The sequence below is a fragment of the Jeotgalibacillus sp. 10bf12 genome, from assembly GCF_055597105.1.
On record NZ_CP200276.1, the window covers coordinates 747,060 to 804,730 of the forward strand.

The 57,671-nt window shown below is 42.6% G+C and carries 46 protein-coding genes and 3 tRNA genes (2 of these 49 cut by a window edge); 12 read left to right on the top strand and 37 right to left on the bottom strand.

Annotated elements, in window-relative coordinates:
- From DH10bf12_RS03550 to DH10bf12_RS03570, 5 genes are all read right to left on the bottom strand, one after another.
- Nucleotides 1-2,021 carry the 5' portion of an AAA family ATPase gene (locus DH10bf12_RS03550; protein WP_471737236.1) on the bottom strand. It extends 85 nt beyond the left edge of the window, so 2,021 of the gene's 2,106 nt are visible here — the first part of the coding sequence; its start codon is at nucleotides 2,019-2,021; its stop codon lies off the left edge, out of view.
- Nucleotides 2,022-2,246: 225 nt separating this feature from the next.
- Nucleotides 2,247-2,819 carry a hypothetical protein gene (locus DH10bf12_RS03555; RefSeq protein WP_471737237.1) on the bottom strand — a complete coding sequence of 191 codons (573 nt, stop codon included), beginning with the start codon at nucleotides 2,817-2,819 and terminating at the stop codon, nucleotides 2,247-2,249.
- Between the two features lie 143 nt (nucleotides 2,820-2,962).
- Nucleotides 2,963-3,505, bottom strand: coding sequence for an ABC transporter substrate-binding protein (locus DH10bf12_RS03560; protein WP_471737238.1), 543 nt, complete (start codon nucleotides 3,503-3,505; stop codon nucleotides 2,963-2,965).
- A 170-nt stretch (nucleotides 3,506-3,675) separates the two neighbouring features.
- Nucleotides 3,676-4,050, bottom strand: coding sequence for a hypothetical protein (locus tag DH10bf12_RS03565; protein ID WP_471737239.1), 375 nt, complete (start codon nucleotides 4,048-4,050; stop codon nucleotides 3,676-3,678).
- 19 nt (nucleotides 4,051-4,069) lie between these two features.
- Entirely contained in the window at nucleotides 4,070-5,215 is a 1,146-nt protein-coding gene (locus DH10bf12_RS03570; RefSeq protein ID WP_471737240.1) for a hypothetical protein, read from the bottom strand.
- A 949-nt stretch (nucleotides 5,216-6,164) separates the two neighbouring features.
- Here DH10bf12_RS03570 and istA point away from each other — a divergent pair.
- The 3 genes from istA to DH10bf12_RS03585 are packed head-to-tail and all read left to right on the top strand — an operon-like array spanning nucleotide 6,165 to nucleotide 8,664.
- Complete coding sequence (istA, locus tag DH10bf12_RS03575; RefSeq protein ID WP_471736652.1) at nucleotides 6,165-7,718, top strand: IS21 family transposase; 1,554 nt, start codon at nucleotides 6,165-6,167, stop codon at nucleotides 7,716-7,718.
- Nucleotides 7,718-8,467, top strand: a complete 750-nt coding sequence (gene istB / locus DH10bf12_RS03580; protein ID WP_471737241.1) for an IS21-like element helper ATPase IstB — start codon at nucleotides 7,718-7,720, stop codon at nucleotides 8,465-8,467. The genes istA and istB overlap by 1 nt, the downstream gene beginning before the upstream one ends.
- On the top strand, nucleotides 8,464-8,664 hold the full coding sequence (locus tag DH10bf12_RS03585; RefSeq protein WP_471736651.1) for a hypothetical protein: 201 nt from the start codon (nucleotides 8,464-8,466) through the stop codon (nucleotides 8,662-8,664). Before istB ends, DH10bf12_RS03585 begins: the two co-directional genes overlap by 4 nt.
- A gap of 812 nt (nucleotides 8,665-9,476) precedes the next feature.
- Here the strand turns inward: DH10bf12_RS03585 and DH10bf12_RS03590 are convergent.
- The 7 genes from DH10bf12_RS03590 to rlmH form a co-directional block, all read right to left on the bottom strand.
- On the bottom strand, nucleotides 9,477-10,988 hold the full coding sequence (locus tag DH10bf12_RS03590) for an Eco57I restriction-modification methylase domain-containing protein (protein ID WP_471737242.1): 1,512 nt from the start codon (nucleotides 10,986-10,988) through the stop codon (nucleotides 9,477-9,479).
- A gap of 111 nt (nucleotides 10,989-11,099) precedes the next feature.
- Complete coding sequence (locus DH10bf12_RS03595) at nucleotides 11,100-11,756, bottom strand: MAE_28990/MAE_18760 family HEPN-like nuclease (protein ID WP_471737243.1); 657 nt, start codon at nucleotides 11,754-11,756, stop codon at nucleotides 11,100-11,102.
- Nucleotides 11,746-12,858: a GmrSD restriction endonuclease domain-containing protein gene (locus DH10bf12_RS03600; RefSeq protein WP_471737244.1), complete on the bottom strand. Its 1,113-nt coding sequence runs from the start codon at nucleotides 12,856-12,858 to the stop codon at nucleotides 11,746-11,748. Before DH10bf12_RS03600 ends, DH10bf12_RS03595 begins: the two co-directional genes overlap by 11 nt.
- A gap of 102 nt (nucleotides 12,859-12,960) precedes the next feature.
- Nucleotides 12,961-16,029: a type I restriction endonuclease subunit R gene (locus DH10bf12_RS03605; RefSeq protein WP_471737245.1), complete on the bottom strand. Its 3,069-nt coding sequence runs from the start codon at nucleotides 16,027-16,029 to the stop codon at nucleotides 12,961-12,963.
- 9 nt (nucleotides 16,030-16,038) lie between these two features.
- Nucleotides 16,039-17,301 (bottom strand): restriction endonuclease subunit S, encoded by a 1,263-nt coding sequence (locus tag DH10bf12_RS03610; RefSeq protein WP_471737246.1) that lies wholly within the window; start codon nucleotides 17,299-17,301, stop codon nucleotides 16,039-16,041.
- On the bottom strand, nucleotides 17,298-18,842 hold the full coding sequence (locus DH10bf12_RS03615; protein ID WP_471737247.1) for a type I restriction-modification system subunit M: 1,545 nt from the start codon (nucleotides 18,840-18,842) through the stop codon (nucleotides 17,298-17,300). Before DH10bf12_RS03615 ends, DH10bf12_RS03610 begins: the two co-directional genes overlap by 4 nt.
- 129 nt (nucleotides 18,843-18,971) lie before the next feature.
- Nucleotides 18,972-19,451 (bottom strand): 23S rRNA (pseudouridine(1915)-N(3))-methyltransferase RlmH, encoded by a 480-nt coding sequence (gene rlmH / locus DH10bf12_RS03620; RefSeq protein ID WP_471737248.1) that lies wholly within the window; start codon nucleotides 19,449-19,451, stop codon nucleotides 18,972-18,974.
- 139 nt (nucleotides 19,452-19,590) lie between these two features.
- On the opposite strand from rlmH, the gene DH10bf12_RS03625 reads away from it, so the two are divergent.
- Nucleotides 19,591-21,006: an RQC-minor-2 family DNA-binding protein gene (locus tag DH10bf12_RS03625; RefSeq protein ID WP_471737249.1), complete on the top strand. Its 1,416-nt coding sequence runs from the start codon at nucleotides 19,591-19,593 to the stop codon at nucleotides 21,004-21,006.
- Between the two features lie 50 nt (nucleotides 21,007-21,056).
- Here the strand turns inward: DH10bf12_RS03625 and DH10bf12_RS03630 are convergent, their stop codons facing one another.
- The 3 genes from DH10bf12_RS03630 to DH10bf12_RS03640 all read right to left on the bottom strand — a co-directional run bounded on the left by DH10bf12_RS03630 (nucleotide 21,057) and on the right by DH10bf12_RS03640 (nucleotide 23,267).
- Complete coding sequence (locus tag DH10bf12_RS03630) at nucleotides 21,057-21,413, bottom strand: hypothetical protein (protein WP_471737250.1); 357 nt, start codon at nucleotides 21,411-21,413, stop codon at nucleotides 21,057-21,059.
- A gap of 285 nt (nucleotides 21,414-21,698) precedes the next feature.
- Nucleotides 21,699-22,319, bottom strand: coding sequence for a hypothetical protein (locus tag DH10bf12_RS03635; RefSeq protein ID WP_471737251.1), 621 nt, complete (start codon nucleotides 22,317-22,319; stop codon nucleotides 21,699-21,701).
- 84 nt (nucleotides 22,320-22,403) lie between these two features.
- Nucleotides 22,404-23,267: a DegV family protein gene (locus tag DH10bf12_RS03640; RefSeq protein ID WP_471737252.1), complete on the bottom strand. Its 864-nt coding sequence runs from the start codon at nucleotides 23,265-23,267 to the stop codon at nucleotides 22,404-22,406.
- A 167-nt stretch (nucleotides 23,268-23,434) separates the two neighbouring features.
- Between DH10bf12_RS03640 and DH10bf12_RS03645 the strand changes: the two genes are divergently transcribed.
- Nucleotides 23,435-24,496, top strand: coding sequence for a saccharopine dehydrogenase family protein (locus tag DH10bf12_RS03645; protein ID WP_471737253.1), 1,062 nt, complete (start codon nucleotides 23,435-23,437; stop codon nucleotides 24,494-24,496).
- A 199-nt stretch (nucleotides 24,497-24,695) separates the two neighbouring features.
- Here the strand turns inward: DH10bf12_RS03645 and DH10bf12_RS03650 are convergent, their stop codons facing one another.
- The 3 genes from DH10bf12_RS03650 to folE2 are packed head-to-tail and all read right to left on the bottom strand — an operon-like array spanning nucleotide 24,696 to nucleotide 27,050.
- On the bottom strand, nucleotides 24,696-25,601 hold the full coding sequence (locus DH10bf12_RS03650) for a CobW family GTP-binding protein (RefSeq protein WP_471737254.1): 906 nt from the start codon (nucleotides 25,599-25,601) through the stop codon (nucleotides 24,696-24,698).
- A complete protein-coding gene (gene dcd / locus DH10bf12_RS03655; protein ID WP_471737255.1) occupies nucleotides 25,588-26,148 on the bottom strand; it encodes a dCTP deaminase in 561 nt (186 codons plus the stop codon). The genes DH10bf12_RS03650 and dcd overlap by 14 nt, the downstream gene beginning before the upstream one ends.
- On the bottom strand, nucleotides 26,145-27,050 hold the full coding sequence (folE2, locus tag DH10bf12_RS03660) for a GTP cyclohydrolase FolE2 (RefSeq protein ID WP_471737256.1): 906 nt from the start codon (nucleotides 27,048-27,050) through the stop codon (nucleotides 26,145-26,147). Before folE2 ends, dcd begins: the two co-directional genes overlap by 4 nt.
- A 155-nt stretch (nucleotides 27,051-27,205) precedes the next feature.
- On the opposite strand from folE2, the gene DH10bf12_RS03665 reads away from it, so the two are divergent.
- The 3 genes from DH10bf12_RS03665 (at nucleotide 27,206) to DH10bf12_RS03675 (ending at nucleotide 32,380) form a co-directional block, all read left to right on the top strand.
- A complete protein-coding gene (locus tag DH10bf12_RS03665) occupies nucleotides 27,206-28,642 on the top strand; it encodes a DASH family cryptochrome (RefSeq protein ID WP_471737257.1) in 1,437 nt (478 codons plus the stop codon).
- Between the two features lie 251 nt (nucleotides 28,643-28,893).
- Nucleotides 28,894-30,528: an L-lactate permease gene (locus tag DH10bf12_RS03670; RefSeq protein WP_471737258.1), complete on the top strand. Its 1,635-nt coding sequence runs from the start codon at nucleotides 28,894-28,896 to the stop codon at nucleotides 30,526-30,528.
- 277 nt (nucleotides 30,529-30,805) lie between these two features.
- Nucleotides 30,806-32,380, top strand: coding sequence for a sensor domain-containing diguanylate cyclase (locus DH10bf12_RS03675; protein ID WP_471737259.1), 1,575 nt, complete (start codon nucleotides 30,806-30,808; stop codon nucleotides 32,378-32,380).
- A gap of 748 nt (nucleotides 32,381-33,128) precedes the next feature.
- Here the strand turns inward: DH10bf12_RS03675 and DH10bf12_RS03680 are convergent.
- Together DH10bf12_RS03680 and DH10bf12_RS03685 are read right to left on the bottom strand one after the other, a co-directional pair.
- Entirely contained in the window at nucleotides 33,129-33,302 is a 174-nt protein-coding gene (locus tag DH10bf12_RS03680) for a CxxH/CxxC protein (RefSeq protein ID WP_471737260.1), read from the bottom strand.
- 196 nt (nucleotides 33,303-33,498) lie between these two features.
- Nucleotides 33,499-34,701 carry a S1C family serine protease gene (locus DH10bf12_RS03685; protein ID WP_471737261.1) on the bottom strand — a complete coding sequence of 401 codons (1,203 nt, stop codon included), beginning with the start codon at nucleotides 34,699-34,701 and terminating at the stop codon, nucleotides 33,499-33,501.
- A 197-nt stretch (nucleotides 34,702-34,898) separates the two neighbouring features.
- Between DH10bf12_RS03685 and DH10bf12_RS03690 the strand changes: the two genes are divergently transcribed.
- On the top strand, nucleotides 34,899-35,861 hold the full coding sequence (locus DH10bf12_RS03690) for a glutaminase (protein WP_471737262.1): 963 nt from the start codon (nucleotides 34,899-34,901) through the stop codon (nucleotides 35,859-35,861).
- Nucleotides 35,862-36,137: 276 nt separating this feature from the next.
- On the opposite strand, the gene DH10bf12_RS03695 is transcribed toward DH10bf12_RS03690, so the two are convergent.
- The 11 genes from DH10bf12_RS03695 to DH10bf12_RS03745 form a co-directional block, all read right to left on the bottom strand.
- Nucleotides 36,138-36,734 carry a peroxiredoxin family protein gene (locus tag DH10bf12_RS03695; protein ID WP_471737263.1) on the bottom strand — a complete coding sequence of 199 codons (597 nt, stop codon included), beginning with the start codon at nucleotides 36,732-36,734 and terminating at the stop codon, nucleotides 36,138-36,140.
- The gene (locus DH10bf12_RS03700; protein WP_471737264.1) at nucleotides 36,731-37,108 is read right to left on the bottom strand and encodes a hypothetical protein; all 378 of its coding nucleotides are present in this window, start codon (nucleotides 37,106-37,108) and stop codon (nucleotides 36,731-36,733) included. Before DH10bf12_RS03700 ends, DH10bf12_RS03695 begins: the two co-directional genes overlap by 4 nt.
- Before the next feature lie 442 nt (nucleotides 37,109-37,550).
- The gene (locus tag DH10bf12_RS03705; RefSeq protein ID WP_471737265.1) at nucleotides 37,551-38,348 is read right to left on the bottom strand and encodes an MBL fold metallo-hydrolase; all 798 of its coding nucleotides are present in this window, start codon (nucleotides 38,346-38,348) and stop codon (nucleotides 37,551-37,553) included.
- Nucleotides 38,349-38,354: 6 nt separating this feature from the next.
- On the bottom strand, nucleotides 38,355-39,212 hold the full coding sequence (locus DH10bf12_RS03710) for a two-component system regulatory protein YycI (RefSeq protein ID WP_471737266.1): 858 nt from the start codon (nucleotides 39,210-39,212) through the stop codon (nucleotides 38,355-38,357).
- Nucleotides 39,199-40,530: a YycH family regulatory protein gene (locus DH10bf12_RS03715; protein WP_471737267.1), complete on the bottom strand. Its 1,332-nt coding sequence runs from the start codon at nucleotides 40,528-40,530 to the stop codon at nucleotides 39,199-39,201. Before DH10bf12_RS03715 ends, DH10bf12_RS03710 begins: the two co-directional genes overlap by 14 nt.
- On the bottom strand, nucleotides 40,527-42,380 hold the full coding sequence (gene walK, locus DH10bf12_RS03720) for a cell wall metabolism sensor histidine kinase WalK (RefSeq protein WP_471737268.1): 1,854 nt from the start codon (nucleotides 42,378-42,380) through the stop codon (nucleotides 40,527-40,529). Before walK ends, DH10bf12_RS03715 begins: the two co-directional genes overlap by 4 nt.
- A gap of 6 nt (nucleotides 42,381-42,386) precedes the next feature.
- Entirely contained in the window at nucleotides 42,387-43,097 is a 711-nt protein-coding gene (gene yycF, locus DH10bf12_RS03725; RefSeq protein ID WP_404406479.1) for a response regulator YycF, read from the bottom strand.
- A 403-nt stretch (nucleotides 43,098-43,500) separates the two neighbouring features.
- Complete coding sequence (locus tag DH10bf12_RS03730; protein WP_471737269.1) at nucleotides 43,501-44,919, bottom strand: peptidoglycan DD-metalloendopeptidase family protein; 1,419 nt, start codon at nucleotides 44,917-44,919, stop codon at nucleotides 43,501-43,503.
- 300 nt (nucleotides 44,920-45,219) lie between these two features.
- Nucleotides 45,220-45,292, bottom strand: a tRNA-Phe gene (locus DH10bf12_RS03735).
- 4 nt (nucleotides 45,293-45,296) lie between these two features.
- Nucleotides 45,297-45,372: transfer RNA gene (locus DH10bf12_RS03740), tRNA-Asp, on the bottom strand.
- A gap of 28 nt (nucleotides 45,373-45,400) precedes the next feature.
- Nucleotides 45,401-45,475: transfer RNA gene (locus tag DH10bf12_RS03745), tRNA-Glu, on the bottom strand.
- Between the two features lie 210 nt (nucleotides 45,476-45,685).
- On the opposite strand from DH10bf12_RS03745, the gene DH10bf12_RS03750 reads away from it, so the two are divergent.
- The 3 genes from DH10bf12_RS03750 (at nucleotide 45,686) to DH10bf12_RS03760 (ending at nucleotide 49,372) form a co-directional block, all read left to right on the top strand.
- Entirely contained in the window at nucleotides 45,686-46,726 is a 1,041-nt protein-coding gene (locus tag DH10bf12_RS03750; protein ID WP_471737270.1) for a potassium channel family protein, read from the top strand.
- A 174-nt stretch (nucleotides 46,727-46,900) separates the two neighbouring features.
- Nucleotides 46,901-47,734, top strand: a complete 834-nt coding sequence (locus tag DH10bf12_RS03755) for a YitT family protein (RefSeq protein WP_471738184.1) — start codon at nucleotides 46,901-46,903, stop codon at nucleotides 47,732-47,734.
- A gap of 807 nt (nucleotides 47,735-48,541) precedes the next feature.
- Nucleotides 48,542-49,372, top strand: a complete 831-nt coding sequence (locus DH10bf12_RS03760; protein ID WP_471737271.1) for an STAS domain-containing protein — start codon at nucleotides 48,542-48,544, stop codon at nucleotides 49,370-49,372.
- Nucleotides 49,373-49,418: 46 nt separating this feature from the next.
- Here DH10bf12_RS03760 and DH10bf12_RS03765 read toward each other — a convergent pair whose 3' ends face one another.
- The 6 genes from DH10bf12_RS03765 to DH10bf12_RS03790 form a co-directional block, all read right to left on the bottom strand.
- Nucleotides 49,419-50,714: an adenylosuccinate synthase gene (locus tag DH10bf12_RS03765; RefSeq protein ID WP_471737272.1), complete on the bottom strand. Its 1,296-nt coding sequence runs from the start codon at nucleotides 50,712-50,714 to the stop codon at nucleotides 49,419-49,421.
- Nucleotides 50,715-51,294: 580 nt separating this feature from the next.
- Nucleotides 51,295-52,659: a replicative DNA helicase gene (gene dnaB, locus DH10bf12_RS03770; RefSeq protein ID WP_471737273.1), complete on the bottom strand. Its 1,365-nt coding sequence runs from the start codon at nucleotides 52,657-52,659 to the stop codon at nucleotides 51,295-51,297.
- Nucleotides 52,660-52,810: 151 nt separating this feature from the next.
- A complete protein-coding gene (gene rplI, locus DH10bf12_RS03775; RefSeq protein ID WP_471737274.1) occupies nucleotides 52,811-53,257 on the bottom strand; it encodes a 50S ribosomal protein L9 in 447 nt (148 codons plus the stop codon).
- Nucleotides 53,254-55,233: a DHH family phosphoesterase gene (locus DH10bf12_RS03780; RefSeq protein ID WP_471737275.1), complete on the bottom strand. Its 1,980-nt coding sequence runs from the start codon at nucleotides 55,231-55,233 to the stop codon at nucleotides 53,254-53,256. The genes rplI and DH10bf12_RS03780 overlap by 4 nt, the downstream gene beginning before the upstream one ends.
- 78 nt (nucleotides 55,234-55,311) lie before the next feature.
- Nucleotides 55,312-56,250: a YybS family protein gene (locus DH10bf12_RS03785; protein WP_471737276.1), complete on the bottom strand. Its 939-nt coding sequence runs from the start codon at nucleotides 56,248-56,250 to the stop codon at nucleotides 55,312-55,314.
- 173 nt (nucleotides 56,251-56,423) lie between these two features.
- On the bottom strand, nucleotides 56,424-57,671 hold the 3' portion of the coding sequence (locus DH10bf12_RS03790) for a methyl-accepting chemotaxis protein (RefSeq protein WP_471737277.1). 771 nt of this gene lie beyond the right edge of the window; 1,248 of the gene's 2,019 nt are visible here — the last part of the coding sequence; the start codon falls outside the window, past its right edge; the stop codon is at nucleotides 56,424-56,426.

A 57,671-nucleotide genomic window follows, 5' to 3' on the forward strand; every position in this document is an offset into this window, starting at 1 on the left:
TGCGGAATAATTTCATACTCGATCACTTCCTCTAAGCGATTTGCAGTATCTACTTTATAAGCATCACCCACAAAGTAGCTGTGACCAATCTGAAAGCCCGTACCCAGCTCTTCAGTAATTTGATTGTTTAAGCTTTTAATCTCATCAACGACTCGAGTCAAAGCCTCTGGATTATCCAGTTCGTTTACGTATGAATGAAATGTATCATTTTGAAAAGCTGGTTTAATTTCAAAGAATGAAAACCTTCTTCTAAGTGCGTAGTCTAATAAAGCCAGGCTTCTATCTGCCGTATTCATCATGCCAATGATGTATAGATTCGGAGGTACAGAAAATTTATCATTTGAGTAAAGAAGGTTGATTTGATCGCCTCTCTTATCAGCCTCAATCAGCATCATTAATTCTCCAAATATCTTACTCATATTCCCGCGATTAATTTCATCAATGACAAAGAAGTAGGGTCGTTCCGGATCCCGTGCAGCTTTTCTGGCAAACTTCACGAATGGACCTTGTTTCAGTTCAAATCCGTCTCCCTCAGCTTTTGGACGGAAACCCTCAATGAAATCCTCATAACTATAGCTTTGGTGGAACTGAACCATTTGAACACGCGTGTCATCTATTTCTTCCATCATGGCATATGCTAAGCGTTTGGCAATATATGTTTTACCTACTCCAGGTGCGCCTTTCAAAATAAGATTCTTCTTATTTTCAAGCAAAGATATCAGACGAACAAGCTCCTTCTTTTCGATAAAAACATCTGAAAGAAATGTCTCAACTGTAAAAGGTGGATTTGGCTGCACAGTAGGCTTAGATTCAGCATAGCGAATATAGTAGTCAATTGAACTTCCCGCAACGCCTTTGTATTTCTGATATGCCTCATCAGATACGACGACATCTTTCAATCGTTTTAGTTCCTCAATATCTGTTTCACCAAAAATTGAAGCCTCGAAATGGTGCTCTATGTCCTTTAACGCACTTATTTTTTGTTTAATTGTCTTATCAGTCAAGTTGGCTCCTGTATCAGTAACCTGATTAGATAACCAATTTCGGAATTCATTTACTTCAGCAGTTTTGTGGTCAATAAAATCCTCATTGATTACTTGATCGATCTCCTGAATCAAATTCGGATAAGGGTTTAGGCATGTTAACGTTTTTTGAGGAAAACTCTGATGGAGCTCCCACTTTCCAACTTGAAGCCAGTCCACTTTTCTTCTATGTTTAAACTCTGACGCTTCATCATCAAAATAATAATCTCCCGTAACAATTCCACGTGCTAGTATTTTCTTAATTCCTTCTTTTACATAGACAACATCACCAATTCCAATTTCACGGTAGAAATCCCATACAGCCTTTGTATCATTAACAGGACGTATCCCATCCGCTCTTTGTTCAGTTATTTTACGTGCAAAATCTTCCTTTGAATCATAGCCTTTTAAATCCCCCAAATAGTCCCAACCAAGCGCAATCATGTTTTCGTCGTGGAATAGAGACCACAACCTCGAATACTCAGCTGGTGAAATCACCCAATAATTGATACTGTTGTCAATTTCAACTTCATCGCTGGCAATTTTCTTCTCTTTTTTAGGATAAATTAAAGCAGGGTTCTCCTGGTAATATAAAAAGATTAAATAAGATCGCATTAAGACTCCCCAATCGGGTATCCCACCTATATTATCAGGCTTACTTCTTACACCTCGCTCATATTCATCCTTCGCATACTTATATCTAAATTGAATTCTTGTCGTACCAAACTGTTGAGGGTATCGTGGTGTACCTCCTCCAGTTACCAACTTCTCAATATCCTCATCACTTTGTTCAGTTATTTCTTGATAAACGTTTTTAAATTCTGCGTATGATTGATAATTGAAAAAATTCTCTTCATAACCGCTTTCTAATTCAAAGTTCTCTAAAAGTTGTCCAAGCTTTTCAAGGTATGGTGTATACCACATACCTGTCTTTTCACCTAAATTTTCTGTAACCCACACTTTATACGCTTCTTTTTGAGTGTTCAAAATATCCTGCATCGTGCACCTCCAAAAGTAATTCATTGGTATAAATTATAGCACTGTACTATAAAAATGCATTTATCTCCATTTTAGTTCTTAGCACATATATTTATTAAAAATAGTTTCTTAACTTTTCTTATATGTAAATTGTCAGCAGCTGTGATTGAAAAAATAAAGACTGCCGACTATTGATCGGCAGTCTAAACATCTTATTTGCTCATGGTAAGATTAACCTTGTATCGTCTAAGATACTAACTCCAAAATACTTTTTTGAGTATCAAGATAATACTGCAAAGGAATAATTGGATTTTCATAATGTAAAGGTGTATCTTTTTCAAGGCTGATAAATTCAATTGCATTATCTTCTGCAATTTTTTTGGTATATTCGAATATGCTATTTAACTCTTCAAATGTTAGTGTAATGGTAGTTTTTTCGAAATTAGGGTGCATCACAAGTTCGCTTAAACTTCCCATCACATTTATAATTAGCTCCCTTGTAAGGGCCCCACCTCGAATTGCACACAAGTAGACCTTTAAAGCCTCTTTAAATTCCACATCAACACTTGTCTCTTGTTTTTTCTTTGATTCCATATAAGCACTTGCTATTACTAAACTAACCTTACACCCCTTAATTATGATTTCCCTATTATCCCAAGCATATCGCAAAATTAGCTCTGTCTTGGAGATGGGTCTGAGATGTTCTATAATTTGACCCTTGTTATTACGAACCACGCTGCCATGCCTCTTATATTCTCCCGCACTAATCTTTAATTCAGTATCCTGTGATATGTTATATGAATCTTGGACAATTGCCATTTTCACAACTCCTTTTAAAATTCATAAATTCAACTTTTAGATTGTAAACTTAATCATTTTATCTTTTTCTATTCTTACATAATGCAACTTTATTGTTATACGTATAATTTAGCAAAAAGTTTCTAAAAGGATCATCCCTTGCTTCATATTGACGTAATTAACGACTTATATCCTGAAGCCTTCAGCGTCTCAAGCCACTCATCCCAAGTCCTCGGAACAGAGAGATCCAGCTTCTCAAAATGACCCTTATTATACAGCACACCAACCGCATTCTGCGTCAGCGCAACCCCATACATCCGGTCATCCACCAGATACCGCTCCTGAATCGAAGGCTCCACACGCGACACAAACGCCTCATCCGTCAAATCCATCAAATATCCCTTCTCTGCACGAATCACATAATCCTGTTCAATCGGATACGTCACAAACAAATCAGGCACATCCCCCCGTGCCATCCGCGTCTTCAGCACTGTCATCCCACCCGGCACAACCACCTGCCGGATATCAACACCGTGATTGTCCGCCTCAAACTCCTGAATGAGCTCATCAAAGAGCGGTTCCGTTTCTACTTTAGGTGTATAGAATTCAAGTACAGCCTGGTCGTTGGATGGTGTATTGACTTCGCCTTCGGGCAGTCCGCAGGCGGATAGAATTAGAATGGTTAGTAGTAGTATGAGCTTTTTCATGGATTCACCCCGGGAGTTTGTTGGTTTTATTATAGGGGCAATAGTGCAGTTTTTGAAAGGCTATAAAATTCAAAATACTATAGATGTCGATGTCTAGAGCACATATTAAAACAGAATTCGCTTGTACTATCAGTTAGACTTTATTTAGAATGCAGTTTTCTCGAACTTGCTCAATTTTCTGATAAATTTAGTCGAAATCCATACTCAGGTATTAATATTTTATAACCAAGAAGAGAAAAACGACTGTATCTTTTTTTTCGTTCTATTGGTAGTTTTTTATCACTACTATTTAAAATAGTTCTAACTAATGACATGCCATTTCTTTTTTTCATTAAATCTTTATAATGGTCAGTTAAAAGAATAGGTGTTGGCATGTTTACTCCTATCCCAGTCCCTATAGAATAATTTGTTAAAACAAAGTAATCAATATGCTCAGGATTGACTTTGTTGTATTGACTCCCAAAATATTCTTCTAATAATGTGTGCAAACGGTCTTTAGTCAAACTTTTAGCCACTTCTACTTGTTGATAAGCTTTTTTTAACATTTCATCTAAGTTTTTTATATCAAGTTATGTGAAGGTGTCTTTCTACAGGATCAAAAACAAGCATATCAATTCCTGGAAGGTTTTTTTGTGCTTTACTAGTTCCGTAACTCAATAAAAAATTTTTGTTAATACTTCTTTCTATGTCTTTTCTTTCTTGTTCTTCAAAATTATTTTGAGCAGCATCATAATTCGGTGACTTGTTCTTCGCTAGTAAACGTAGTGCATTAGCTTCTGGTCTTGAAAGACTAAACACCACTTCTGATATAACTAGATAGTCATCTGAAATTGGAACAAGATAAGATAGTGATACATCACTTTTGGGATTAGAAAAATTGTACGTAAAAAAACTTATAATGTTTTCTATTTTCTCTTTAGTCAATTTTGTTTTTTGTGCCAAATCATTTATAAAAATTTCCTTTTTATACATTATAAATCCCTCTTTTTTGGGGTTTATAATATAACCAGATCCATTAAATTTTCTTATTCTGTTTTCTGATAGTATTTGTGTTAATGTTGTAGAGAACTTTTTATACTCATCCAAGTTAAACTGATCAAACTCAACGTTAAATGTACAAGAAAAATCTATTTGATGCGCAAAACTCATAGTTTCTTCAAAAGTATTATGATTAAAATCTATAAAGCGATCTATCTTTTCACGACTTTTGGCATCGCTTTCTTTTTGGAAATAAGTATCATATAAAAGATGAGTAATGTAATTTTCTTCATTAATGTAGTCAAAAGTTATTTTATTTCTATGTTTTTGAAATTTAACTTTTTTATGATTGTGCATTTCCCACATATCAATAAATTTTTCATAAGCATAAGCAGTACCCATGAATTGAAAAACTTCTTCAGCGACTATATCTTCTTTATTAATTAAAGACTCTTCTTCACAATAAATTGCACACCAACGAAAGATCCACTTTAAAGATTCTTGAAAAAATGAAATATCTTCAATTTCTGAAGCATTAGTTTTAACATATTCTTTAATGACTTTTTGAATTTTTTCATGTTCTGAAGTAATGGAAAATGAAAATAAGACACCTACTTTCTCGAAAATTAAAACTACTGCTTCGTCAACTGACAACTTAAAAATTTTGTTTTGCTTGATACTTTCTTCTAGATCATTCTTTATGCTGTATAGCTTTTCATAATCATTTAACATACAATTCTCCTTCTGTATAATTAATTTTTGTATAAGTGATATTTCAAAAATTCTAAATACTAGATAAGCTAACACTTACGTTGCAACTTGAGGAAGTAGAACCAAGCTATTAAGAAATAAATTAGATAGAAATACTCTAATCTCCCTAAAAAAATCAAGTACTGATTTAGAACAGTACTTGATTTTTTTATTTAAATCATTTATTTTTTAAACGCTTAGTTCCTACAACCATTCTTATCACAATTAATTCTGGAACTTGTATTCACCCAATGACTTGAATGTTCACTGGTATTAAAACCGCAACCAGTATTACCACCTTTACTACCACTATGAACTACTCCTGTCGGTGTATGCTTTACCGCCATTTATATTACCTCCACAATTTTTTCTACAAACACTGCAGATAATCATCTGGATTGAGACAATACATAGCCTGCCAGTGATTTAGCTTTTTTACCAGATCGCTTATCTCTTAGTACAGCTGATGCTTTGCGAGATAGTTTTGGAATTGATGTTTCTTGGAACTTTTTTTAGCCATATTTTATACTTCCCAAACTTTTTTAAAGATACGAACGTCAGTTTCGGGGTTAAATTTTATCAGCACATTTATTATAGTTAGTTACAAATACAAATTTTTTTACTAAGAAACTTCTAACTATTGAGTTGCAGCTCTAGTTAGGAGTTTTTTTGATGTGAATTTCAGCTTTTCTCTTATTAATCTCACCTCCTGCACTCCATTGAAGTAAAAATTCACCTCCCTATTTAATTCTAAACACAAATTTCCATTAATGGCAATAATTGAATACAGCCATTAGATTGACCCACCTTTGCCATCTTTTTGATCCACTAGTGACACGTTTTTATACCACCTCTGCCATAGAGAGATCCACCCTTCTTTATAATTGAAGTGCACCTTACGGTGTAAATCAGTTATACAGGAGGGTTTTTTATGGTTAAATATCGGGAAATCCTGAGGCTGCACGCTCAGGGAATAAGTCAAAGGGGGATTGCTTCAAGCACTTCAAATTCCAGGAATACCATTAGAGAGGTATTGAAAAGAGCTGAGGAATGTCAGACAAAGTGGCCATTAGAGGAAGGAATGACGGATCAAGATTTACAGGCGTTATTGTTTCCAGAAAAGCATACTTCAATTGATTTCAGAAGAAAACCAGACTGTAATCTTATTCATAAAGAGTTAGCTAAGCCTGGCGTTAATTTAACGTTACTATGGGAAGAGTATTCTTTAAGCTGCCGATCAAGCGAAGAAATCCCCTATAGCTATCGTCAATTCTGCAGAGTCTACCATGATTATGCTTGCAAGACAAAGGCGACAATGCGTATCAAACGGAAACCGGGAGAGCTGTTGGAAGTTGATTGGGCTGGTCAAACCATGTCATTGAAAGATCAGCTTACAGGTGAAGACATACCTGTTTATATCTTTGTTTCTGCCCTTCCGTGCAGTCAGTACGCTTACGTAGAAGGTTTCCTCTCGATGAACGCAGAGGCCTGGATCACAGCTCATATCCATGCATTTCAGTTTTATGGCGGTGTTCCGAGAGTCATTGTGCCCGACAACCTTAAAACCGGTGTGGTAAAGGCTTCAAGATATGAACCAATCATCCATACAGGCTATCAGGAGATGGCCGAACACTATCAAACGACGATTGTTCCAGCGCGTGTGAGACACCCAAAAGATAAGGCAAGCGCTGAAAGTACAGTTGGACACATTTCTACATGGATTATCGCTTCACTAAGAAACCAGGAGTTTTTTAGCTTACAAGAATTAAATAGTGTCGTTCATGAAAAGCTTAAGGAATTTAATCACAAACCGTTTCAAAAGAAACAAGGAAGCAGACACACGGCATTCAAAGAAGAAGAGCACTTCGCATTAACACCGTTGCCTGCTTCAACATACGAAATCGCAACTTGGCGAATTGCGACCGTACAATACGATTATCACATAGTTGTCGATAAAATGTTTTACTCAGTTCCCTATGATTACGTCAAATATCAAGTAGATATTCGAGTGACCAGAACCATTGTAGAGGTGTTTTATAAAGGGTTGCGAATTGCTTCTCATAAAAAATTAAAGGGCAAGCCTGGACAGTTCAGTACACTGTCTGATCATATGCCTAAAGAACATAAACAGTATGTGGACTTTGATCAGTCATACGTCCGTAACTGGGGTGCAACAGCTGGCGCAAATATTTTAGTCACCATCGATCGTATTTTTGCTTCTTATCGGGTTGAAAAACAAGCTATTAAAGCTTGTCTGGGCGTTATTAAACTGGCGGATCAATACTCTGTAGAGCGCTTAGAAAAAGCGTGTGAGCGCGCATTGAAACATACAAGCAGACCTACGCTGAAAAGTATCCAGACGATCTTAAAGAATGGACAAGATAAACTGCCTGACACTTTTAAAGAGGACATCGTTAAAAAAGACATGAAACCCAACCCTTACGGTTTTACAAGAGGCGCAGACTACTATGGAGGTAAGAACTAATGACAACTGAAAACACACTAACTAAATTGAATGAGATGAGAATGACCGCGATGGCAGAAAGATATATGGACCAATTAAAAAATCCTGAATATCAGGAGTTATCGTTTGAAGATCGCTTCGGTATGCTTGTAGACATTGAGTGGGGACGAAGAAAAAATGCCAAACTGGATCGACTCATCAGAAGTGCAGAATTTAGAGATAGCCAGGCTTGTATTGAAGACATTGAATACCATGGTGACCGTAAATTAGATAAAACACAGATCCTGAGATTATCGACAGGAAGATATATCGAGGAAAAGCACAATATCATTATCAAAGGTGCATCCGGAAACGGAAAAACATATCTGGGGTGTGCTTTTGGCGTCGCTGCCTGTCGTCAGTTCTATAAAGTGAAATACATCCGTCTGCCTGATTTATTAGATGAGCTCGCAGTCGCTAGAGGTGAAGGTATTTACCGTAAGGTCATCAAAAAGTATACAAAAGTAGAGTTGTTGATTCTTGATGAATGGCTCTTAACCCCGCTGAGAGAAACTGAGGCGAGAGACCTTCTGGAGATCATCGAATCAAGGTATCAAGTAGCCTCCACCATCTTCTGTTCGCAGTTTGATCCTCGGGGATGGCATGAAAAGATTGGAGAAGGTACACTGGCAGATGCCATTCTTGATCGCATTGTACACGGCTCATATCACTTGATGTTAGATGGGGATGTTTCTATGCGGGAGCGCCATGGACTGGAGGGTTCACGATGATTCCTGAAGAAGTAGAAAATCGTATTGCGAGGTATTTCTTTCATAACTTTATGCCTGAAGAGCTAATGGTAGATATTGAAGAATACCTTCTTTGCCACTGTCTTTACACGGATGAAGAAGATATTGATATCGATTTCCTTGTGTTTGAGGCTGTAGTTATACTTAGAGACAGGTTGCAGGGAATGAAGCTAAAATAGATTAATATAAACAAAACAGCCATTGTGTTTCCATGGCTGTTTTCTATTAAATCTGCTTGTACTCTATTTTTTTTATCTTTATGTGGATCTCGTATGGCAACGGTGGATCAAATGGATGTCATTGGTGGGTCAAAAAGATGGCAACACTGGATCTATCCCTTGGCTGTAGTCAATAATGATATAATTATTAATTTTCTCACTTTTCAACTCGTTAGATGTATGTGTGATATATGCCGAAATCTAATTTTAAATATTTACATTCAATCCACTCTCTTAAATATTTTATCTAATAAAGCAAAAAAACACAACATGTTGTTAAATATTTATAGAAACGTACTATATATTGATTTTGGAATTAAAAATAACAGTCTGATAAAAATTTTAAATATTTGCTATTTCTCACTTAATTAATTTTTCTGTTTATTTACTTTTGTCATTGGTAAGAAATAAGAAAAACGCTGATTCAAATTCATCAGCGCTAAAAATTTTCTATAAACCTTTTCGCAATACGATTCAATTCACCCTGAATCTCTACAAATTCACAATTCAAATCCAAAGGCTTCACGCTCATCTTATTTCCACTAATAGAGTAGGTCTGATCAGGTGTTATATCTTCATCAGTTTTTGCATTAAGCAACAAATCTTCAACAGTAGCTTTAACAACACCTCTGCTTTTATCCATCACATAAGTGTATAGTGGATGGTTGTACATTTGTATTGTTCTGGAGTGGTCATTTAAATGGCGCCTATTTAATATTTCATATTAAAGTAACAAAAATATTTAGAGCTACGAATTTTATATTATTTTATTATTAGAAAAATAATATATTGTCAATTAGGTGGTCTATTCTTTCTTGAGAAGGTAGTTTTTGATCATATTGAGTCCCCAAAAATTCTAATTGCTTTAGTGATGGATACTTTAAAGTTTTTAAGTCCCCCACATTCACTTGGGTACTCCCACTAAAAGTTCTAAAATAGTTATCTACTAATGATGAATTTAAATATAACGATAAACCTCTTGCTAAGTTTAAGTTATCTAAGCCAGAAAAATTTATATGAAAATAATTCAGATTATTATTAAAAGCTACTTTTCTTTGTGACGTTTTTTCACTGTTATATATAGCCGCGACTACCCTTTTACGCTCTTCTTTTGAACTCATTCTTTTGACTAATACATAAATACCTGGTTCTCTTAATTTATTTATATTACTTTCACTTTCTAATATAAATCCTGGTTTTTTCCCGAATATTGGCCATTTTACAAAGCCAGCCACAAAGTTTTCAGGGTATATTATTGGCAGTGACCATATATTCCCCTCATGAGATAAAAGAGATGGATGCTCTCTAAAATCTACTATAGGTCCGGTTGAAACACTAATATTTAAATCTTTTAATACACAATTCAGATTATGCATCCGCTCTACAATAGTTGTGTCTTCATCTTTAATTATACGAATTAAATTTTCTGGATCATTTGTAAATACTACTTCTTCAAAACTTTTTTGAATAGTTGTTATTTCAGAAAATTCATCTTTGACTGACTGGGTTACCTCAATCCTATCATTTGCATTTTGTTTGTTTTTTGACAAATACATGATTAGTGTTTCTTGCAGTACGTCATCTTTGAATATATTTTTTCTAGAATCAAAAACATGCAACTTTTCTATTTTGACTCTAGTTGTGAGATCCTTTCTAAAGGCTTTAAAATATTGTCCATTGCAAAAGCTTCTAGGAATAATACAAACTAATTGGGCTTTCTTATTCAGTAAGCGGTATGATAATGCGACAAACGCTGCATAAAAGTTCGGGACGTCTATTCCAATTTTCATTAAACTTTGTTTATGCTGTTGATTTGTCCCCATTTTTTTGTAAGGTGGATTTAACAAAATATAATCAAAAAGATTTTTACTGTCCTTAAAGTTAATATCATTAATACAGCTCTCAATATAGTCTTGATTAATTATTGTCACTTCTAATTCAATATTGTTATTTTCACAAAATTCTTTAGCAAGTTCTATATTTTTATTTAGGTCTGGAATCAATGTGGAGTCAATTTCGTATAATACCGCTATAATTTTTTGAGGTTTATTTTCCCATTTACAAACCGTGGAGATAAAAGATGCAGTTAAATTACCAAGTCCAGCACCAGCATCTAAAAATCTTATAACCGATTTGCCTTGGGGTTTGAACATAGAACTCATAAAAGATGCAACGGATAACGGCGTGAAGTATTGTTCATTTTTTTCTTTGTTTTCGGTATTTAGCCTGTTTAAAGATACTGCTGTAGAATTATTATTAATATTATCTAAAAAACTTGTTATCATAATGTAGCCTCCATAGACTATATTATATATTATTATCTATACTACTTAAATAACTTAAAAAGACTGAACATATAGCGAGTCCAGTCTTTTAAGTATATTATTTCAAATAATTTATAATTTTAAATACCCTTTTATTTCAGCCGCTTCAATTACTTGACTTTTGAAGCTCTCCATAATAGATAAAACTTGATTGTAAACTTCATTGAAATTATATTCAGTGTCTTTATAATTTTCTCCATGAACAATTTCATGTCTATATTTTAACATTTCATTATCTATGTAATTCTTTTTCGTTTCATATATATTTTCTAACCCTATACTTTTAATTATTTCATCAAACAATTCAAAGTTTAGATTTGAATTTGTGTTAATAATTCTGTTAAAAGGTCTATCGTCATATTTAATATAAAATACTTCTTCTTTTATACTTTCCAACCTTAAAATAAATTTAGTATGGACTGTATTTTTTGGTGAAGACCCTAAATTGATTACATCTCTTTTAAGTTTGAATGCTACAAAATTCTCTTTAAGGTATTTAAATTTTATTTTTTGATTGCAAACATAAACAACATAGTAATTTGCTACGCTTCTTATAAATCCTTCCCAATGAGCACACAGCAACGCTATTCCACTGCGTACAAGAGTTTTTTTCGAGAGAGCAGCATTATTTTTTTCAATAGCCATTTTCAACTGCAGAAGCTCCAATTTTCTCCAAGAAAAATCCTTATCAATCTTTTCCTCCAACTTTTCGATACTTCTAATTTTCATTTTTAAATATTTCCCTAGACAAACTAGTCAACTCTTGAAACCTAGCAATTGGTCTTTTACCTCTCGTCGTAGCATGTGCAAATCTACTATCAAATGGAATTTCTTTAATTTTCTCTTCCAATTCACTTATATCTTTCCATTTTTCGTAATTTTCACTTAACCCAACCACAATAACTTCATACATACTAAGTGAAAATCCACCCGAAAAATCACCTTTTTCAGAGTTATACTTTTTAAAGCCATTATCCCCTAAGGACTTATCTAATAAGTTTATTGCTTCTTTAAAGTCTTCAATAAATTGTTTTAAATCTGCTGAACTTAACTCCATCAAGTTCATCAATTCTTCTGTTAAATATATTCCCATATCTTGTTGCAGATTAATTTCTTCCAAATTTGCTGACCGGGCTACAATATATCTTACTATTAATTCTTTGTCATACTGCTCTTCTAAAAACTTTGAGGTTAGCGATAACATGCCCTGAAGGACATCATTTCTAGCTAAAGAATTTACCATCTCATGGTATTCTGGGTTAATCATTAGCATCAAACAATTTCTAATTTCTTGCCCTGTAAGTTGTGAGCTATTTGTATTTAACCTCTGAAACATCTCATATTTGGCTTTAGGGTTCGTAGTACTATCAATAATTATAAAATCTAGTTTACTTCTCTTAATACGCCTTCTTAAATCAGCACTTAAACTGTTTGTGGTGTCATGCTTGTTTTCCCACCATTTACCCTCGAGTGAAGGTAAAAATTTTGTCTTTGTCATTCTGCTAGGCTCATACAACTCTTCTTCACTGTTTCTTTTTTTTAAGATTCCTACAAATTCGAGTACTGTACTTATTCTCTGTAATCCGTCTATTACATCCCATTTCCCTGAAGATTCTTGTGCCACGAATATAGGAGGAATTGGTATTCCTAATATTATCGACTCTATTAAGTCAGATTTTTGAGTTTGATTCCATCTAAAATATCTTTGATACTCGGGAAAAATTTCAATGTCATCTTCTTTATACAGATTAGTGACTTCTCCAATGGACATACTATATGAGTCTGTTTTTATCTCATTAATGCTTGCTTCTATTTCTTTTTCTAAACTCACATTATCACTCCACTTCCACATTTGATTCAATTATCTCAAACATAAGGACAGATTTAAACAAAAAACAATACAATTTTCCTAAATGTATTGTCTTAGTATACATTATGCGTTATTTGGCCAACCTCTATATTGTTCTATTGCTTCCTCCATAATAGCCTTTGTGATAAATATTAGTTGCTCTCCCTTAATTCCCTCTTTCATTAACACTTTTTTTACTGCCATGTTTACCTTGGCGTAAATATTCTTCCGATGTTCATTAGTCCAGTCCTGACTTAGGTTTTTCTTTAATTCTTTAACTACCTTATGAATAAGGTCCGCTAAAAACTTATTATCGAAAGCTTCCATTTTTAGTGATGTAATTGCTTTATAAAATTCAACTTCTTCATCAGATAGTCCTAGGTTCTTACGAAAGTCTGCTTCGTCATCGACTTGGTTTTTCATGTCAGCCATCATTCGTACAACATCCGCTGCTTGTATAATACGGTTATGGTAATCTTTTAGTGTTTTCTCAAGTAGTTCACGCATTTGCTTTTCTTTAGGGCTGTTCCGTTTGAAATTGACTTGAATATGGTCTTCAAGTAGTTTTTTTAGTAGTTTAAGACGAAGGTCTTCATGATCTTTTCTCCCTTGCATATCTTTTAGAAAATCTTCATCAAGAATACTGATGTCGGGCTTCTCAATACCTGCGACTTTGTATATATCGACCGGTTCTTTCGATTCTAAGTGTTGGTCAATCAACATATTTAGTCGTTCTTCCACAGTCCAGTTTGATTTAAAATCAATATTTTGCGCAGAGAGATATTTTCTCACTTGAATACGAACCATTTGATATAGAGTAACTTCATCCGAATAAGGAATTACCCTATCGATATGTTTGACCAACTTATATGCCTTCTCTAGCTTTACACAATCCTCAACAAAGGCTTCCGGATCTCCGTTTAATTGATTATTAACAAGATCCGCAATTAAATCATCACGAATGACTTTTGATAGAGAACGCCAATCATCACGATGTTTAATATCACCAAAATACTTACGCACTTCTTCTAATTTGCTATTAAAGAGGCTAATTGCTTGGTCGACATCTATGTCCATGGTATTTGTTGCATTATCGCCCGTATAGAGGTTGGTTGCTTCCTTGAGTGATGTTGCAATACCAATAAAGTCAACAATCAGTCCACCTTCTTTACCGGGGAAAACTCGGTTAACACGTGCAATTGCCTGTATAAGGTTATGGCCTTTCATCGGTTTATCGACATACAAGAATGATAGATTTGGTGCATCAAATCCAGTAAGCCACATTGAAACGACGATAACTAATTTGAGAGAATCATCAGTTTTCTTTAAACGTCCTTTAACTTCCTCTTGTTCTTCTTTCGTTTTAATGTGGGGGTACTTACTACCAGGATTTATCTTTCGCCATGAGTCAGGGTCTTTTGATACATCTCCAGTCATGATAATCTCTACTTCTGGACAGTCGTTATGTTTTTTTAATTCATCGAACAAACGAACGGCAATCTGACGACTCATACAAACAATCATGCCCTTTTGATATGGATCTGCCGCTCTATTAAAATGATCTAGAATACTTTTAGAAAGTCTTTGGAGGCGTTTCGGTGTTCCAACAACTTTCTCTAAAGCTGCCCATTTCAATTTGTAGGATCGTGACTCCTCATCACCAAGCCCAACCTCGTTGACCAGATCAGTAAATTCTTCATCTATATCTGCACCATCATAGTCTAATGGGATCATCCGACTTTCATAATAAAGTGGTAATACCGCTTTATCTTGTACGGCCTGTGCCATATCATAACGGTGAATAACATGGCCAAATATTTCTTCTGTATTATTACCAAGTAACTTGACTGGCGTTCCAGTAAAGCCGACAAATGAAGCATTCGGTAAAGCAAATCGTAGTTGAGCTGCATACCCTCCATCAAATCCACTTTGTGTGCGGTGAGCCTCATCTGAAATTACGATAATGTTCCTTCTTTCCGATAACACGGGGTGTTTAGCTTCGCCTTCTTTCAAACGGAATTTTTCAATCGTTGAAAAGACAATCTGTCCACCTTCACCTCTAAGGATTTCTCGTAATTGGTCTGCTTTTTTCGCATGATGAATATGTCCAATTAAACTCCAGCCTTCTGAAAAAGTTTCGTGGAGTTGCTCGTCTAAATCATTACGATCCACCTGCACTACAACGGTGGGATTGTCCAAATCCTTATGTCTAGACAAAATTGCTGAATAAAATAACATACTGATACTCTTACCAGAGCCTGTGGTATGGTACATCACACCAATTTTGTGATCACCGTTCGGGCGGGTCGCTCGTATGGTTTCTTCAACTGCAAAATTCACACCGAAAAACTGGTGATATTTTGCACCGATCTTAACTCTGGAATCTCCTTTATCCAGATAAACGATAAAATTACGTATGTAGTTTAATAACCGATCCTTCTCGAACAAACCTTGAATTAACGTCCGCATGGTGTTGACTACATTATTGTCTACGTTAACCCCATCTATTGTTTTCCAAGAAGCAAAGAAATCAAAAGGAGCAGATGGCATCCCGTGTTTGGTTTCGATGCCATCAGAAATAACCGTAAATGCAATGTATTCAAAAAGTTGGGAGATATCATGAGTGTAATTGCGGATTTGAGTATAAGCATCATAAACAGTAGCATTTTCTTTGTTTGGGTTTTTAAGTTCAAACAGTATTAGTGGAAGTCCGTTCATATAAACAATGATGTCTGGCCGGCGGGACATACGCCCTTCAATAGATAACTGATTAACGACTAAGAAGTCATTATTTTCAAGGGTAGTCCAATCAATCGGATAGACGTGTTGGACTTTTTCTTCACCTTTATCCTCGTAAATAAACTCAAGGCCTTTTACGCACTTTTGGTGGAAAATAAAATTACGTTCTTCCCAGCCAACCCCTTCGTTTAAAATAAACAAGTTTGCTAAACGTCTAATTTCATTTTCGGGAATCATTGGATAAACATCACTTAAGAAAGATTCAAGCCGCCCTTTTAAAACAACCTCTTGCACTCGTTCTCGTTCCCCCCGTTGAAAAAGTTCCTGTCCATGCAAATACATGTAGTCAAGCCCCGTCAACCGCTCAATCGTCGTTTCTTCGAAATCCGATTCCATTAATCTCCCCATGACCATCCCTCCCTTTTATTGCATCACCTTTTCAATCGTTTCTTCAGCTTCAGATAAGTCTATATCGCCTGATAACAGTCTTGGTAGAAGATAATTACGCGTTTGCTCTAAACTTTCTATCTGATGCTGATTTATACGAATGGAGTTAAATATGTTTTTCACTCTTTCATCAAAACTTAGCATAGTACAAGGATCCGGTAATATGACTTTTATATTTGAGAAATTTTTCTTGTTTAGGTTCAATGTTGCCGTTCCACTGCTACCAAGAGAAACTATATTAGACGAAATACTTTTAAAAAACAAATAAGTAAAGTAAGGGCTTATCTCTTCTTTACATATTATGCTATTTATCTGCTGATTTGTTTGGCTGATTCTATCGGTTAGACAAACCAAGCCAGGTGTTGCAATACAACTAACACAAACTGTATTTTCAGGTAAGTATTTATTCTTTTGTGATTTTGCACCTAAATCGGATAACATTGATTCCGTCTTAATAGAATATATTTGGTTATGCATATCTGGTATCTTTATAAATGGTATATCAAATCCATAGTTCTCAGTTTTATTTGTAGGAGGGGTTTTTCCTGTAACTACTTCTCCTAAATCTAAAACCCTCTTAAACTTCCACCCTTTTGGTATTATCCCTACTTCCGTTTCTACGAATTCACCTTCTTGGAATGGTCCAAATTCTTCAAACCAATGTTTGTAAATGGTGATTGCCATTTTTTCAAGAGTTTCGTTAATCTTAATATTGACGTCAATTTTATTATTTAAAGCGCATATAATAGATGAAATTCTTTTTTGCAATTCAATCGGAGGCAATATCATGTCTATATATTTAATATGACTAGGTCCAAAATTAGGTTGAGCAGAACCTAACGCATAACTATCCATTTGTGATTTATAATGACTTGATCTCAGGTACGAATATAAGTATCCTTGGTCAAGTTCATGAGTTTTAGTATGAAACCTGATGACACTTGTGTTCATCATCATGGGTAAATGTTCTTTTTTTACCTGTGCAATTTTACCGTAACTAACACCCGATGTCGTAATAACCACATCATTTTCTTCAACCGCAAAGTGACTGTATTTTGAATTAAATTCATCCAAAGAAATGTATTTTTCAGTATAATAATAATCAATGGTTCCCGATTTTGTTATCATCCCTATAGTTATCACTTTCATTCCACTTTCGGTCCATTGATATGTCCTTAATCCAGGTCCTTCCTGATAAAAGACGTAATCTTCAAGTTTCACTAATGGATATTTACTCAAACTAATCCCTCCAAATCCTTCTTAATTTTTTCTTGGAGGCGATTAGATTCTTCAAATTGGTTAAATAATTTCACTCTTAAATTTTCCATTTTTTCTTCAAACGGAATACCATCATCTTCCTCTTCTTCTGTACCAACATAAATTCCGGGAGTTAGTTTATAATCGTTTTCTTTTATTTCATCTATTGTTGTTACTTTACAAAACCCTGGAATATCCAGGACTTTTTCTTTTTCAAACTTAAAGTTATGATACACTCTTGCAATATATTCAATTTCTTCTTCAGATAATGCTTTTTGCTTTCGACTAACAAGAGATCCCTTTTGACGAGCATCAATGAATAGAATTTCATTTCTTCGTTCCCGATAATCGCCTTTCCCATCACGGTTCTTACTCAAGAAGAATAGGCAACAAGGAATACCCGTAGACAAGAATAATTTTTCAGGTAGCGCCACAATACAATCAATATATCCGTTATCTACAAACCATTCACGAACAGGACGTTCTCCTCTTTGATTTGTTGTCATTGCCCCATTAGCCATAACATACCCTGCTGATCCTTTATCATTTAAATGATGAAAGAAATGCTGCATCCACATATAGTTGGCATTAGAGTCCGTAACAGGACCAATTAAACGTGGATCATCACTTGATAGACGATTTGCTCCCCAACCATCTTGGTTAAATGGTGGATTAGCAATAACATAATCAGCCTTTAAATCAGGAAACTTGTCATCCAATAATGAGTTTCCAAGACGAATATCTGCATTTAACCCGTGAAGTAAAACATTCATCTTCCCTAATCGGGCTGTTGTTGTCACGTTCTCCTGTCCATAAAAAGAAAGTTCGTGACGGCGGGGTGTGTACTCTTCAGATTGAATGAACATACCGCCTGAACCACACGCAGGGTCCAAGACAGTACCCTTAATAGGCTCTAACATGCGAACAAGTAGGCTTACTACAGAATAAGGAGTATAGAACTCGCCCCCTCGCTGTCCTTCTGTAGATGCAAATTCCGAGATAAAGTATTCATAAACACGTCCTAATACATCAACACTTCTTTCATTATTAGCACTAAATACATCACGAGAAAAAATTTCTATTAACCCCGATACGTTTTCAGCAGGTAAATTACTTCCTTGAAAGATTCGAGGTAACATTCCTTCTAAATCAGGGTTTTCTTCCTCAAGGCGCTTCATAGCATTATCAAGGATTTCCTTGATATTTGGTTGTTTAGCATTCTTTAAGATATAAGACCAACGTGACTCTTCGGGAACAACATACACATTTTCGGACATATACATGTCTGGGTCTTCTTTAATTATCTGTTGAGTTTCTTCATCAGAAGCGTACCAGTCACTGTTAGGATCCTTAACTAAATTGTCTATCTCCTCTTTACGTAGGTCGTAACGATTTGATAAGTAACGTAAAAAGATTAGTGGTAAAACGTAATGTTTATAGTCAGACGGTGCCACACTTCCTCGCATGTTTGTGGCTGCATCGAACAAGTCTTTTTGAAAATTTATATCTGCTTTTGCTACCATTGTTAATCCCCCAAAAAATCTTTAATGTATATTTTTGTATCTATTTTACCATACTCACAATAAAGTCAAATAATACAGCTGAAAAATCTTCTCTTTTCTAAGTAGACATAAAGTTTAAAAAGCCTCTACCTACTTATGATATGGCTCGTTTCTAATAATCCTAAAACTTCGATAAACCTGCTCCACCAATACCAATTTCATCAACTGATGAGGAAACGTCATCTTAGAAAATGATAGTCCAAAATCACTTCTCTTCAACACTTCATCACTGAGTCCAAGTGATCCACCAATGACAAAAGCAATTTTACTTTTCCCATAGGTCGCAAGCTTGTCGATTTCTTTTGCCAGCTGCTCTGATGTGAGCTGTTTGCCGTTGATTTCGAGTGTGATGACGTGGGTATCGGATGCGATTTTAGAGAGAATGCGTTCACCTTCTTTTTGTTTGACGATTTGCATGTCGGCTTCGCTCAGGTTTTCGGGTGCTTTTTCGTCAGGGACTTCGATTTCTTCGATGTTGCAGTAGGCGCCGAGGCGTTTGGTGTATTCAGCGATGCCCTGTTTGAGGTATTTTTCTTTGAGTTTGCCGACTGTGATGATTTGTATTTTCATAATGGTCCTCCGGGTGTTGTGATGGTATTAGTTTAACATGGATGGGCTGTGCTGGAACTTCCGAGACTATCCAAATTAGAGTAAGGGCCTGATGGGCTTTATAATGAGTTGAGGGGTTAGAAGTAAGGAGTGTTTTATTATGATGCCAGGGGTTAAGATTGAACCTTATGATAAATTATTGTTTATGCCGGTTGGGCGCAGGTATGCGAATATCCGCTCGATTGGGCATAAGGAGGAGCGTGCGGTGCTGTCCCGTCTTCAGCAGGCGGTTCATCGTGCGCTGCCTCAGTTTTCCTATAGAGAGCTTAAGGATATAAAGGAATTTTTGCATGCGGACTGCTGGCGGATGCCGGTTCCGGTGACGCGTGAGGAGGAGCTGTATCCGCAGCTGATGCGGCCTGAGATGTTTTTGTGGCAGGAGCATTCGGCACAGCGCGGGCTTCCGATTGATGAGAGTTATTTTTATGGGAAGATCTACAGCCGGCTGTCAGCTGAGGGGCTGCATCATCATGTGTCGTATGTGCTGAAGGATTATGCGTTCTGTGCGAAGCTGCACCGGATGAAGCGTGAGTACTGGCTGGATCAGATCTATGATGCTTACAGCCGCCATCCTTTTATAGAGCTCGCAAAAGAAAAGAATCATGTTGTGGAAGCTGTTGAGAAGATGAACAGGTCTTCTCTTTTAGCTGTGTTGAAATATCCTGAGGACATCGCTTACTGGCGGCACCGCGTGGAGATTGTGATGCGGCCTTACCGTGATATTCCCTTTGCGTGGCGCTGGGAGATGTGTACGCATGAAAAAGAGCTTGCCGTAGATGGTGAAGCGCTTGTGTGCGCGTGTCCGGTGTGTGAGTATGCGGTGAAGTATCACGTTGACGAGGAGCGCATTGAGCTGCGTGAAGAGCCGATTATGGAGCGCACAGTGAAGCGGATCGCAACGATTGAACGCCAGCTGAATGAGATGGCGGCGCAGAGTATGAATGTCGTGGAGGCGCTGCGTGACGTGCAGGATGTGAAGCATTGGCTGAATGCTTTTAGCGGGAAGCTTGAACGGCTCGTTTCGTTAAAAAATGAGTTGGGTGTGGAAGTGCCTGAAGTGGTTGGGTGCTATGAGCAGCTGAAGGCGGTCCGTCTGCCTAAAGAGCGCGTGGAGCCGACACTGATGAGTCTGTCTCAGGTCGTGCTGCCTGATACGAAGGTGCTGAAGGCGGTACAGCAATGGAAGACACTTGAGGTGTCAGAGGCGGCGCTTGATGAGCTTATTAGTGAATGGTCGATGCTGCTTGAGGCGAACCAGCCAAAGCCGGATGATGTGATGGTTGAAGTTGAAGGCTTTCAGGTAACGCGCGCTGAAGTGGAGCGTGTGGAGGCTTTTTTAGATGAAACTGAGCTCACGCTGACACTGCATTTATTGGCGCAGACGTTGATGGGTGAGCCGACGAATAAAGTACGGACGCTCGGACTGCATGAGACGGCTGTTTTTGGCATGCTTGGGGAATGGCCGGAGAAGTATGTGGTGCGGGCTGTGAAGAAGTTGTTTAAGGAGAAGATATAAAAAAAGAGTATCAGTCTGCTGGAATAAGCGGGCTGATACTCTTTTTTAGTTTAAACGGAATCGCCTGCAGTGATGGTTGTGTCGCTTTTGTATGCAGGAGATTTTGTTTTGTTAAGTATTTGTATGATCGGAACGAGTGGTGATAAAGCGAATACTACGTGAATGATCAGTTCAAAATTGAATGGTGCCCAGTTGATTAAGGCTAATGTGCTGAGCGTCATTATGAGTAAAATGATGGCGAATGGCTTTTTGATTTGCGGGCTTTTCATGTTGTTGAGGACTAGCAGAGAGACCGCGATACTGTTCCAGATTATTGTGAACCAGGGATTGATGTACCGCTCGAAGTTCGCGAACAAAAGGATGGCAATGGCGCCGGCGATCAGGACAAAATCAAGTGTCTTCTTCATTTTGTAATTCCCCCTAGTGGATGGTTTCTCGGGAACCCTGGCTCGGTGACAGCAATTTGGTTATTTTCCATTTAATTCATTTTAACATAAAGGGTTTTGTCTTGTGCGGAGGTTTTGGGATACTAGAACGGATGGGTATTTGTACCCGAAGTAGCGAACATCAGGGGTTGAGTGTCGAACCAACGGAGTCGAAGCGCGAACACTAAGTGTTGAACGCCGAACCAGTACGCGCAAAACGCGAAACGCCCGGGACATACGTCGAACCCCCAACCGTCACCAACTTCATCAAAACGTAATCGGCACCGTCCCCGCATCCTCAAACACATCCGTCACTTCCCACTCATACATCTGAACCGCACTCAAAATCGCGCGTCTTGTCTCGTATTCACGGGAGTTATAAGGAACCGTAATCGACTTCTCACCGTCTGAGAATGTATAGGACAGAACTGCAGAATTGCTTTCATCTACAAGCCGTGTGACCTCCTCTACTTCTTCCCAGGCAATATGCTCTTCTGAAAATGTCCAGAATGAGTTGCCGGTTACGCCGTTTTCGTCTAAGTAAGCGTAGTGGTAAATGGATAATGCAAACAAAAGAGGGGCGAATGCCATCAGAATGACGTGAAGGCCTGCGAGTTTATAAGGCGTGTTCTTTCGTTCTGAGTATCTTTTTGTAAAAAGGAATGACAGTAGCACAACCGCAATCCAGATCATCGCGGCGCCAAAGCCCATATACGCTTCCGACGGGCGCAGGAATGACCAGTGATCGCGCGAGTAGAAGAGCATATCCTGAATGAACATGACGAAGATGCCAGGCAGGAAAAAGGCGGTTAAGATTAATAAAATAGCTGTGGTTGAGATATATGGCATGACCGTATCGGCATCTGAATTGCGGATCTTTTTCAGCATAAAAATAACCTCCGGGGGTTTCGTCTACTTCGTTTTACGAATAAAGACTTCCGGAGGTTTCATATTTTGTTAATTTTCTGACTGTTATTTCTCCATGAAAAACATCGAAATTCCGCCCGGTCCAACGTGGGTTCCGACTGCAACGCCCATTTGCATAACGTAGATCTCGCCACCAAAGTCAGTCTCTTCCTGCATTTTCACCTTTAAGTTCTCAGCGACAGTAGCATCTGTCGTATAACCGATGATGACAAATTCAGTCTGCTCAGGGTCATTGCGCTTTTTAAATTCTTCGACGTAATGCTTCAGTACTTTTTTGCGGCCGCGTTCTTTTGCGACAACCGCTCCCTTGCCGTCCTTCATCGTCATAACAGGCTTCAGCATCAGCAGCTTCCCGATCATTGCGCTCGCATTTGAGATCCGCCCGCTTTTAATGAGGTGGTTCAGGTCATCAACTGACAAAAAGTGCTTAACGTTTGTTTTATACTGTTCGTTAAAGCCGACGATTTCTTCAAACGTGGCGCCTCTTTCACGCATCAGCGCGCTTTTCACAAGCAGCCAGCCGCTCCCGTGACTCATACATTTAGAATCGATGATTTGAATATGCACAGGTGAAGTCGGATGCTCCTCGTAAAAGTAATCCCGTGCGATTTCAGCAGACTGATACGAGCCGCTCGTCCCGCTCGACATACAGATACACAGAATATGCGTATAGCCCGATTCAACTGCTTCCTCCATAATCGCCAGATACTCAGCCGGACTCGGTGCACCGGTCGTCGGAAAATCAGAGAGATCCTCAAGCATTTTGAAAAAAGTATCCGGATCGATTTCAACTTTATCTTTATAGGACTTGCCGTCAATATTAATCTTCAGTGGCGCAGTGCTGATGTCGTACTGTTCAAGTATTTCATTAGACAGATCACACGTTGAATCAGCCATTATTTTAATCATATGAACCTCCAGTAAACTCTTGATATAAACCTATTGTAAGCCATTTCAGGATGGAAAAGTAATTTAGTTGCGTATTTCAACTATTTTTGTGACGGCTTTGAAAAGGAAATGTTTGTTACACACTGCTATACTTATGAACAATTCAACCACTGAAAGGATGAACCAGAATGTCAACATGGATGATCTACGGAGCAAACGGCTACACAGGCGAGCTCATTGCGCGCCAGGCAGTAAAAGATGGTATGAACCCGGTGCTTGCCGGACGTAACGAGGAAGCGATCAATCAGCTTGCAGGTGAGCTCGGACTCGAATCAAGCGTGTTTTCACTTGATGAGCCTGGGACAGTCGCTGAAAAGCTTGAAGGAATGGAAATTGTCCTGCACTGCGCCGGACCCTTTTCAAAGACAAGCCGTCAAATGGTCGAAGGCTGTCTTACTGCAGGTGCGCACTACCTTGATATCACCGGTGAAATCGGCGTGTTTGAAATGATTCATGCGCCTGAAATGTCCAAGCGTGCTGCTGATAAAGGGATCGTCCTGTGCCCGGGCGTCGGGTTTGACGTGATCCCGACTGACTGCACAGCGCACAAGCTGAAAGAACTCATGCCAAATGCAGTCTCGCTCTCACTCGGATTTTCATTTTTAGCAGGCATGTCACCCGGTACAACAAAAACAATGATTGAGGGACTTTCCAGCGGAAGCGCTGAGCGGAAGGACGGGAAGATTGTGCCTTTTACAATGGGCACTAAAAAAAGGACGCTTGATTTCGGCAAAGGACAGCAGCCCGTTACAGCGATTCCGTGGGGAGACGTCTCAACTGCGTACCATACGACGAAAATCCCCAATATCACGACCTGGATCCCGCTATCTGAGCGTCAGATCCGAGGGGCACGCGTCATGTCCGTTGTCGCACCCGTACTCGGAACGAAACCGGTTCAAAAGCAGCTGCTGAAATGGGTAGACCGCTCCATCAAAGGACCGGATGAACGTGCGCGGGAGAATGCACCGTCTTATATTGTCGGTGAAGCAAAGGCTGAGGATGGCCGGACAGTCACGGTGCGGATTAAAACGACGAATGCTTACACACTGACTGCACTCGGGTCACTGGAAGTCGTGCGCCGGATGCTCGGGCGCGATCTGCCTTCAGGAAGCTTTACGCCGGCCGGGCTTTTTGGCTCGGGGCTGGTGGAGTCGCTTGAGGGATCGGGTGAATTTGAGGTTGTAGAGTAATGGTGTTGGCCCGGGATGTGGATCCCGGGCTTTTTTGTGCGGTTTTAGGGTGGGTCTTTGTGCCTGAAGTGGCGAACATAGGGTGTTGAGTGTCGAACATGGCTTGTTGAAAAGCGAACCAGCCATGTTGAGTGTTGAACCCGCACACCTGAAGCGCGAACAGCACATGTTTTTCGCCGAACCAGTTGCATGTACCCGATCACTCCAGCCTGTCCAACTCCTCCTGCAGCACATCCTTCTCCAGATTCTCACCAATCACGACAAGATTCATCGGCAGCTTCATCATTTCCTCTGTATAAACGGGGATGCCGTAAGCATACTGAACCTGTGTGGTGACGCCTGCTTCAAACTGCACAAACCCTTTTACACGGTGGACCGTCTCAGGCGTGTTACGCAGCCAATTTTCAAACTTAGACTGTTCAATCGGTCCGCTGAAGCTGTGGGTATATGATTGAATATGAAGGTGAGCAGTGGTGACAGGCTGATGATTCCCATGTCCAGTGCGTCCCGAATGTACGAGGTCTGCAAGAGAGATCGTTGCATAGGTGACCTGATGCAGCATTGCCCCCGGGTTGATCGTTTTTATCTCTTCCCTGACAGCTGCAGCATCAGCTTCTGACACCCTGTCCACTTTATTGATCAAAATATCATCTGCATGACGGATCTGTTCTGTCAGCAGCGTTCTGACCTGGGGACTCAGCTTATCCTTCGCGAGCCACCTCTCTGCATCCAGCAGGCTGACGACTGAGCGGATCTGCACGTACGGTGCAATCAGCGGATGCAGGCACGCATCAAGGATATCAACCGGATGAGCGGCGCCGGTTGCTTCGATATAGATCACATCCGGCTGCTCCTGTGTGAAGAGTGAGAGCAGCGTCAGCTCAAGCTCATCCTTCATCGAGCAGCAGATACAGCCGTTCAGCAGCTCTTTCAGCGGTGTCCCGTCCTCAATTGCCCGTGAATCAACTGAATACTGACCGATTTCATTCATCACAACGGCTACTTTGCGTCCCGCGGATTTCTCTTCTTCAAGCAGCCGCTGCAAAAGCGTTGTTTTCCCGCTTCCCAAAAAGCCGCTCAGTAAAATGATCTCAATTGTTTTCATCACTTATCCCTCCATCCTGATCCATAAAAATCCGGCTGGCTGTCGCGTTAGTCTGTCCCAGATATTTGCCTGTATAAGGGTCAGCAGGCTGATCGACTTCTGCAATGACGAGCTGACAGATCCTGCGACCCGGCTTCAGGGTAATCGGCAGACGGTTAGCATTGAACAATTCAAGCGTGATCTGCCCGTAAAAGCCCGGGTCCACCCAGCCGGCATTTTGAATAAACAGTCCCAGCCGGCCAATTGAGCTTCTTCCCTCTACAAAAGCAGTGAGATTGACAGGCAGCCCGATCGTTTCAATTGTGGTCGCGAGTAAAAAGGACTGCGGCGGAATCACAATTGTGCCGTCTTCTTCCACATGCACGCTGCGGTAAGCCGCTTCCTCTTCCATTGAAAGGCCGGTTCCGGCGTGCTCATCGATTGTCAGGAAGTGATACCCGAGTCTGAGGTCAATGGACGCCGGCTGGATCTGTTCATCTGTATGCGGGCTGACAGACAGCGTGCCTGCTGTCAGCTGCTCTCTGATGGTTTTGCCGGATAAAATCAATGTGACTCCTCCTTCTCCACTTTTACATGTGCATAGGCATCATGCAGATGAATCGACTCTTCGTTGCGGCACGTAATCTCAAATGAGCGCACCCAGTCTGTCTCATAAAGCTCAGAGGCAATCAGGCGGATCAGATCCTCTACAAAGCGCGGATTTTCAAACGCCTGCTCCGTCACAAACTTTTCATCCGGACGCTTTAAAATCGGATATAATGCAGCACTGGCATTTGATTCAAGCACCTCAAGCAGCTCCTCCTTATAGCCAGTTGGTAAAAGGTCGCCTTTGAAATGAAGCTGAACCGTCACCACACCGCGCTGGTTATGCGCACTGTATTCACTGATTTCCTTTGAACACGGGCAGAGCGTCGCCACTTTTGCCTCCATGGTGATCGACTCCTCTCTCACCCCGTCAGCCTGATAGCTAGATGAGAGAGTCACTTTGGTATGATGAAGCCCCGTCATGTCCATAGCAGGACTTTTTCTCTCAGTAAACCACGGAAACGTCACGTCAATCTGCGCTTTCTGCTGCTCCATCCGCGACGCGATCTCCCTGCTGAGTTCACGCAGATGCTCAAAATTCAAAGGCTTCTCTGCTTCATAAAAAGCATGCAGCGCTTCAGGCAGACGGCTCATATTGATTCCCTTTTGACTTGCAGGCAGACTGGTCGTCATCTTAAACACACCCTCTGTCTGCTGCAGCAGCGGTTTTTGCACAGATTCAATCAGCACCGGATAACGCACATTAGAGACACCTACCTGATCAATCGCAAATAAATAATCCTTCGTCTCACTCTGCAGATCTGCCATCTGCTCCTTTCTAACCGGCTTTGTTCCCTCTATTTTATTCACAGACCCAAACCGTTTCAGGCGGTCTTCTTTAGCTGGTAAATTGATTAGCTTCATGATGTTCATCCTCTCACCTTTGATTAAAACGTAATGATTACGTTTTAAATACTATATCATGGCATGTCAGGATTCAAATTTCAACAGCCGCTCTACATTTCCAAATCACACAGCCTGTTTGTAAAATAGAAAAAAAGATGAAGGAGCGATTTGTCATGGACATTGCAGCAGTATGGTTCAGAAATGATCTGAGGACAATTGATCACCAGCCGCTCAGGCGCGCTCTTGCAAGCGGACTGCCGGTTGTGGGGGTGTATGTATTTGACCCTGAGATGATGTGGGAGACTGAATATGGATTTAAAAAAATGGAGAAATTCCGGGCTGCGTTTATCAGGGAGAGCGTGCAGGATCTGCGCAGTGAACTGGGTAAGCTTGGCATTCCGCTTTTAGTGCGTACCGGGGATCCGGCGGAAGTCTTTGAGGGACTGAATGATCAGTACTTTGTAAAATGTCTGTATCTGCATGAAGAGATCGGCAGCGACGAGCAGTCTGCTGAACGCCGTGTGCGTGGGGCGCTTCAGGCAAAAGTGTCGATCGATCACGGACATAACCTGTATGACCCGGAGGATCTGCCGTTTGACTCATACAGCGTACCGGATACGTTCTCGCAGTTCAGAAAGCGCATTGAAAAGAATGATGTATTGATGCGCCCTCCTCTGTCAAAACCATCAGCTGCTGCGAAAAGTGTCGAGGTGGATGAAGGAGAAATTCCATCTTTATCAGCACTTGGATTTGATGAGCTGGACGGCCCGCTCCGTTTTCGCGGCGGGATGAATGAAGGATTGAAGCGGGTCGCCCATTACTTTTTTGAGTCAGATCAGCTGCGCGTCTATAAGGAAACGCGTAACGGAATGCTGAAGGAGGATGATTCGTCAAAGCTCTCCCCGTGGCTTGCACACGGCTGTCTGTCGCCACGGATGATCATGGATGAGGTGCGGCGCTATGAGGATGAGCGTGTGAAAAACAGCTCGACCTACTGGCTGTATTTTGAGCTTTTGTGGCGCGATTATTTCCACCTCGTGCATAGGCGTTACGGCGATGATCTGTTTGCGGCATCCGGCTTGCGCGACCGGACACCGCCATGGGATCGTGACGAGCAGCTTGAGTCAGCGTGGATGAACGGAAAGACCGGTTACCCGCTTGTAGATGCTGCGATGCGCGAGCTCAGTGCAACCGGGTTTATGTCGAACCGGGCAAGGCAGAACGTCGCAAGCTTTCTCACAAAAAATCTCGGGCTCGACTGGCGGATCGGCGCAGCATGGTTTGAATCGCTGCTGATTGATTATGATGTGTCGAGTAATTACGGAAACTGGCTCTATCAGGCAGGCGTCGGCAATGATGCGATCGAGTTTCGGGCATTTAATGTAGTGAAACAGGCGCGGGATTATGATCCAAATGGTGAGTATTTGCGGACATGGCTGCCGGAGCTTCGGCGTGTGCCAGGGGCCAGAATATTTGCACCTTATGAGATGAATTATGAAGGCCAGCAGGCGGCAGGCGTTGTGATCGGGCGGCATTATCCGGCGCCGGTGGTTGATTTGTTTGCCTCAGTGGAGCGGAATAAGGAACGGTTTTTGAGTGTGATGAAGTAAGGTTGCGGAGGGTGAGTCTTTGTACCCGAAGTGTCGAACATGGGTAGTTGAACGTCGAACATGGCTGGTTGGAACGCGAACCAGCCATGTTTAGTGTTGAACGCAATCCCTCAAAGCGCGAACACACGAGGTTTTACGCCGAACTCCACTCACTCCGAATACATTTGTGAAAAACTTCACAAAAGAACCATTCATCCTTCCAAAAACCTGTTATACTAAAAGTATCTTACAACCCGATAAGGATGATACTGATGACGTTTTTGCAAATGTTGACTGCTTTGACCCCTGTTGTAGCTGTATTTTTATTTCTTGTCATTTTAAGACTCCCTGCCACAAAAGCGATGCCGATCAGTCTTGCGGCAACTGCTGTGCTGGCGTTTTTCATCTGGCAGGTGCCTGCGATTCAGATATCTGCAGCGATTATTGAAGGACTCATTATCGCGGTTTCGATTATGTGGATTGTCTTTGGCGCGATCCTTTTACTTAACACGCTGAAAAAAAGCGGCGCAATGGATTCGATCCGTAACGGCTTTACGCAGATCACTGCTGACCGCCGCGTTCAGCTGATTATCATTGCGTGGCTGTTCGGTTCTTTTATTGAAGGGGCAGCCGGGTTTGGAACACCGGCTGCGATTGCCGCACCGCTGCTTGTGGCGCTTGGCTTTCCGCCTCTTGCTGCTGTAGCGCTTGCTTTGATTGCTGATAGTTCGGCTGTTTCTTTTGGTGCAGTGGGAACACCGATTATTGTCGGGGTGAACCAGGGACTGAATCAGGGAAGCTCACTTGCACCTGTTGTCCAGGAAGAGCTTGGCGGCGCTGCAATCGGTCCGTATTTGCAGGAGGTTGCGAGCACAGCTGTCTTCATTGATCTCTTTATCGGAACGTTTATTCCACTTATTTTAGTTGTCATGCTGACCCGATTTTTCGGCGAGAACCGTTCATGGAAAGAAGGGTTGCAGATCGCACCGTTTGCGATTTTTGCAGGACTTGCGTTTACAGTACCCGCCTTTACAGTAGCCACTTTGCTCGGACCTGAATTCCCATCAATTATCGGAGGACTGGTCGGCCTGATGGTGGTTGTACCAGCTGCGAAAAAAGGATTCCTTTTACCGAAAAAAGCGTGGGATTTTGGAACGGCTGATCAGGTAAAAGCGGAGGAAGCGACTGGAGCTGCGATGCCGCTTTGGAAAGCATGGCTTCCTTACCTGATCGTCACTTCACTCCTTGTGTTGACACGGATTGACGCGATCCCGCTAAAAGGGTGGCTGCGCGAGGTTCAGGTCGGCTGGAGTAACATTCTCGGAACAGAAATCACAACCTATTTTGAACCGTTTTACTTACCAGGCACCATCTTTTTAGTCGCTGTACTGCTGACCGCTCTGCTCCATAGCCTGCGCGTAAAGGCTGTCGGAAGTGTGTTCAGTGAGTCAGCTAAAACGATGGTCGGGACTGCCATTGCGCTTGGTACCGCTGTACCTATGGTGCGGATTTTTATTAACTCAGGCGTGAATAGTGCAGACCTTCTCAGTATGCCGCTTGAGCTGGCGGATTTCGTCTCTGCCGCTGCAGGCACCAACTGGCCGCTCGTTGCCCCGATTATCGGTGCGCTCGGTTCATTCATTTCAGGAAGCGCGACCTTCAGCAGCATGATGTTCTCACTGTTTCAGTTCAGTGTGGCTGACCAGATCGGCGCTGATCCGCAGGTCATCCTGGCGCTGCAGGTACTTGGTGCGAATGCCGGTAACATGATCTGCGTGCTGAATGTGGTGGCTGCTGCATCTGTCGTCAACCTGACCGGTAAGGAAGGAACGATTATCCGGATGACGCTCGTGCCAATGATGTTTTACGTGACGATGGCTGGCGTGATCGGATTTATTCTTTTATAGTGTGAGAGCTGTCCGGCAGGGTTCGGGCAGCTTTTTTGTATGGGTGATGATACCCGGTTTCCGGAACCTTGTGTGAAATGTCCTGAACCGCCGGAGAAATTTCATGAACCACCCCCGAAATCTCCTGAACACTACGCACTATTTCCGGAACCACCCCCGCTTACATCAAATATTTTAATTTTCGAACAATTTATACGTGCTGAATTCTCTTGATTATGAGATACTTATATGTATAAAAGGGGAACTTAGACCTATTTCACACAAAGGGTGTGATGATATGAGGGAATTATTGATTTATATGGCTTTATATCTGCTCCCGGCTGCGATGATGTTTTATATGGCGGCTGATGTGATGATGAGAAATCACAAGAGGACGGAGCACATATTATTAAGCGCATATATTGCCTGCTACGGGGTGCTTTTTACGACTGAATTCATCCGCCAGCAGGTCGATATTTCTTACAGTCCGTTTCTGGTTACTTATGTATTTGGAAATGCAGGATTACTGATCTTGTGTTTGTCGATTCACTTTATTATTAAAATTACAGGTGTGAATGAAAAAATACCATCGTTTTTATATCCATGGGTGTTTTATATCCCGGCGATTCCAATTCTGCTGACGCTTGTTTTTCAGATCAATCTTACGAACAGTACTGTTTTTGAACGTGAAGGACTGTTTATCTATCCTGAGTTCAATGCTGCTTATATCGGCACGATGGTTGGCGGTCTGACACTTTCATTTTTCGTTATCTGGATGCTCCACCAGCTTGGTAAAAAATCAGTTGCCCCTCAGCAGAGAAAAATTATCAGCTTACTGATTGTTGTGGCGATTCTGGTTCAGGGCTGGAATTTCATCTTTGGTATTTTTGAGTTCAGAGGAACGATGCCGCCTTATCCGTATATTTACGGCGGTATCATCTGGATTGGGGCACTGGCTTATGGAATGAAAAAGTTTGATTTCCTTGCTTCTTATCATAAGCGCTTTTCAACGCTGCATGAAATCAACCCTTCTCCTATTCTGCTGATTGACCGGGAAGGAATCATTGAAAGTGCAAACCCGGCTGCCCTTGCTCTTTTAGGTGAAAATAACTTACAAGGGAAGCAGTTTACTGATTATATTTCAGAGGACCGGAAAGACGGTGCACTTGAAAGATTTCAGTATATGTTTGACCGCAGGGAGCGGATCAGTCAGTATGAGTCACGCATCACGACTGAGAATGGTGACAAGAAGTACATTTTAATTGATGGGGACTTTGTTTTTGTAGAACATAACCTCTATATTTTATGTATTTTGCGAGACGTGCAAATGTATAAAGAAGCTGAAGAAACCATTCGTTTTCTTGCCTATCATGATACGCTCACAAAGCTTCCGAATCGACGTGCCTTTTACGAAGAAGCAGCGACTCGCCTGAAAGGAAATCATTCAACAGCGATGCTGATCCTTGATCTGGATGATTTTAAAGCGGTGAATGATACGTTTGGCCACCAGACTGGAGATGAATATTTAAAGCATGTCGGGGAGATGCTGAAAGAAGTGATTGGTGAAGAAGGACTTGCCGCAAGAGTCGGCGGTGATGAATTTTTTGCATATGTACATTGTGAGGATGAAGCTCATTTGAAGCAAATGATCTTCAGGCTGATGAAGCGGTTTGAAAATAGTCCTTACTGGGCTGACAATACACCGCTTAAGATCAGGTTCAGTCTCGGGGTCAGCTGCTATCCGCGACATGGCGAGAAACTTGAAACACTCATTCATAAAGCCGATCAGGCGATGTATCAGATTAAGCGTAATGGAAAAAATGATTTTTATATTTGGAATGAAGAGCTTGAGACATCCGGAAGCTCGAGGTAAAGACCATTTCCTGCGGGAGATGGTTTTTTTATGTTGATGGGGCTGGGGGCTGTAGAGGCTGAGGGCTTATTTATCTATCGGCTTTTCGATTTTATCGATGGCCTTTTTGATTAATAGCATCAGCTTTCTGAGCGATTTACGCTTCTATGCTGAGCGGCTGTCGGATATCTACCACCTTTTCATTTTTATCTATGACCTTTTAAGTGATTTCCATCACCTTTTCATTTTATCGACCGACAGTACCGAGTCATAAGCCAGGCATCGGTAAACGGGAAAGGTCACCCGTTTTCCGCTCCCCATCTTATGCCCGTCAGAGCTGAACGAGCACCTTACGCTTTTCTATTTGTCCAGCTACGATTCGCAGGGGCTAGCACGTTTCCCTCCGGCTCTGTCCGATAAGTCAACATCGGCTCACTGCGTTCACCGTGTTTCCTTTATCTCCGACGCCTAAGTCCAACGTGTACGCCCCTAAACGCTCGTCTCCGCTTTTCTATTTGATCCAGCTCCAGCGCCTAGACCCTCGAGTCATAAGTCAACCTGAGAAAATGGGAAAGATCGCCCATTTCTCTCAGGTCGCCTTATGCTTGTCGGGTCTGAGCAAGGCGCTTTCACTTTTCTATTTGTCCACTGTGGATAGATTTTGTCGGTTTGTGCGAGTTGAAAATTTTAGGTTGTTCGACTTTTATAAACAGGTTATCCACGAAAGTTATACACATATCCACAATTTCTATCCACATTTTGTGTGGGATCATTTGTTCTCCACAAGATATATGGCTGATTCATTGCAGTATTCACACTCTGTGGACAACTCATCAGGGTTATCCACTGTCTGTAAAAGAGGGACTTCCTCTGTTTCATCGATCAGCACATCAAGTGCTAATTCGACATGTTCTTTACAACAAAATATGCGCAAATGTGTCACCACCTTTTAGATTGATTGTATCATGGATGCATTTCACACAAAAAAAGAAGCAGGAGCGTGGAGGGCTCCTGCTGAAAATAGGCTTAAGAAATAGTGTTTTGTCTGTAGTTTGTGTGGACTTGAAATCTATATGAACTCCTTTGGGAGGAGATTATTTTCGATTTAAGATTGAGGAGCCGTTAAGCCCCCCAGTCTTTTATAGCTGTGAATCATCTGTCAGTGTCATATTAACCTCAATCATCTCACCATTTCGGTACACTTTAACCTGCATCTCGTCGCCTACGCTCTTTTCAGTGTAAAGGTGCTGGCGAAGCCCCATGCTGTTATTGATTTTTTTGCCATCCATTTCAACAATGACGTCCATGTCCTGGAGCCCTGCATTAGCTGCTGCTGAATTTGGAACGACACGCTCAATTACGACGCCTGTTGTGACTTCTTCTGGAAGGTTCAGTTCTTCCTGCTGATAGACAGCCGGAACATTTGCCAGGTCAAATAGTGTGATACCCATTGTCGGGCGGTCGACTTCACCTGTAGATTCAAGGTCTTGAATGATTGGCTGAGCCATATCGATTGGAATTGCAAGACCAATTCCTTCAACGGAAGACTGGGCGATTTTCATTGAGTTGATCCCGATCAGCTGACCCTGGATATTGACCAGCGCACCGCCTGAGTTACCCGGGTTGATCGCTGCGTCTGTCTGGATTACCTCTGCCTGCCAGTCAACCTGACCGTCTTGGTTAATGTCTACAGGAATCGTACGTTCAACACCTGAGACAACACCTGTGGTAACAGATCCTGAGAACTGAAGACCGAGCGGGTTACCGATTGCAATGACCGGTTCACCTGGCTTTAGTGCCTGTGAATCACCGAATTCAGCGACTGTTTCTACATTTTCACCGCTGATCTGAAGTACAGCAAGGTCTGTCCACTGGTCGCCGCCAAGAACGGTTGCTTCTTCTTTCGTTCCATCAGCAAGTGTGACTTCAACCTGATCGCTGCCATCGATTACGTGATTGTTTGTGACGATAAATGCGCTATCGCCTTCTTTTTTATAAATAACACCGGAGCCTGTACCGGCTTCCTGTGTTTCACCTTGCTGACCGAACATGCCACCGCCAGCCTGAAGGTTCGTTACGCCAACGACTGCATCTCCGGCTTTTTCAACAGCACCGGTCACGTCAGTTGTTACGTCATAGGATACTGACTGTGTCTCAGCAGATTGTCCTGCTGTATCAGTGTTGCTGACCGATGTATTATTATTTCCGTCAAACATCGGGAATGCGAGTGCAACAATCAACGCACCGACAATCACCCCTACCAGACTTGAAAAAAAGTAGCCTGCTTTACTGCCGCGCTTTCTATTGGATCGTTCCTGTGTATGATCGTCGTAATAACCCATTCATGTTCATCCTTTCGCCTGTTGATCTCTCTTCTATGATTCACAGTATAGGGTGCGAAGATGAAAATCAGATGAAAAAATGCTTAATGTTTTAAAAAAATTGCATGGAATGTGCTGAAGGTTCATTTTTTTAGACGGTTAGATTTTAAAAGTAAGGGGAAAAGACTAATACTGACTGTACGATAGGAGGCGTTGATATGAGAAGTGAAGAAGTGTTTGAAAAGTTGAAGCAATGGGTTGAAGATAACCGCTCACATACAATGCTTGGAGAGCCCGCACAATACATACCGGCGCTCGCAAATCAGGACCGTGAACAGCTTGGGATCTGTATTATGGATATTGATGGAGACACCTATATGGCCGGTGATAGTGATGTAACATTCACACTGCAGAGCATTTCAAAGATCATCAGCTTTGTTGCACTGTGCCATTTCAAAGGGCTCGATTTTGTGCTTGATAAAGTGGATGTAGAGCCAACAGGAGAGTCGTTCAACTCGATTATTCCATTTGAAATTCACAGACCTGGTAAGCCGTTCAACCCGCTTATTAATGCAGGGGCTATTACGGTCGCTTCCATGCTGCCCGGTGATACGGTGAAGGAAAAATATGAGCGGTTTCTGCTGTTTGTCGAGGGTATGATTGGACGCCAGCTGGAGCTCGATCAGGAAGTCTATGATTCAGAATGGAAAACCGCCCACCGGAATCGTGCGCTTGCCTATTATCTGAAAGAGTCGAAACTGCTTGATTTAGATGTGGAGGAAGCACTCGATATCTATATCCGCCTTTGTGCGATCTGTATCAGCCTGAAGGATCTCGCTAAAATCGGACTCGTCATCGCGCACGACGGCTACGATCCAATCGAAGAAAGACAAATTTTCAGTCATGACGTAGCCCGGATCGCAAAAGTACTGATGGTCACATGCGGCATGTACAACTCATCAGGCAAATTCGCCGCACACGTCGGCATCCCTGCAAAAAGTGGCGTTTCAGGCGGCATCCTGGCATCCGTCCCGCCAAAATGGCATTCACCTGAGAAAGCATTCAGAAAAGGCTGCGGTATCGCTGTATTCAGCCCGGCGATTGATGCAAACGGGAATAGCGCAGCAGGCACGATGCTGCTAAGACAGATATCTGAAGAGTGGGATTTTAGTATATTTTAATAAGAAAAGCGGAAGCGCCTTGATCAGAGCTGAACACCATTAGAAAAACAGACTCACTGCCAGCCCTGGCTGGCAGTGAGTCTGTTTTAAGCATAGGTCAAATTACATGAAACGTCGAAGTTTGCCTGTTAAGTGGCGAACTACGCTGGTTTTGCTTCGAACGCAGCACATTTATCGTTGAACAGCAGAGCTTTACCTTCGAACATCCACCAAATACCCGTGAACCAACAATACCGACAATCAAAAAAACCGCCCTGCCCAGGCGGTTTTTCACACTTACAACTCCTCCATCATATCAACCATCATATCCCGATCCATCGGCCCCATCAGCTTGCGCTGGATCACGCCTTCTTCATCAATCAGATACGTAGTCGGAATGGTAAATGCCTGAAATTCATCGCCAAGTGCGCCTGTTTCATCAAGCAGAATCGGGAATGTCAGGCCGTAATCGTCAATAAATGATTCGATGCGGTCCATCCCATTATCTTTGCTTGTCAGGTTCACAGCAAGAATCTCTACATTTTGATCCTGTGCTTCATTTTCATAGTATTCCTGCATATGCGGCATCTCTGCGATACATGGCGGGCACCAAGTTGCCCAGAAATTCAGGATCACTTTTTTACCCTGATAGTCCCGAAGGTTTACTGTTTCACCGTCAAATGTTGTTACTTCAATACCTGGGACAGGATTGCCCTCTTTGACTGCACCGCTTGATTCGACCGGTGCTGCGCTATCATTGTCTGCCGGGGCAACTGCGTATTCTTCCTGAAGTGCCTGCAGCTCCTGGCGTTCTTTTTGATCATTGATGACATTAACAATTAAAAATACGACTAAGACGCCGACTAATCCGAAGGCTAATAACCGTGGAATCATGATTGCTTCCTCCTTATAGTAACTAACCAGACGACTGCACTGATCAGCCAGCTGTAGATGAGTCCGGTTGTAATGAAATCGCCGTTTAGCGAGAATGTGAGCCATTGAAGAGCGAGTACCATCAGCAGCGTGAGCCACGGTGCTTCATTTAAAAGGCGGCTGTTTTTCGGCCAGATATAAATGAGCAGTACGAGAAATACGCCTGTAAGCAGTGCGTCTATAATCGTTGAGGCAGTCAACACCAGCTTGACCGCTTCAGTCACAATCAATACAGTGAGCCAGGCCGGGAGCCAGTGAATGATGATCTCAGGCGTTTTTCGGCTGTAGTAAATGAGCTGAAGCAAAACGGCTGAAACTGCGAGCAGTAAGCCCATTTCGCCTCCATTGTAATACAAAATGGACATTGGTGCGTTAACAATGTACTCAAAATAGAAGAGGATGCTTGAGAACTTCCAGACGAGTACGAATGTATAAAACAGGTTTGACACCTTTGATGCTAAGATTTTATCAGACTGCCTGATGCGGAACCAGGCAACTGTAAATGCAATGAGCAGCGCGACTTGTGTAGATGAAATAATGAGTGCGCGGATATTATACCATTCGATCTCATACCCCTCCTCCTATTTTCTCCTTCTATCAGTCTACTTGATTTATATGAAAAAGGGAGGGAATTTGCCTGATGTCACAAAGGTGTTGAAAAGTGTTTTGGTCTGATGCGAAATGCGGGGGGGGTAGGTCAAATGACACTTTTCTGCGAACTATTGTGTTTTTTCTAAGAACCGCATCACATAAAAAAGCACCACCCGCAGGCAGTGCTCACACAATCTTATACAGATCTGTCGGCGTTTTTGCGTCTGTGTCATAAAGGTCAAATGTCTCGCCAACCTTCATTCCGCAGTCTTCAAGTGTCTGTGTGACGCTCATTCTCGCCAGGTCTTTCATGTTATTATCTTTGGATAAGTGAGATAAATAGATTCGCTTCGTGTTATCTGCCACGACTTCGCTCATCGCAATTGCAGCGTCTTCATTGGACACGTGGCCAACATCGCTCAGAATGCGTCGCTTGATACTCCACGGGTAGCGTCCCATCCGGAGCATCCCCACGTCATGATTGCTTTCAAAAACGTAGGCATCAGCACCTTTGATGATGCCTTTCATCCGGTCACTGACGTAGCCTGTGTCTGTCATCACAACAATTTTCTTCCCGTTTTCATGGAACACGTAGAACATTGGCTCGGCCGCATCATGCGAGACGCCGAATGATTCAATATTGAGTCCGCCGAATGTCTGAACGCTCTCCATTGGAAAGATAAATTTCTGTTCACTGTTCACTTTTCCAATCAGCGGTGCCATCGCATGCCACGTTTTTTCGTTTGCATAGACAGGCAGGTTGTAGCGGCGCGCAAGGATTCCGAGTCCTTTAATATGGTCGCTGTGTTCATGGGTAACCAGAATACCGCTCAGATCTTTAATCGAGCGGTCAATCTGGCTGAATAACCCTTCCATCTGCTTGCCGCTGAGGCCTGCATCGACTAAGAAGGAATGTTGCTCGTTTTCTATAAAAATTGCATTTCCTGTACTCCCGCTTGCAAGCACACTCATATGCATGGTCATATATCTTCACTCCGCAGTTTCGTCATCTTCTTCAAGCTGTTCTAAATCAAGATTCACCTGTGACATATCATAAATACTGCCGTCCACCGCATTCATAAAGAGCTCATTGCGGCTGCCATCCTCATTTTCGATCGTCATCTTCCAGGCAGGTGTCAGTACCTGTGTTGCCACAGCCTCTGTATCGCCGCCTGTTTCCTGCACAAATAACGGATAGTAGCCCAGTTTCAGGTCTGTTGCCGTTGAATTTGGCTGGATCAGGTTGCGGTCATAGAAGGTTTCAAGTACTGCTCTTGGTTCTCTGAGCTCTTGTTCCTCTGTAAATTCCTCAAATGATGTCAGATACGTCTGCTCGTAGGAAATCGCTTCATTGTTTTCATTCAGCTGAACAGCAATTTGTGCATTCAGATTATAATAAAGCGTTAAATCATTATACGCCTGAAAATACAGCAGCTGATTGTCTTCTTCATCGTACTCCCAGAATGTGTACTCACCGCCATTGAACGCATAATCCGCCAGCAGTTCATTCAGTTCTTCCGGATCTTCAGGGTCTTCAATTGCAATCGGGTCACTGATAACTGATTCAAGAATCTGACCCTCACGGATTGTTGCCTTCTGCCCTTCAAGCGTCTGCAAATCCGCACTCATAAAACGGTAGAATTCTGCATTCAGATAAGGCTGACTATCTTCTACATCAGGCAGCTCACCCAATGTTACATTCTCATCAGCCAGCCGCTCAGTCGTTGACAGGTCACCAATCGTTTCAAGCTGACTGTCTTCATACTTCTCGATAAACAGGAATAAAAGGAAGATATTCAGGATTAGAAAGACGATAATAAAGATGGTTTTCGTTTTACTCCAATCCAACCGGATCCCCTCCTCCTATAACCGGTACTCTTGCCCAGCTGTCATTGTATTTGTAATACCAGACGGGATCAAGAATATACGTATTGTCACTTTCATTTCTCGTCATATAATAGCCGACCGTGATATCCTGCAGCCGATCAGGATCGAAATCTTCAATACTCTCAATCGCTTCAATGGCATCATAGCCTGATCCGATTGACACTGTATCGGGTTCTACCGGTATCTCAACCTGCTTCGATAAAAATGAGCGGGCGTACTGATGAATTCTCGTTTCTCCCCACTCCTGATAGATCTCAGCAGCACCGTTATCATTAAAAACCGGCAGCCCCTGCTCATGCATTCTGTACGTCACTTCCTGATCCATCGCATTAAGGTCATACAGATAATACGTATCTACCCAGCCCTCATGCTCATTGACAAATCGTCTGCTCTTTTGGAACAGATCACCCGCTCTGCCGACTGTCGAAAGCTCCGCAGAAGGATTCACATAGCTGAGCGTACTATTGTTACGATCAACTTCCATTAAGTGCGAAGACTGATCAAAATACTGATCGCGCGAAGCACCGAACTGATTCATCTCGACAGCATCAGGATCCTGGAACAGCGCCCGTCTGAAAAGGTTAATATCAATCGTCGTCATCCTATACAGATACTTAATATACTCCCTGCGCTCAATCGGCAGATAAATCGTCCGTTCCCCTGTTTCATAAGCAAAAAGCGGCGTATAAATAGCAGGTGCATTCGATACAATGACACTCTCCAAATCCTCAAGATGCATTGAATCTACGCGTCCCTCATACACCACTCTGTTATCATAATGCACGAAGTATACGGTAAATGGTGTATCCTCTTCACCTGACACATCAATGACAACACGGTCAAATGAATCTTCAGGGAGCGTATTATTTTCAAACGTCACAATATCACGATACGCACTGAACGGAATTTCTGCAGGATACAGCACTTCAATGCGATTGGATCCGTGGACAATACCCTGGAAATCTTCTTCATCAAATGTGTTATTCTGCTGGACGTTATAGATGCTCCACTCCTGCATCAGCGCATTCAGCGTATTAATATTATTTTCCTCCGATGTCCCGCTCACTGCCACTTCACCGTGAACAAGAAAGCGTGACGGCTGGATTAAATCTCTCGTTGTGCGCTCTTCAGCAATCGCCACATTCTCAACTGTTGTCTCAGACTCATCATAAGGCTCACTGGCCGGCTGATATGACCAGACATTCCATGTTAAAAGCAGACTTAATACAACCAGCAGTGACAGCAGGATCGACTTTAAAAGCTCCATTCTTTTCATCATGCCCATTCATCCTCACTTTCCGGATCATATGGCAGTGTGAAATAAATGGTTGTTCCTCTTCCTTCCACACTAGAAGCCCAGACCTGACCACCGTGCGCGGTAATCATCTCTTTGGCAATCGCAAGTCCAAGCCCTGTACCGCCAAGCTGTCTCGTTCTGGCTTTATCCACACGATAAAAGCGTTCAAAAATATTTTTAAGGTTTTCACGCGGAATCCCTACACCCTGGTCTGACACGCTGACAACAATCTCTTTTTCACGCTCTTTCAGCTCCACCTTAAAGCCGATTTGACCACCTTCAGGCGAATACTTCAGCGCATTTGAAATGATATTATCGAGTACCTGCGTCATCTTATCTGTATCGATCTCTGCATATACAGGATCCTTCGGCAGCTTCACCTTAAATGACACATCCTGTGAACGTCCCATATCAAAGCGGTCGATAATGCGCTGGTAAAACGCAATAAAGTTCACCCATTCTTTATTCAAACGGTAATCACGGCTATCCATTTTAGACAGCTGCAGCAAATCATTCACGAGGCGGATCATCCGCTCGGTTTCAGTCTGGGTTGTATGAAGAAACTGTGGTGCAATTTCTTCATCCTGCCATGCACCTTCAGCAAGCGCTTCAAGGTAGCTGCGCATCGTCGTCAGCGGAGTTCTAAGCTCATGGGATACATTCGCTACAAATTCGCGGCGCTCTGCATCGATTTTTTCCTGCTCGGTAATATCATGTAATACTGCAATCAAACCGCTCACAAAGCCGGTTTCTTTTTGAATTGCAGAGAAATTTGCACGAAGAATATAAGGCTTTGCCTGCGTACCGAAATTTAAAATCAGTGAATCACTCTGACTCGACAGGTCTTCAAATGAATATTCCTCTTCAATGCCAAGCAGCTCTGGCAGCGACATCGACAGCACTGTTTCACGTGAAACATTCAGCATGCCGGCAGCCGGATCATTAATCAGAATCACTCTTCCTCTGCGGTCAGTCGCAATTACACCGTCTGTCATGTAACTAAGAACACTGGAGAGCTTCCGTTTCTCAGCCTCAGTGGTGACACGTGCTTCCTGAAGTCTCTTCGTTAAATTATTGAAGGTAATCGCCAGCTGACCAATCTCATCGTGACCATATACTTTAACTTTTCTCGAGAAGTTTCCTTTTGCCATATCTACAGCGTGACTTCTCATGTCAGCAATCGGCCTTGTAATCGTTTGTGCAAGCAACACACCAAGTATCGCCGTAATTACAAGCGAAATAGCCGTACCTCCCGCCAGGATTTCATTAATCTCATCCATTTGCGAGTATACATTTTCAATACGGGATTCAATATGAATCGCCCCGATGACATCACTGCCTGTGATAATCGGGATGGCAAGCACCCACATTCTTTCCCCGCTTTCACGGTCAACATAGGTCTCGTTCAGGTTATTCGGAGGAGGTCCTCCTTCAATAAACATCCGCTGCAGCAGCTCATTATTCATCCGCTGGCCGACAACGTTCTGATTATTGTCATCTGATGTGCCAAGTACACGGTTTCTTGCGTCGATAATCCGTACTTCCTCGATATCTTCAGAATTAAGTCCACCCAGCAATACGTGGATGGACTCTTGTAATGGTGGTTCATCATCTGACCGCTCGCCCGACAGATCAGTCCTGATCTCTTCAGTGATGCTGTATTCAAGCGGGCTCATACGGTCTTCAATCGACGATTTGAAGTTTTCGAGAAGCTTCTCTTCAAGCTCACGCACGAAATAAACGCCAATAATCTGCATGGCTAATGCAATTAAGAGTACGTATATCAGCACAAACTTTAAATGTATAGATTGAAAGAAATTAACCTTCCGCATTTAGATCTAATCCTGATCCGGGTTTCTCAGGTAGTAACCGACGCCGCGGCGCGTTACAATCCATAACGGGTGACTCGGATTGTCTTCAATTTTCTCGCGCAGACGACGAACCGTTACATCGACTGTACGTACATCACCATAATAATCGTAGCCCCATACTGTCTGAAGCAGGTGCTCACGCGTCATGACCTGTCCGATATGTTTTGATAAATAATGAAGCAGCTCAAATTCACGGTGCGTCAGTTCAATCGTGTCACCGCGTTTTGTCACCATATATGCGTCCGGATGAATCGTCAGTACACCGACTGTGATTTCATTTGTCAGGTTCTCTTCCTCAACCTGTCCTTTCAATGCCTGATGACGGCGCATGTTCGCTTTCACACGTGCGACAAGCTCACGTGTGCTGAACGGCTTTGTCACATAATCATCTGCGCCAAGCTCAAGTCCGAGCACTTTATCAATCTCAGAGTCTTTTGCTGTCAGCATAATAATCGGCATTTCATAATTCTTACGTACTTCCCGGCAAACTTCCATGCCGTCTCTGCCCGGAAGCATGATATCAAGCAGAATCAAGTCCGGTTTGATTTCTTCCACTTTTTCAAGGGCTTCGTCACCGTCATATGCACAGTGAACCTCATAGCCTTCTTTTTTCAGGTTAAATTGTAGTATATCTGCAATTGGCTTTTCATCATCGACAACCAGGATCTTTTTATCCATCTCGTGATTCTCCTTTATCATTCGTAATCATTGAGTGTTATATAGTCTTATAGTAAATGTATCACGTTGACGTCAATAATTCACTCTTTACCCGATTTTAACAGCTGATTTCCCGGGAAATAGAGCGTTTTTCTATAAGCGCTGACCCTTTTCGGGAAGGACTGCGCTTTCCGCAGCCGCGCGGTGAGCCCCTTCCAGGCTTCGCCTTCCACGGTCTCACCTGTCGCTTCTCCGCTGCAGGAGTCTCCGTCCTTCCCTCCAAGGGTCAGCTTAGATTGTTCTCATCTGATTTCTCTCATATTACATCTTTACATTTCATGTATCCACTAAGCTTATCAGATACACAAAACTGCTCCCGGTATCCAGTTTTTTAGTAAAACCGGTGCCGGCAGCAGTGTTTCTTTTAGTAATCGAGATAATCCATTGGGTTTTTCAGGTCTCCATTTACATATATTTCAAAGTGCAGGTGGATACCTGTAGAGAATCCTGTTGTACCCATTAACCCCAGTGATTCACCCTTGCCGACTGTCTGACCCGGCTGTACGTGAATTTCACTTAAGTGGGCATAGATTGTACGCATTCCGTTATTATGATCAATAACGACTTTATTTCCGTAATCCCCTTCAAATCCAGCGGATACAACAACACCGTTATCAACATTGCTGATCGTCAGGCTGTCCGGGCTTGCGATATCAATCCCTTTATGGTGATCTCCCCATCTTGGTCCCTGATGACTTGAGATATAGCCGCCATCAGCAGGCCATTGAAGCGAGCCTGTTCCTTTAGATGGAATTTCTTTTGTTCCTTCAAGTACTATGTGGTTTATCGCTTCTTTTGTTATCTCTTCATTTTCGGTGGATTTGGCTGACTGCTCACCGTTTACTTCAGTAATCAGTTCTGTGTAGACCTTCTCGCCTTCCTGGCCTTCCTGTTCTACACGCGTTTCGCCTTTCAGGATGTCACCGTCTTCTTTGACTTCTTCTATAAAATCAATTGTTTCTGCCACACGTGACTCTTTTTTCACCTGAACTTCCACGCCAGGTACTTTTTCTTCAGCCTTGATCAGTACGCCTTCAGAGAGTTCTCCAGCCTCAGGATTCAGCTCTTCAAAGGTTTCTTCATCCATGTCATACTTTTTAAGGATGTCTTCCTTTGTTTCTCCTTCAGCTGCTTCATGATCAACCATTTTTGTCGTTCCGGCCAGAAGCCTTTCAACTGCTTCTTCCGGATCAACCAGGCTTTCAGGCTCCACCTGTGTCTCTTCCTGATCACCGATTCCATTAATCTGAATATCGATTACACGGCTGTCACCAGGCTCAAGCTCTTTACTGAGATCTTCTTTTTCAAAACGATCAAGCTCTTCTTCTGAAACTGCCGTAAGCTTCAGCTGTCTGATTGCTTCCTTGGCATCTTCTTCGCTTTCAACATGAGCAACTGTATGTTCACCAAGGTTAAGCTCATAAGCATCTGTTACAAAAGCTGCTGCATCCTTCGCCTGATCAATCAGCTGTTGATCTGCTGTCTGCGGGTTAAATACGTGCTCAGGAATCAGCTTCAGATTATGTCTGACATCACCGGAAGCCTCTTCTTCAAGCTCTTCCTCTTTTTTCTCAGCCCATGCAGTTAAGTCATCCGGGTCAGTCACTACACCAACGTATTCTTCACCTGCATACACATGGTGAACGACAGTCAGTCCACGTGATTCAGCAGAAGCTTCTATATCAAATCCCCAAAGTGCAGTAGATAACATCACGCCGGCAGCAAATATTTTAAGGCTACTGCCTGAATCTATAAATAAACGGTTTAACTTGTGATTTTTCATCGTTTTATCCTCCAACAGGTAAGCTAGAATCAGCGCATGAAAAAATGCGCCATCCAAATGTACCATATAGAAGTTCCCATACAAGGCTTGTTGCCCAACTGTAAAAAATGACACAAAGCCAGTTTTCATCTAAAATTTACCAACATATTGATCTGAATGATGATGACAGGGTTTGAAAAGCGGAAAAAATTAGACTGTAATTGTTTTGTTATGAAATTGAGATGTTTAAGAAGGGCAAAAAGAGGTTAATAGGGGATTTTTAGATATAAAAAAAATACGCCGCGATTGCAGCGTATCTTATGGCTTTGGACGGAATCGAACCGCCGACACATGGATTTTCAGTCCATTGCTCTACCAACTGAGCTACAAAGCCTAAATGGCGGTCCCGACCGGGATCGAACCGGCGATCTCCTGCGTGACAGGCAGGCATGTTAACCGCTACACCACGGGACCAGAGGTAGATATGTATAAAGAAAATAAGTGGTGACCCGTACGGGATTCGAACCCGTGTTACCGCCGTGAAAGGGCGGTGTCTTAACCGCTTGACCAACGGGCCATTGAATGGCGCTGCCTTAGCAACGAATCTAACTATACCATAACTTTTTAAAAGGTGACAATCTTTTTTTTGAAAGTTTTTAAGGTTTTTTTGATCATCTATCATTAGTCTCTGTAAGGTCGTATACGGCAGGCCAAAAGAACGTTAAAATCTGTATATGAAACTTCTGTCTTACACAGAACGTATTGATTTAAAAAGGGGTGACAAACCATGCATATTTTCATGAGGCTCTGGAAGCAGCTTTCTGAAATGGACTACCGTGTTATCACGATTCTCTCACTATTCATTATTCTATTTGGGACATTTTCAGTTTACTGGATAGAACCTGAGACGTTTCCAACGCTGTTTGATAGTTTCTGGTGGACGATGACAACATTAACCACTGTCGGATATGGGGATTTCTTTCCGGTTACAGTGGCCGGCAGACTAGTCGGGATTTTCCTGTTCATCTTCGGAATTGGTCTGATTGGTGTTCTGATCGGAAAGATCGTGGAAGCGGCAAGTACATATCAGCGTTTAAAAAAGGAGGGAAAGCTCATGTACAAAAAAAGCGGCCATTATGTCTATATCGGCTGGTCGAAGAAAACCGAACAGGCAATTAAAGAAGTGCTTTATCATAATAACGGTGCTGAAATCGTTCTGGTGGAAGATACGCCTGAAACACCTCTTACTGATGATAAAGTCCATTTTATCAGTGGTGATCCGACTGAAGAACGGATTTTGCATAAAGCGAATATCATTGAAGCGAAAAGAGTGGCCATTTTCTCAGATCCTTCAATTGAGGATACTGTATTAAGAGATGGAAAAAGTTTATTAATCGCATCAGCAGTAGAAGCTCTTTCAGTTACTCACCAGGTGGATATTCAGACTGTCGTTGAGATCTGCGAAGAGCGTCATATCTCCAAGTTTAATCATATTCGTGTAGATGATTTCATTCTCTCGGATGATTCTGTTTCACTTTTAATGGCAAAAGCGACACTGCAACCCGGAACAACAACGATCTTCAGACAGCTGCTCAGCAAGCGTTTTGGTAACAATATTTACGTGGTGAAAACAAAAGATACGTGGAAGACGTACCGGGACGCATCACAAAAATTACTTGATGATGGTGCAGTTTTGATTGCAGTTAATGAAGACATGGATTTCAAAGATGCGATTAAAAAGCCTTTGAAAAAAGGTGATAATTTATACGTGATTTGTGATGATAAAACGTATAAGAGACTGAATGTTTTATATGAGACAGTTGAATGACCCGCGGCAGCGGGTTTTTTTAATATAAGGATACTTTTGCCATGACCCCTCATGTATAATGTAAACAATTCATAACATCAGGAGGGATCAATCTTGCCGGGTAAGCGAAAAAAGCATGAACTGCCCCCTGTCTCTGCTAAGAAACGGAGTCAGCATAAAAAGCTCTCATTAAAGATGGTGAGCAAACGCGTTTTCTTTATTTTGATTGGTGCGATTATGATGGCGGTTGGACTTGAGCTGTTTTTAGTTCCCAATCAGGTACTCGATGGCGGAATTGTCGGGATCTCCATTATTCTTTCCTACCTGACAGGGTGGAAGCTTGGACTTTTTATTTTTATATTGAACATTCCTTTTTTCTTTATCGGCTATAAGCAGATTGGAAAAACATTTGCACTTTCCACACTGCTCGGCATTTCTGTATTATCAATTTCCACCTACTTCCTTCACAGCGTGGAAGTGTTTACCGATGATTTATTGCTCGCTACAGTTTTTGGCGGCATTGTTCTAGGTGCAGGCGTTGGCATCGTGATCAGGTATGGTGGTTCACTTGATGGCACAGAAATTCTTGCAATCTTATTCAACAAAAATCTCCCTTTCTCTGTGGGAGAAATGATTATGTTCTTCAATTTATTTATTTTCACTGTAGCCGGGTTCGTATTTGGATGGGACCGGGCTATGTATTCACTTATTGCTTACTTTATCGCCTTTAAAACCATTGATATTGTCATTCAGGGTATGGATGAATCAAAAGCTGCCTGGATCATCAGTGACAATTATATTGAAATTGGTGATGCCATTATTGACCGTCTCGGGCGAGGCGTCACTTACCTGAATGGTCAAGGCGGATTCACCCTTCATCAGAAAAAAGTTGTGTTCTGCGTGATCACAAGACTCGAAGAAGCAAAGCTTAAAGGAATCGTAGAAGACATCGACCCCAACGCCTTCCTCGCAGTCGGCAGCATCGCTGAAGTAAGAGGCGGCAGATTTAAGAAAAAAGCAATACATTAAAAGAAAAGTGGAAGCAGGCGGTTAGCCCCGACAAGCATAAGATGTGATGAGAGAAATGGGTGCTCTTCCCCATTTTCTCATCGCAGTTTATGACTCGAGGGGCTGCCTGCTGGAACTGGATCATAAGAAAAGTGGAAGGCGCTTGGTCAGCTCTGACGGGCATAAGACGCGGAGCGGAAAATGGGCGATCTCCCCATTTACCGATGCGTGGCTTATGACCCGAAGAGCTAGCGCCTGGAACTGGATCATAAAAAAGTGAAAGCGCCTGCTCAGCTCAGACAAGCATAAGACGCACTGAGAGAAACGGGTGACCTTTCCCGTTTTCTCAGTGTGGCTTATGCCTCGAGGGGCTAGGCGCTGGAACTGGATCATAAGAAAAGTGAAAGCAGGCGGTTAGCCCCTGATGCGGAGGACTGAAACGGGCACGGAACATGGGCGTTCGATAAAATGAAAAGGTGATGTAATAAAATTGCCTCTACCAAGCAGCCATAGATTCAAAATAGATCAACATCCAATACATGACCCGCAGCTGCGGGTTTTTTTATTGAATTTTTAGCATTCTCTACTTTTATTCACCACAGCCTGTATGTTTATTAAACAACCTGTTGTATAATGCTTAACATATATACCCACCGGAGGAATATCAGCATTTGTTAAATGAGATATTCGCTCTTTTGCTCGAACAAAGACCGGTTTATTTTTATTTATTATGTTAGAACATGGCTTGAACAGGCTAAACTTAAGGGTATAGTAAAGCTAAACGACTGAAAAGCGGGATCACTAACATCATAGAATTGAGGGATTGACATGGGTTCGATTCAGGATTTTGCTTCATACCTGAAACAAAATGGAGAAGAGCTTGGAGAAAAACTTCTTGTATATAGTCTTGGTAAAGTTGAGGTGGAAATTCCACAATCAATTATTGAAGAATCACGCAGAAATAATGGACGCTTTTTTGAATTCTTCTCCGATACACTTGCTGTCGAGGAGGAAGAATCGGTTGAAGAAAAATTCCTGAAATGGAGCCGGGATAATATTGAAGAACAGGTATCCATGATGGATAAGCTTTCTTCACTGATTCGCCCTTATCCGGATACAAGAATGTATTTCAGTGATTTGATCGGAGCAATTTGTATTCAAAAAGAGCTTTCGACTAAAGATACGCTCTTTGTATTAAATCGGTTAAATTTTATTCTCGATATTAATATGCGTGAATCAATACTTACGTTTGAGAAGTATAAAAACAAAATTAATGAAGAGAGCCGCAGAGAGATTCTTGAGCTGTCTGCACCGATTGTGCCGATTCAGCCGGGTGTTGTTGTATTGCCGCTGATTGGTAAGATTGATTCTGCACGAGCAGAGCACCTGATGACGAAGACGATTCCAGCGATCAGTGATATGAATCCTGATTGCGTGATTATTGATTTTTCAGGTATTGTAACGATCGATAACGAAGTGGCCGGGCATGTCTTTGATATTACGAATGTACTGAAGCTGCTTGGGGTGGATGTAAATGTAAGCGGTCTGCGTCCTGAGCTTGCGCAGCATATTGTGTTAAATGGCATTCATTTTAAGGATATTCAGACGTTTTCAAATGTGCAGCAGGCAGTCAAAGACTGGGATGTTAAAATCTTATAGAAAAAAGGGTATCTGCGCGTTCGCAGATACCCTTTTATTCATTCATTTATTTTTCAACTCTCCATACACTCTTCACAACGTTCGTCTGTGTACGGTCAGGTCCTACCGAGAAGATTGATAGCGGGATACCTGTCAGCTGTGATACGCGCTCAAGGTAGTGACGTGCATTTTCAGGAAGCTCATCAAGTGAACGTACGCCTGTAATGTCTTCATCCCATCCTGGAAGCTCTTCATAGATCGGCTCACATTTCGCAAGTGTGCGAAGGTTTGCCGGATATTCTGTAATGATCTCATCGCCGAGGCGGTAAGCTGTACAGATTTTCAGTGTTTTGATGCCTGTTAATACATCAATTGAGTTCAGTGAAAGATCTGTCAGACCACTTACGCGGCGTGCGTGACGTACAACCACGCTGTCGAACCAGCCGACGCGGCGTGCGCGGCCTGTTGTTGTACCGTATTCACGTCCGACTTCACGGATCTGGCTGCCGATCTCATCATGCAGCTCAGTCGGGAATGGACCATCGCCGACACGTGTTGTATAGGCTTTAGATACACCTACCACGTGGCCGATTTTCGTCGGTCCAACACCTGAGCCGATTGTTACGCCACCCGCTACCGGATTTGAAGACGTAACGAACGGGTATGTACCCTGATCGATATCAAGCATAACGCCCTGTGCACCTTCGAAAAGCACGCGGCGTGCTTCATCAAGAGCATCGTTTAACACAACAGATGTATCGCATACATACTTCGCGATCTGCTGGCCATATTCATAGTATTCTTCGAAAACATCTTCCATCGTAAAGCCTTCCACTTCATAGAAGCGCTCAAGCATACGGTTCTTTTCAGCCAGGTTATGTTCAAGTTTTTCTTCAAATGACTCTTTATCTAAAAGGTCAGCGATACGGATGCCGGCACGTGCTGCTTTATCCATATAAGCAGGACCGATTCCTTTTTTCGTCGTACCGATTTTGTTTGCACCTTTACGCTCTTCTTCCACTTCATCAAGCTTAACATGGTATGGAAGAATGACGTGGGCACGGTTACTGATACGAAGATTCTCCGTGCTGACACCGCGGTCATGCAGATATTTCAGCTCCTGCACAAGCGCTTTTGGATCTACAACCATTCCATTACCGATCACAGAGATTTTATCTTTATAAAAAATCCCTGATGGAATCAGATGCAGTTTATATGTTTCACCATCAAATTTAATTGTATGACCTGCATTATTACCGCCCTGATAGCGTGCAATTACTTCTGCATGTTCTGAGAGAAAGTCAGTGATCTTACCCTTACCTTCATCTCCCCATTGAGTTCCTACTACAACTACTGAAGACATGGAACGCACCTCCGTCAGGCTGTTACACCCTTTTTATCAAACAAGAACAGTTTACCAGTCATTCGGAGGTCAGTCAATGTAAAGACGAACATTTTTGTGTAAATAGTAATTTATATTCGTTTATTTCGACAAATGAAAAGGTTTACGGAGGCGAGTGATACGGATTTGTGTGAATGTGATCGTTATGGGACGCACAGATTGATACAAGTTCGGTGTGAACCCGTACATCTCCGGGCGGAATAGGCACAGCCTCAGTTGAAATCCAAACAACCACACCGGGAACTTCGACAACGCCGGCATAAACTGCTACAACCTCCACGTAAGCAGCTGCCTCTCCCCTGGCACTTGATGCACTTCAGTAACAGGCTGTTAGTTTGTTAAAGGCATGAAGAGGGGCGGGCTGGTGCACTCAATACGGCTCTCACGTCACTCATGTCAAAGCTTGGTGCACTCAATACGGCTCTCACGTCACTCATGTCAAAGCTTGGCGCACTCAACCCGGGTGAGTCGCTAGCTCAATCCGCAAAACAGGTGACTCAACAACCAGCTACGAATTAAAAAAGCCCCCATTAAGGAGGCTTTACGCACCAGGCGGCATACTCGGATCATCGAGTCGCCGTTCGAGGTTAACGAATTTGTTATATTCCTTGATAAAGGCTAGTGATACCGTGCCAACCGGGCCATTACGCTGTTTAGCGATAATGATTTCAATCGTGTTCTGGTTTTCACTTTCCTTATCGTAGTAATCATCACGATAAAGGAAGGCAACGATATCAGCATCCTGCTCAATACTTCCTGATTCACGTAAGTCAGACATCATCGGACGCTTGTCCTGACGTGATTCTACGCCACGGGATAGCTGAGACAGTGCGATTACCGGCACTTCAAGCTCACGGGCAAGTCCTTTTAGTGAACGGGAGATTTCCGATACTTCCTGCTGACGGTTCTCGCCGGGCTTTCCGGTACCGTGGATCAGCTGCATATAGTCAATCAGAATCATACCGAGTCCGTGCTCCTGCTTCAGACGGCGGCATTTCGCACGGATATCCTGTACGCGCACACCAGGCGTATCATCGATATAGATACCGGCATTTGACAGGCTTCCCATCGCCATGGTCAGCTTGCGCCAGTCTTCGTCTGTAAGGGCACCTGTACGCAGGTTCTGTGCGTTAATATTACCTTCAGCACAAAGCATACGCATCACAAGCTGCTCCGCACCCATCTCCAGACTGAAGATCGCAACGTTTTCACCGGTTTTCGTCGCAACATTTTGTGCGATGTTCAGGGCAAATGCGGTCTTACCAACTGACGGACGGGCTGCAACGATAATCAGGTCGTTACGCTGGAAGCCTGCTGTCATGCGGTCGAGCTCATTAAAGCCTGTTGCAATCCCTGTAATATCACCCTGTGAGCTGTTCAGTATCTCGATATTATCGTAGGTACGCACAAGCACGTCTTTCATCGAGTGGAAGGCGCTTGTGTTCTTTCGGTTTGCCACTTCCATGATGTTACGCTCAGCTTCAGCTAAGAGGTTTTCCACTTCATCCTCACGTGCATAGCCATCCTGGGCGATCGTTGTCGCTGTGCGGATCAGCCTTCTTAAAAGTGATTTTTCTTCGACGATATGTGCATAGTACTCAAGGTTGGCTGCAGTTGGCACAAAGCCTGCAAGGTCTGTTAAATAGGAGATTCCGCCAACGTCTTCAAGCTCTTTCATGGCTGCAAGTTCTTCAGTGACTGTGACAAGGTCAATGGCTTTTCCTTTATCACTTAAGCTGATCATGACGTCAAAAATACGCTGGTGGGCACTGCGGTAAAAATCTTCCGGCATGAGGACTTCCTGCGCAGATATCAGTGACTGGGGTTCTAAAAAGATGGCACCGAGCACGGCCTGCTCAGCTTCTATATTTTGCGGCGGCATTCGGTCCGCATACTGTTCATTCACGTCGGATCCCTCCTGTGTTGCTGTATAAAATGCCGGCACTATGCTTCCCTCAGGAAATACGCACAGTCCCGGCACTTTTTATCTGTTTCTATCTCATCCAAGTTATACATTCAGTATATCACGGATTCAATTGGTTTCAGAAGACCCTAAATTATTCCTCGGTTACGTGAACCTTTACAGTCGCAGTGACATCATTATGAAGCTTCACCGGTACATTGGTGTAGCCAAGTGAACGGATTGCGTCGCTAAGTTCGATTTTACGCTTATCGACTTTTATGCCGTGCGTTTTTTTCAGTTCTTCTGCGATCTGCTTAGAAGTCACTGAACCGAACAGGCGGCCGTCTTCACCGGATTTCGCTGTCAGTTCAACTGTCAGCTCCTCCATTGTCGCTTTCAGCTGCTGTGCTTCTTCAAGCACCTGCTGCGCTTCCTGCTCCTTCTTTTTCTTTTGAGCGTTCAGCTGGCTGACGTTACCTGCGTTTGCTTCAGCAGCCAGGTTATTTTTCAGCAAGTAGTTGTGTGCATAACCGTCTGCTACGTTTTTTACTTCGCCTTTTTTACCTTTACCTTTAACGTCCTGTAGGAAAATTACTTTCATGATTCTTCAGTTCCTCCTTCGATGTGTTCATTGATTGCCTGTTTCAACTGTTCTACAGCTTCATCAACTGTAACGTCCCGAAGCTGGGTGGCTGCATTGGTCAGGTGACCTCCGCCATTCAGTTTTTCCATGATCAGCTGCACGTTGACTGTTCCAAGCGAGCGTGCGCTGATGCCAACGACACCTTCATCACGGAAAGCAACGACAAACGATGCCGCCACATCTTCCATTTGCAGCAGCGTATCGGCTGCCTGTGCAATAATAACGGAATCATGTACACGGTCATCCTCACCAAAAGCAATCGCCATCCCATGCTTATAAAAGGTGACTGTCTCAACGAGGCGCGCCCGCTCTACATAAGTCGTTACATCTTCTCTCAGGAACTGCTGTACGAGTACGGTGTCCGCGCCAAGCGTTCTGAGGTAGGATGCCGCATCAAATGTCCGGGATCCTGTGCGCATAGTGAAGCTTTTTGTATCCACTATTATACCAGCAAGAAGCGCAGTCGCTTCAAGCATTGTGATTTTCTCTGTTTTCGGCTGATAATCCAGCAATTCTGTGACAAGCTCGGCTGTTGAAGAAGCATAAGGTTCCATATAGACTAGCAGTGGATTCTCAATAAACTCTTCCCCTCGGCGGTGATGGTCAATGACAACCACTTTTTCCGCTTTATTTAACAGCTTTTCTTCAATCACAAGACTCGGCTTATGTGTATCCACGATCACAAGCAGTGTATCATCAGTGATCATATCAAGCGCCTCTTCAGGTGCAATCATATGTGAGAATAAATCCGGCTTTGTTTTAATTTCATCAATCAGACGGTTCACGCCGCTATCAATCTCAGTAAAATTCAGCGCTACAAAACCTTCACGCTGGTTCATCTGTGCAATCTTCCTGACACCAATTGCCGCTCCAACCGCATCCATATCCGGGCGCTTATGTCCCATCACGATGACTTTATCACTGCTGACGATCAATTCACGCAGTGCATGGGAGATTACCCGCGCCCTTACACGCGTCCGCTTTTCCATCGGGTTTGTCTTCCCGCCGTAAAACTTTACTTTTCCGTTCGCCTGATTAATCACGACCTGGTCACCACCGCGTCCTAAAGCAAGATCAAGACTCGACTGTGCCTGGCGCCCAAGCTCAGGAAGTGTCTCAGCACCTGAACCGATTCCGATACTGAGTGTCAGCGGTACGTTTTGTCTTGAAGTCATCTCACGAATCGAATCAAGCACAGTAAATTTCTCCTGCTCAAGCTCACGTAAAATGCGCTCATTCATCACTGCAAGAAAGCGGTCAGATGACACTCTTTTTACGTAAATATCGTGCTCTGTCGCCCACTGGTTAAGCAGTGTCGTGACTGAACTGTTAATATTACTGCGGGCAGAATCGTCCATTCCCTGCGTCAGTTCATCATAGTTATCTAAGAAGATCACCGAGATCACAGTCCGGTCCGCTGCGTACTGCTCTTCGACTTCTGACTGCTCTGTCACATCAAAGAAGTACAGCAGCTTTTCATCCTGTCTGTGAATGAGGCGGAAAATCCGGCCCTGCCAGGAGACAGTCTCTTCAATGCTGCCTTCTTTTTTAATAACTGGCACAAGCACGTCAGCCACGTCATATAAGGACCGGCCAATCATCGTGCCATCCTGAATGAACGCAGTTAAATACGGGTTCGCCCACTCCACGAAAAAATCATCGTTGTAGAGCAGAATCCCGACCGGCATTTCCATCAGTGCTTCTTCCCCTACCCTTTTTACCCTGTAGGAGAGCGTGGCGATATATTCTTCAGTGTCGTTGAAAAAACGCTTTTCAAATACAAAAGCGAACCACAACAGAGGTACTGCCAAAATGAGCGTACCGACCGCAAACATCCAGTTGTATAGGAATAATACCGCCGCAATCAAAACGACAATCAGCGTAAGCCCGAGCAGCAGCCGGCGTAGTATCCGGTGTTGAAAATATGTTGGCATGCCTTCAGCTCCCAAAACGGTTCACCCGTTTGCATGATATATGCTCTATCTTATCCATCCACCGAAAAGAATGTGCGCTTACTTCTTTTCAGTGATCCGTTTTCTTAAATCGAAACCTAAGTCTATTATACCTAAAATTCGCGTCAATGGATTGATCAATACGCCTAAAATGGTCAAAATCACCAGCAAGCTCTTGCTCCAGCCTTTTAAATGACCGTAGAAATGAATGAAAGCCAGTCCCTGAAGGACCATTAACAACTCAAATCCAAATTGAAGATTAATTAAGGCATAAGCAAACATCGTTCCCTGCTCAGGCGTTGCAATCAGTGTCGTCAGCAGAATAACCAGGTAATACCAGATGACGTTTTTCGGTAAAGAAAGATTGCGGAAGGCTTCGAACTTAGGCATGTCTTTTTTCGCCAGACGCTTTACGAGCGGGAAATTGATGAGCATCATAATCCAGATCAGCAGTGCTGAAGACAGGACAACTAATGATGGCAGCAGTGTTTCGAAAGTAATCATGATCTGTGCAAACTGCTCCCTCACATCACCTGTCTCAATACCTGCAGCAGTATAAACTGAAATCGCCTGCTCCAGTGAGTCATCCATTAACGTGAAAAACTCATCAATCATATTAACCCCAAAAAGGAGAATCGAAAATAAATACTGCATGACCAGGTTTACAGCAAAAACAAGCGTTGAAATCATAAAAATCATAAACTTGCTCTTCCCCTGCTGAACGAGCCATCCCATTACAACACCGGTTGTTCCATATAAAATGGCAATCGGAATCGAGAACAGACTACCTGCAATACCTGCTACACCAATAGATGCTGCAAGCACGACCAGCGAGGCACGAATCGAGTATTTTACACTATAAAGTAAAAATGGCAGCAGTAAAAAGAACGCTGACACAGCTGAGATAAACGGCACATACACCGTAATCAGTAGTAAGACTGTGAAAAAAGCGGTCATCATTGCGCCTTCAGTCAGCCTTAACGTATTTGTATTATTCATCATACACCTCAATTTTTCTCATTCAATCACTATATCTATCTACTCATTTTATCTGTCATAAAGCTCTCCTTCAACCCGCAGCCTATTTTTACAGCGAATTAACTAGTGATTCTGTTCACCTGTTTGATGAATGTAAAAATCCTCCAGGTCACATTGACCCGGAGGATTTTCTGTTATGCTTCTTTTCGTTCATCCAGCCTGAAGCGGTTTACCGCCTGCTGCAGATCATCGCTCAGCTCACTTAACCGCTCTGCAGACTCAGTTACAGTCTGAATCGCTCTGACCTGCTCATCGGTTGAGGCTGCCACTTCTTCACATGATGCAGCTGTTTCTTCAGCCATCGCAGCCATTTCCTGAATGACGCGCGTGACGGCTTCTTTGCTTGCAGAAACATCCTGGATTTCACGATACACAGCAAGAATAGATGCTTCCATCGTGCCCATAAAATCAGACATCTGATCAAAAATGGCATTCGTATGTTCAACGACAACTGACTGATGATCAAAGTTTTCCTTCGTGCGGCCCATTTCATTGACCGCACGCTTTGAGCTGTCCTGAATATCAGCGATCGTCTGCTTCACTTCATCTGTCGCACGCACTGACTGCTCAGCAAGCTTTCTGACTTCGTCTGCAACCACAGCGAACCCTTTACCATGCTCACCTGCACGTGCTGCCTCAATCGAAGCGTTAAGCGCCAACAGGTTGGTCTGAGAAGAGATCTCTGTGATCGTTGCCATCACACTTTCAATTGTCTGGACTTTCGTCTCAAGGTCCTGAATCACAGACTCCATTGACTGAATAAATTCAGTAGAAGACGTGTGATATTCCTTCAGCTGCTTCATCTGACTGATACCGCTCGCATTCACGCTGCCAGCTTCACTTGCCACTTCAGACATCTGCTTAGACTGCTCTGAAATGGCATTGATCTTTTCACCAAGCGTCTGTGACTGGCGGTTCGCTTCATCCGCCTCTTCAGCTGACTGCGTCGCACCGTCTGCAATATCACCGACCGCGCTCGCTACCTGCTCGCTTGAAGCATTTGTTTCTTCTGCCACAGCACTTAAGCCTTCAGCAGAACCGCGCACTTCTTCAACAGATGATTTTACAGTGGAGAGGATCTCATTCATATGATCGACCATCGTGTTAAATTGTGTCGCAAGCTCGCCAATTTCATCATCGGACTTTACATTTGCACGCGTACTCAGATCACCGCCAGCCACCTCACGCACTGACTCACTTAATGATACAATCGGCTTTGAAAATCTGCCGGCTACAATAGACATAATAATTCCGGCCACTATAAGCGTTGCTACACCGATGATCAGCAGCAGCGTCAGAATCGATAATGATTCTGCTGCAATGTCTGACTGGTCAAATGCGACACCGATCTTCCAGTTCGTATTTTCAGCTGTGGAGTAGAC

What these genes read in the sequence shown, in the direction of transcription:
- DH10bf12_RS03555 (WP_471737237.1), bottom strand. Translation starts at nt 2,819, where the DNA reads ATGGCAATTGTCCAAGATTCATATAACATATCACAGGATACTGAATTA.
- DH10bf12_RS03560 (WP_471737238.1), bottom strand. Translation starts at nt 3,505, where the DNA reads ATGAAAAAGCTCATACTACTACTAACCATTCTAATTCTATCCGCCTGC.
- DH10bf12_RS03565 (WP_471737239.1), bottom strand. Translation starts at nt 4,050, where the DNA reads ATGTTAAAAAAAGCTTATCAACAAGTAGAAGTGGCTAAAAGTTTGACT.
- DH10bf12_RS03570 (WP_471737240.1), bottom strand. Translation starts at nt 5,215, where the DNA reads ATGTTAAATGATTATGAAAAGCTATACAGCATAAAGAATGATCTAGAA.
- istA (WP_471736652.1), top strand. Translation starts at nt 6,165, where the DNA reads ATGGTTAAATATCGGGAAATCCTGAGGCTGCACGCTCAGGGAATAAGT.
- istB (WP_471737241.1), top strand. Translation starts at nt 7,718, where the DNA reads ATGACAACTGAAAACACACTAACTAAATTGAATGAGATGAGAATGACC.
- DH10bf12_RS03585 (WP_471736651.1), top strand. Translation starts at nt 8,464, where the DNA reads ATGATTCCTGAAGAAGTAGAAAATCGTATTGCGAGGTATTTCTTTCAT.
- DH10bf12_RS03590 (WP_471737242.1), bottom strand. Translation starts at nt 10,988, where the DNA reads ATGATAACAAGTTTTTTAGATAATATTAATAATAATTCTACAGCAGTA.
- DH10bf12_RS03595 (WP_471737243.1), bottom strand. Translation starts at nt 11,756, where the DNA reads ATGAAAATTAGAAGTATCGAAAAGTTGGAGGAAAAGATTGATAAGGAT.
- DH10bf12_RS03605 (WP_471737245.1), bottom strand. Translation starts at nt 16,029, where the DNA reads ATGGTCATGGGGAGATTAATGGAATCGGATTTCGAAGAAACGACGATT.
- DH10bf12_RS03615 (WP_471737247.1), bottom strand. Translation starts at nt 18,842, where the DNA reads ATGGTAGCAAAAGCAGATATAAATTTTCAAAAAGACTTGTTCGATGCA.
- rlmH (WP_471737248.1), bottom strand. Translation starts at nt 19,451, where the DNA reads ATGAAAATACAAATCATCACAGTCGGCAAACTCAAAGAAAAATACCTC.
- DH10bf12_RS03625 (WP_471737249.1), top strand. Translation starts at nt 19,591, where the DNA reads ATGATGCCAGGGGTTAAGATTGAACCTTATGATAAATTATTGTTTATG.
- DH10bf12_RS03630 (WP_471737250.1), bottom strand. Translation starts at nt 21,413, where the DNA reads ATGAAGAAGACACTTGATTTTGTCCTGATCGCCGGCGCCATTGCCATC.
- DH10bf12_RS03635 (WP_471737251.1), bottom strand. Translation starts at nt 22,319, where the DNA reads ATGCTGAAAAAGATCCGCAATTCAGATGCCGATACGGTCATGCCATAT.
- DH10bf12_RS03640 (WP_471737252.1), bottom strand. Translation starts at nt 23,267, where the DNA reads ATGATTAAAATAATGGCTGATTCAACGTGTGATCTGTCTAATGAAATA.
- DH10bf12_RS03645 (WP_471737253.1), top strand. Translation starts at nt 23,435, where the DNA reads ATGTCAACATGGATGATCTACGGAGCAAACGGCTACACAGGCGAGCTC.
- DH10bf12_RS03650 (WP_471737254.1), bottom strand. Translation starts at nt 25,601, where the DNA reads ATGAAAACAATTGAGATCATTTTACTGAGCGGCTTTTTGGGAAGCGGG.
- folE2 (WP_471737256.1), bottom strand. Translation starts at nt 27,050, where the DNA reads ATGAAGCTAATCAATTTACCAGCTAAAGAAGACCGCCTGAAACGGTTT.
- DH10bf12_RS03665 (WP_471737257.1), top strand. Translation starts at nt 27,206, where the DNA reads ATGGACATTGCAGCAGTATGGTTCAGAAATGATCTGAGGACAATTGAT.
- DH10bf12_RS03670 (WP_471737258.1), top strand. Translation starts at nt 28,894, where the DNA reads ATGACGTTTTTGCAAATGTTGACTGCTTTGACCCCTGTTGTAGCTGTA.
- DH10bf12_RS03675 (WP_471737259.1), top strand. Translation starts at nt 30,806, where the DNA reads ATGAGGGAATTATTGATTTATATGGCTTTATATCTGCTCCCGGCTGCG.
- DH10bf12_RS03685 (WP_471737261.1), bottom strand. Translation starts at nt 34,701, where the DNA reads ATGGGTTATTACGACGATCATACACAGGAACGATCCAATAGAAAGCGC.
- DH10bf12_RS03690 (WP_471737262.1), top strand. Translation starts at nt 34,899, where the DNA reads ATGAGAAGTGAAGAAGTGTTTGAAAAGTTGAAGCAATGGGTTGAAGAT.
- DH10bf12_RS03695 (WP_471737263.1), bottom strand. Translation starts at nt 36,734, where the DNA reads ATGATTCCACGGTTATTAGCCTTCGGATTAGTCGGCGTCTTAGTCGTA.
- DH10bf12_RS03700 (WP_471737264.1), bottom strand. Translation starts at nt 37,108, where the DNA reads ATGGGCTTACTGCTCGCAGTTTCAGCCGTTTTGCTTCAGCTCATTTAC.
- DH10bf12_RS03705 (WP_471737265.1), bottom strand. Translation starts at nt 38,348, where the DNA reads ATGACCATGCATATGAGTGTGCTTGCAAGCGGGAGTACAGGAAATGCA.
- DH10bf12_RS03715 (WP_471737267.1), bottom strand. Translation starts at nt 40,530, where the DNA reads ATGATGAAAAGAATGGAGCTTTTAAAGTCGATCCTGCTGTCACTGCTG.
- walK (WP_471737268.1), bottom strand. Translation starts at nt 42,380, where the DNA reads ATGCGGAAGGTTAATTTCTTTCAATCTATACATTTAAAGTTTGTGCTG.
- yycF (WP_404406479.1), bottom strand. Translation starts at nt 43,097, where the DNA reads ATGGATAAAAAGATCCTGGTTGTCGATGATGAAAAGCCAATTGCAGAT.
- DH10bf12_RS03730 (WP_471737269.1), bottom strand. Translation starts at nt 44,919, where the DNA reads ATGAAAAATCACAAGTTAAACCGTTTATTTATAGATTCAGGCAGTAGC.
- DH10bf12_RS03750 (WP_471737270.1), top strand. Translation starts at nt 45,686, where the DNA reads ATGCATATTTTCATGAGGCTCTGGAAGCAGCTTTCTGAAATGGACTAC.
- DH10bf12_RS03755 (WP_471738184.1), top strand. Translation starts at nt 46,901, where the DNA reads ATGGTGAGCAAACGCGTTTTCTTTATTTTGATTGGTGCGATTATGATG.
- DH10bf12_RS03760 (WP_471737271.1), top strand. Translation starts at nt 48,542, where the DNA reads ATGGGTTCGATTCAGGATTTTGCTTCATACCTGAAACAAAATGGAGAA.
- DH10bf12_RS03765 (WP_471737272.1), bottom strand. Translation starts at nt 50,714, where the DNA reads ATGTCTTCAGTAGTTGTAGTAGGAACTCAATGGGGAGATGAAGGTAAG.
- rplI (WP_471737274.1), bottom strand. Translation starts at nt 53,257, where the DNA reads ATGAAAGTAATTTTCCTACAGGACGTTAAAGGTAAAGGTAAAAAAGGC.
- DH10bf12_RS03780 (WP_471737275.1), bottom strand. Translation starts at nt 55,233, where the DNA reads ATGCCAACATATTTTCAACACCGGATACTACGCCGGCTGCTGCTCGGG.
- DH10bf12_RS03785 (WP_471737276.1), bottom strand. Translation starts at nt 56,250, where the DNA reads ATGAATAATACAAATACGTTAAGGCTGACTGAAGGCGCAATGATGACC.